General features: G+C 61.1%; 60 protein-coding genes (2 of these 60 cut by a window edge). 37 read left to right on the top strand and 23 right to left on the bottom strand.

Annotated features, from left to right (window positions below):
* Positions 1-1,068 carry the 5' portion of a tetratricopeptide repeat protein gene (locus AB1E33_RS02495; protein WP_372575669.1) on the bottom strand. Its footprint begins 213 nt before the window's first position, so 1,068 of the gene's 1,281 nt are visible here — the first part of the coding sequence; it begins with the start codon at positions 1,066-1,068; its stop codon lies beyond the left edge, outside the window.
* Between the two features lie 169 nt (positions 1,069-1,237).
* Here AB1E33_RS02495 and tpiA point away from each other — a divergent pair, with 169 nt between their 5' ends.
* Positions 1,238-1,987, top strand: coding sequence for a triose-phosphate isomerase (gene tpiA, locus AB1E33_RS02500; RefSeq protein WP_372575670.1), 750 nt, complete (start codon positions 1,238-1,240; stop codon positions 1,985-1,987).
* A 130-nt stretch (positions 1,988-2,117) separates the two neighbouring features.
* Positions 2,118-2,750, top strand: coding sequence for a class I SAM-dependent DNA methyltransferase (locus tag AB1E33_RS02505; protein WP_372575671.1), 633 nt, complete (start codon positions 2,118-2,120; stop codon positions 2,748-2,750).
* Positions 2,751-2,753: 3 nt separating this feature from the next.
* Here the strand turns inward: AB1E33_RS02505 and AB1E33_RS02510 are convergent, their stop codons facing one another.
* The 7 genes from AB1E33_RS02510 to AB1E33_RS02540 all read right to left on the bottom strand — a co-directional run bounded on the left by AB1E33_RS02510 (position 2,754) and on the right by AB1E33_RS02540 (position 10,674).
* Positions 2,754-3,629: a DMT family transporter gene (locus tag AB1E33_RS02510; RefSeq protein WP_372575672.1), complete on the bottom strand. Its 876-nt coding sequence runs from the start codon at positions 3,627-3,629 to the stop codon at positions 2,754-2,756.
* A 118-nt stretch (positions 3,630-3,747) separates the two neighbouring features.
* The gene (locus AB1E33_RS02515; RefSeq protein WP_372575673.1) at positions 3,748-5,124 is read right to left on the bottom strand and encodes a TRAP transporter large permease; all 1,377 of its coding nucleotides are present in this window, start codon (positions 5,122-5,124) and stop codon (positions 3,748-3,750) included.
* On the bottom strand, positions 5,124-5,801 hold the full coding sequence (locus tag AB1E33_RS02520) for a TRAP transporter small permease (RefSeq protein ID WP_372575674.1): 678 nt from the start codon (positions 5,799-5,801) through the stop codon (positions 5,124-5,126). The genes AB1E33_RS02515 and AB1E33_RS02520 overlap by 1 nt, the downstream gene beginning before the upstream one ends.
* Before the next feature lie 107 nt (positions 5,802-5,908).
* A complete protein-coding gene (locus AB1E33_RS02525; RefSeq protein ID WP_372575675.1) occupies positions 5,909-6,904 on the bottom strand; it encodes a DctP family TRAP transporter solute-binding subunit in 996 nt (331 codons plus the stop codon).
* Positions 6,905-7,257: 353 nt separating this feature from the next.
* Positions 7,258-7,473, bottom strand: a complete 216-nt coding sequence (locus tag AB1E33_RS02530) for a hypothetical protein (protein ID WP_372575676.1) — start codon at positions 7,471-7,473, stop codon at positions 7,258-7,260.
* A 241-nt stretch (positions 7,474-7,714) separates the two neighbouring features.
* On the bottom strand, positions 7,715-8,944 hold the full coding sequence (locus tag AB1E33_RS02535) for a sigma-54-dependent transcriptional regulator (protein ID WP_372575677.1): 1,230 nt from the start codon (positions 8,942-8,944) through the stop codon (positions 7,715-7,717).
* Positions 8,941-10,674 carry a sensor histidine kinase gene (locus AB1E33_RS02540; protein WP_372575954.1) on the bottom strand — a complete coding sequence of 578 codons (1,734 nt, stop codon included), beginning with the start codon at positions 10,672-10,674 and terminating at the stop codon, positions 8,941-8,943. The genes AB1E33_RS02535 and AB1E33_RS02540 overlap by 4 nt, the downstream gene beginning before the upstream one ends.
* A 49-nt stretch (positions 10,675-10,723) precedes the next feature.
* Between AB1E33_RS02540 and AB1E33_RS02545 the strand changes: the two genes are divergently transcribed.
* Positions 10,724-11,905, top strand: coding sequence for a cytochrome P450 (locus AB1E33_RS02545; RefSeq protein WP_372575678.1), 1,182 nt, complete (start codon positions 10,724-10,726; stop codon positions 11,903-11,905).
* 7 nt (positions 11,906-11,912) lie between these two features.
* Here the strand turns inward: AB1E33_RS02545 and AB1E33_RS02550 are convergent, their stop codons facing one another.
* Positions 11,913-12,374: an Lrp/AsnC family transcriptional regulator gene (locus AB1E33_RS02550; RefSeq protein WP_249712470.1), complete on the bottom strand. Its 462-nt coding sequence runs from the start codon at positions 12,372-12,374 to the stop codon at positions 11,913-11,915.
* 141 nt (positions 12,375-12,515) lie between these two features.
* On the opposite strand from AB1E33_RS02550, the gene cobA reads away from it, so the two are divergent.
* The 7 genes from cobA (at position 12,516) to AB1E33_RS02585 (ending at position 19,512) form a co-directional block, all read left to right on the top strand.
* Positions 12,516-13,292, top strand: coding sequence for a uroporphyrinogen-III C-methyltransferase (gene cobA, locus AB1E33_RS02555; RefSeq protein ID WP_372575679.1), 777 nt, complete (start codon positions 12,516-12,518; stop codon positions 13,290-13,292).
* Entirely contained in the window at positions 13,292-13,606 is a 315-nt protein-coding gene (locus tag AB1E33_RS02560) for a DUF2849 domain-containing protein (protein ID WP_372575680.1), read from the top strand. The genes cobA and AB1E33_RS02560 overlap by 1 nt, the downstream gene beginning before the upstream one ends.
* 83 nt (positions 13,607-13,689) lie before the next feature.
* Positions 13,690-15,354, top strand: coding sequence for a nitrite/sulfite reductase (locus tag AB1E33_RS02565; RefSeq protein WP_372575681.1), 1,665 nt, complete (start codon positions 13,690-13,692; stop codon positions 15,352-15,354).
* The gene (locus AB1E33_RS02570; RefSeq protein ID WP_372575682.1) at positions 15,344-16,105 is read left to right on the top strand and encodes a phosphoadenylyl-sulfate reductase; all 762 of its coding nucleotides are present in this window, start codon (positions 15,344-15,346) and stop codon (positions 16,103-16,105) included. Before AB1E33_RS02565 ends, AB1E33_RS02570 begins: the two co-directional genes overlap by 11 nt.
* Complete coding sequence (locus AB1E33_RS02575) at positions 16,102-16,509, top strand: DUF934 domain-containing protein (protein WP_372575683.1); 408 nt, start codon at positions 16,102-16,104, stop codon at positions 16,507-16,509. Before AB1E33_RS02570 ends, AB1E33_RS02575 begins: the two co-directional genes overlap by 4 nt.
* A 108-nt stretch (positions 16,510-16,617) precedes the next feature.
* Positions 16,618-17,448 carry a ferredoxin--NADP reductase gene (locus AB1E33_RS02580; protein ID WP_372575955.1) on the top strand — a complete coding sequence of 277 codons (831 nt, stop codon included), beginning with the start codon at positions 16,618-16,620 and terminating at the stop codon, positions 17,446-17,448.
* A gap of 138 nt (positions 17,449-17,586) precedes the next feature.
* Positions 17,587-19,512 (top strand): calcium-binding protein, encoded by a 1,926-nt coding sequence (locus AB1E33_RS02585; protein ID WP_372575684.1) that lies wholly within the window; start codon positions 17,587-17,589, stop codon positions 19,510-19,512.
* A 340-nt stretch (positions 19,513-19,852) separates the two neighbouring features.
* Here AB1E33_RS02585 and AB1E33_RS02590 read toward each other — a convergent pair whose 3' ends face one another.
* Complete coding sequence (locus tag AB1E33_RS02590) at positions 19,853-20,428, bottom strand: hypothetical protein (RefSeq protein ID WP_372575685.1); 576 nt, start codon at positions 20,426-20,428, stop codon at positions 19,853-19,855.
* A 198-nt stretch (positions 20,429-20,626) separates the two neighbouring features.
* Between AB1E33_RS02590 and infC the strand changes: the two genes are divergently transcribed.
* The 4 genes from infC (at position 20,627) to AB1E33_RS02610 (ending at position 23,796) form a co-directional block, all read left to right on the top strand.
* Positions 20,627-21,232 carry a translation initiation factor IF-3 gene (infC, locus tag AB1E33_RS02595; protein WP_445758216.1) on the top strand — a complete coding sequence of 202 codons (606 nt, stop codon included), beginning with the start codon at positions 20,627-20,629 and terminating at the stop codon, positions 21,230-21,232.
* Between the two features lie 223 nt (positions 21,233-21,455).
* Positions 21,456-22,856, top strand: coding sequence for a selenium-binding protein SBP56-related protein (locus AB1E33_RS02600; RefSeq protein ID WP_372575686.1), 1,401 nt, complete (start codon positions 21,456-21,458; stop codon positions 22,854-22,856).
* Positions 22,857-22,871: 15 nt separating this feature from the next.
* Positions 22,872-23,519 carry a hypothetical protein gene (locus AB1E33_RS02605; protein ID WP_372575687.1) on the top strand — a complete coding sequence of 216 codons (648 nt, stop codon included), beginning with the start codon at positions 22,872-22,874 and terminating at the stop codon, positions 23,517-23,519.
* A 76-nt stretch (positions 23,520-23,595) separates the two neighbouring features.
* Entirely contained in the window at positions 23,596-23,796 is a 201-nt protein-coding gene (locus AB1E33_RS02610) for a hypothetical protein (protein ID WP_372575688.1), read from the top strand.
* Positions 23,797-23,799: 3 nt separating this feature from the next.
* On the opposite strand, the gene AB1E33_RS02615 is transcribed toward AB1E33_RS02610, so the two are convergent.
* Positions 23,800-24,804: a molybdopterin-binding protein gene (locus tag AB1E33_RS02615; protein WP_372575689.1), complete on the bottom strand. Its 1,005-nt coding sequence runs from the start codon at positions 24,802-24,804 to the stop codon at positions 23,800-23,802.
* Positions 24,801-25,769: an XdhC family protein gene (locus AB1E33_RS02620; RefSeq protein ID WP_372575690.1), complete on the bottom strand. Its 969-nt coding sequence runs from the start codon at positions 25,767-25,769 to the stop codon at positions 24,801-24,803. Before AB1E33_RS02620 ends, AB1E33_RS02615 begins: the two co-directional genes overlap by 4 nt.
* A 233-nt stretch (positions 25,770-26,002) precedes the next feature.
* Between AB1E33_RS02620 and AB1E33_RS02625 the strand changes: the two genes are divergently transcribed.
* On the top strand, positions 26,003-26,503 hold the full coding sequence (locus AB1E33_RS02625; protein ID WP_372575691.1) for a hypothetical protein: 501 nt from the start codon (positions 26,003-26,005) through the stop codon (positions 26,501-26,503).
* Positions 26,504-26,536: 33 nt separating this feature from the next.
* Here AB1E33_RS02625 and AB1E33_RS02630 read toward each other — a convergent pair whose 3' ends face one another.
* Positions 26,537-27,793, bottom strand: a complete 1,257-nt coding sequence (locus tag AB1E33_RS02630; protein ID WP_372575692.1) for a vWA domain-containing protein — start codon at positions 27,791-27,793, stop codon at positions 26,537-26,539.
* A gap of 58 nt (positions 27,794-27,851) precedes the next feature.
* Entirely contained in the window at positions 27,852-28,760 is a 909-nt protein-coding gene (locus AB1E33_RS02635; protein ID WP_372575693.1) for an AAA family ATPase, read from the bottom strand.
* A 193-nt stretch (positions 28,761-28,953) separates the two neighbouring features.
* On the opposite strand from AB1E33_RS02635, the gene AB1E33_RS02640 reads away from it, so the two are divergent.
* The 17 genes from AB1E33_RS02640 to AB1E33_RS02720 all read left to right on the top strand — a co-directional run bounded on the left by AB1E33_RS02640 (position 28,954) and on the right by AB1E33_RS02720 (position 44,718).
* Positions 28,954-30,033, top strand: coding sequence for a glycosyltransferase family 2 protein (locus AB1E33_RS02640; protein WP_372575694.1), 1,080 nt, complete (start codon positions 28,954-28,956; stop codon positions 30,031-30,033).
* An 88-nt stretch (positions 30,034-30,121) separates the two neighbouring features.
* A complete protein-coding gene (locus tag AB1E33_RS02645; RefSeq protein ID WP_372575695.1) occupies positions 30,122-31,084 on the top strand; it encodes a phosphoadenosine phosphosulfate reductase in 963 nt (320 codons plus the stop codon).
* A gap of 51 nt (positions 31,085-31,135) precedes the next feature.
* Positions 31,136-32,176: a dihydroorotase gene (gene pyrC, locus AB1E33_RS02650; RefSeq protein ID WP_372575696.1), complete on the top strand. Its 1,041-nt coding sequence runs from the start codon at positions 31,136-31,138 to the stop codon at positions 32,174-32,176.
* Positions 32,177-32,246: 70 nt separating this feature from the next.
* Entirely contained in the window at positions 32,247-32,924 is a 678-nt protein-coding gene (locus AB1E33_RS02655; protein WP_372575957.1) for an orotate phosphoribosyltransferase, read from the top strand.
* A 198-nt stretch (positions 32,925-33,122) separates the two neighbouring features.
* Positions 33,123-34,613, top strand: coding sequence for a replicative DNA helicase (locus AB1E33_RS02660; protein ID WP_372575697.1), 1,491 nt, complete (start codon positions 33,123-33,125; stop codon positions 34,611-34,613).
* Positions 34,613-35,041, top strand: coding sequence for a VOC family protein (locus AB1E33_RS02665; RefSeq protein ID WP_372575698.1), 429 nt, complete (start codon positions 34,613-34,615; stop codon positions 35,039-35,041). The genes AB1E33_RS02660 and AB1E33_RS02665 overlap by 1 nt, the downstream gene beginning before the upstream one ends.
* An 85-nt stretch (positions 35,042-35,126) precedes the next feature.
* Complete coding sequence (gene alr, locus AB1E33_RS02670) at positions 35,127-36,161, top strand: alanine racemase (RefSeq protein ID WP_372575699.1); 1,035 nt, start codon at positions 35,127-35,129, stop codon at positions 36,159-36,161.
* Complete coding sequence (locus tag AB1E33_RS02675; protein ID WP_372575700.1) at positions 36,158-36,940, top strand: MlaE family ABC transporter permease; 783 nt, start codon at positions 36,158-36,160, stop codon at positions 36,938-36,940. The genes alr and AB1E33_RS02675 overlap by 4 nt, the downstream gene beginning before the upstream one ends.
* Positions 36,937-37,683, top strand: a complete 747-nt coding sequence (locus tag AB1E33_RS02680) for an ABC transporter ATP-binding protein (RefSeq protein WP_372575701.1) — start codon at positions 36,937-36,939, stop codon at positions 37,681-37,683. The genes AB1E33_RS02675 and AB1E33_RS02680 overlap by 4 nt, the downstream gene beginning before the upstream one ends.
* A 397-nt stretch (positions 37,684-38,080) precedes the next feature.
* Positions 38,081-38,533 carry a paraquat-inducible protein A gene (locus AB1E33_RS02685; protein WP_372575702.1) on the top strand — a complete coding sequence of 151 codons (453 nt, stop codon included), beginning with the start codon at positions 38,081-38,083 and terminating at the stop codon, positions 38,531-38,533.
* A gap of 148 nt (positions 38,534-38,681) precedes the next feature.
* Positions 38,682-39,452, top strand: a complete 771-nt coding sequence (locus AB1E33_RS02690) for a DNA repair protein (protein ID WP_372575703.1) — start codon at positions 38,682-38,684, stop codon at positions 39,450-39,452.
* A gap of 50 nt (positions 39,453-39,502) precedes the next feature.
* Positions 39,503-40,864, top strand: a complete 1,362-nt coding sequence (gene radA / locus AB1E33_RS02695) for a DNA repair protein RadA (RefSeq protein WP_372575704.1) — start codon at positions 39,503-39,505, stop codon at positions 40,862-40,864.
* 43 nt (positions 40,865-40,907) lie between these two features.
* Entirely contained in the window at positions 40,908-41,462 is a 555-nt protein-coding gene (locus tag AB1E33_RS02700; protein WP_372575705.1) for a CvpA family protein, read from the top strand.
* A 133-nt stretch (positions 41,463-41,595) separates the two neighbouring features.
* Positions 41,596-42,111: a hypothetical protein gene (locus AB1E33_RS02705; RefSeq protein ID WP_372575706.1), complete on the top strand. Its 516-nt coding sequence runs from the start codon at positions 41,596-41,598 to the stop codon at positions 42,109-42,111.
* Between the two features lie 228 nt (positions 42,112-42,339).
* Positions 42,340-43,866, top strand: a complete 1,527-nt coding sequence (gene purF, locus AB1E33_RS02710; protein ID WP_372575707.1) for an amidophosphoribosyltransferase — start codon at positions 42,340-42,342, stop codon at positions 43,864-43,866.
* 160 nt (positions 43,867-44,026) lie between these two features.
* Entirely contained in the window at positions 44,027-44,272 is a 246-nt protein-coding gene (locus AB1E33_RS02715; protein ID WP_372575708.1) for a hypothetical protein, read from the top strand.
* A 2-nt stretch (positions 44,273-44,274) separates the two neighbouring features.
* Positions 44,275-44,718 (top strand): DUF1284 domain-containing protein, encoded by a 444-nt coding sequence (locus tag AB1E33_RS02720; protein ID WP_372575709.1) that lies wholly within the window; start codon positions 44,275-44,277, stop codon positions 44,716-44,718.
* Here AB1E33_RS02720 and AB1E33_RS02725 read toward each other — a convergent pair.
* Together AB1E33_RS02725 and AB1E33_RS02730 are read right to left on the bottom strand one after the other, a co-directional pair.
* The gene (locus AB1E33_RS02725; RefSeq protein ID WP_372575958.1) at positions 44,710-45,690 is read right to left on the bottom strand and encodes a zinc-dependent alcohol dehydrogenase family protein; all 981 of its coding nucleotides are present in this window, start codon (positions 45,688-45,690) and stop codon (positions 44,710-44,712) included. The two genes, AB1E33_RS02720 and AB1E33_RS02725, sit on opposite strands and share 9 nt — an antisense overlap.
* A gap of 120 nt (positions 45,691-45,810) precedes the next feature.
* Positions 45,811-46,410 (bottom strand): biotin transporter BioY, encoded by a 600-nt coding sequence (locus AB1E33_RS02730; protein ID WP_372575710.1) that lies wholly within the window; start codon positions 46,408-46,410, stop codon positions 45,811-45,813.
* A 100-nt stretch (positions 46,411-46,510) separates the two neighbouring features.
* Here AB1E33_RS02730 and AB1E33_RS02735 point away from each other — a divergent pair, with 100 nt between their 5' ends.
* Complete coding sequence (locus AB1E33_RS02735; protein ID WP_372575711.1) at positions 46,511-47,155, top strand: SDR family NAD(P)-dependent oxidoreductase; 645 nt, start codon at positions 46,511-46,513, stop codon at positions 47,153-47,155.
* Here AB1E33_RS02735 and AB1E33_RS02740 read toward each other — a convergent pair.
* The 5 genes from AB1E33_RS02740 to AB1E33_RS02760 form a co-directional block, all read right to left on the bottom strand.
* Positions 47,152-47,985 (bottom strand): ATP-binding protein, encoded by an 834-nt coding sequence (locus tag AB1E33_RS02740; RefSeq protein WP_372575959.1) that lies wholly within the window; start codon positions 47,983-47,985, stop codon positions 47,152-47,154. The two genes, AB1E33_RS02735 and AB1E33_RS02740, sit on opposite strands and share 4 nt — an antisense overlap.
* A 167-nt stretch (positions 47,986-48,152) precedes the next feature.
* Positions 48,153-48,341 carry a hypothetical protein gene (locus tag AB1E33_RS02745; protein WP_372575712.1) on the bottom strand — a complete coding sequence of 63 codons (189 nt, stop codon included), beginning with the start codon at positions 48,339-48,341 and terminating at the stop codon, positions 48,153-48,155.
* 185 nt (positions 48,342-48,526) lie between these two features.
* The gene (gene tatC, locus AB1E33_RS02750; protein ID WP_372575713.1) at positions 48,527-49,426 is read right to left on the bottom strand and encodes a twin-arginine translocase subunit TatC; all 900 of its coding nucleotides are present in this window, start codon (positions 49,424-49,426) and stop codon (positions 48,527-48,529) included.
* Complete coding sequence (gene tatB, locus AB1E33_RS02755) at positions 49,423-49,881, bottom strand: Sec-independent protein translocase protein TatB (protein WP_372575714.1); 459 nt, start codon at positions 49,879-49,881, stop codon at positions 49,423-49,425. The genes tatC and tatB overlap by 4 nt, the downstream gene beginning before the upstream one ends.
* A 6-nt stretch (positions 49,882-49,887) precedes the next feature.
* Entirely contained in the window at positions 49,888-50,115 is a 228-nt protein-coding gene (locus AB1E33_RS02760; RefSeq protein ID WP_372575715.1) for a twin-arginine translocase TatA/TatE family subunit, read from the bottom strand.
* Between the two features lie 221 nt (positions 50,116-50,336).
* Here AB1E33_RS02760 and AB1E33_RS02765 point away from each other — a divergent pair, with 221 nt between their 5' ends.
* Both AB1E33_RS02765 and AB1E33_RS02770 read left to right on the top strand, forming a co-directional pair.
* Positions 50,337-50,642 carry a hypothetical protein gene (locus AB1E33_RS02765; RefSeq protein ID WP_372575716.1) on the top strand — a complete coding sequence of 102 codons (306 nt, stop codon included), beginning with the start codon at positions 50,337-50,339 and terminating at the stop codon, positions 50,640-50,642.
* Between the two features lie 27 nt (positions 50,643-50,669).
* On the top strand, positions 50,670-51,338 hold the full coding sequence (locus AB1E33_RS02770; RefSeq protein ID WP_372575717.1) for a helix-turn-helix transcriptional regulator: 669 nt from the start codon (positions 50,670-50,672) through the stop codon (positions 51,336-51,338).
* A 15-nt stretch (positions 51,339-51,353) separates the two neighbouring features.
* Here the strand turns inward: AB1E33_RS02770 and AB1E33_RS02775 are convergent, their stop codons facing one another.
* Positions 51,354-52,163: a M90 family metallopeptidase gene (locus tag AB1E33_RS02775; RefSeq protein WP_372575718.1), complete on the bottom strand. Its 810-nt coding sequence runs from the start codon at positions 52,161-52,163 to the stop codon at positions 51,354-51,356.
* 24 nt (positions 52,164-52,187) lie between these two features.
* Entirely contained in the window at positions 52,188-52,649 is a 462-nt protein-coding gene (locus AB1E33_RS02780) for an Lrp/AsnC family transcriptional regulator (protein ID WP_372575719.1), read from the bottom strand.
* A 101-nt stretch (positions 52,650-52,750) separates the two neighbouring features.
* Here AB1E33_RS02780 and AB1E33_RS02785 point away from each other — a divergent pair, with 101 nt between their 5' ends.
* Both AB1E33_RS02785 and AB1E33_RS02790 read left to right on the top strand, forming a co-directional pair.
* Positions 52,751-54,169 carry an aminotransferase class V-fold PLP-dependent enzyme gene (locus AB1E33_RS02785; protein WP_372575720.1) on the top strand — a complete coding sequence of 473 codons (1,419 nt, stop codon included), beginning with the start codon at positions 52,751-52,753 and terminating at the stop codon, positions 54,167-54,169.
* An 87-nt stretch (positions 54,170-54,256) separates the two neighbouring features.
* Positions 54,257-54,906 carry the beginning of a peptidoglycan-binding domain-containing protein gene (locus tag AB1E33_RS02790; RefSeq protein WP_372575721.1) on the top strand. The gene runs 994 nt beyond the window's last position, so the window shows 650 of its 1,644 coding nt (coding positions 1-650); the start codon lies at positions 54,257-54,259; its stop codon lies off the right edge, out of view.

Raw genomic sequence — 54,906 nt, forward strand, 5'->3', positions numbered from 1 at the left:
GATTCCGCCCCAGGCCCGGGCGACGGGTCGCACCAGATCACCCGCAAAGCCCTTGGCGGTTTCGGCGATCTTCGCCAGGCGCGCGCCTTCGCCCGCCATCGCATGCGCCAATGCCGCGTGCATATCGGCAAAGCTCTGACCGGTTTCCGGAAAGCACTGCGCGGCATAGTCGCTAAGCCGCGCCCAGCGGTCCGGATCAACGGCCAGACCCGCAATCTGCGCGCGGTAAAGGATCGCCGCCGTATCCGTCAGCACGTTGATGGGCAGCCCCTTGGCCGCTCCCGGCGCGACACCGGTATCGACGGCCTGCCACATGGCATCGGTATCGCCCGCATGCAGCGCCCAGAGCGCACAATGCCAACTGAGATGTCCATGCAGCACGGCGCGGTCGTCATAATTCTCAAGCCAGGTCCCCAGATAAGCGCGCCCCGCTTGCGTTTCGCCCGCCTCATACTGCGCATGGGCCTTGAAGTGCGACCCGTTCGCATTCCTCGGGTTCAGTGCCAGCGCCTTTTCCATCAACTGCATCGACGCCTCGATCTGCCCGGTCTCGCAGAGCGACACGGCATGGACCGACATCATCCACCAATCCTCGCCGTAATAGGGCAACAGGGCCGAAGTATAGGCCAGCAATTCAGCCTCGCGCCCGACCTCGCCGGAAAACCCGATCAGGCCGAAGACATTGGTACAAAGCTGTGCAACGAGCGCGTCGCGCGGATAGGTCTGCACATGGGCCAGCACCGCTGCGCGGGCCTCAGCCGGTTTGCCCGCGAGCAACAAGGCAAGCGCTGCGATATGCTGGCGTTCCCGGTCAGTGCTGCGACCGTCCAGCTCTGTCGCTTTTGCCAGCGCGGCCTTGGCGTCTCCCATCCGAGCTTCCATCATCAGCGCTCGCGCCAGCGCTGCATGACCCAGTGCAAAATCCGGATCAGCCACGACCGCCTCCCGGAACTCATCCGAAGCACCGAAATTCGCCCCCAGAAACAGCGCAGCACCCCTGTCATAGTGATCGCGCGCCGCCGCAGACCCGGTCGAAAGATCGTTTCCGTAGCTGTCCGTCATTCCCATCGATCGCACCCCCTCTTCAGTATTCCCCAATTTCCACCCTAGGCGCTGCAACGCTCTTTGCACACTCCCCCTTGCGCAGGCCCGGGCAATCGGGATCACTCAATTGTTTCGCCGTGCAGGGAGTGCTATCGGAGAGGTGACAAAGTTCAATAAGGCAACGGGGACAGGCATGCGGCGGAAACTGGCGGCGGGAAATTGGAAAATGAACGGCACAGGCGACAGCCTGAGCGAGCTTTCGGCACTTGCCGAAGGCCATCCCTCTGCGTCTGTGGACATCCTGATCTGCCCGCCCGCGCCCCTGCTGTCACGCGCGGCAGCGGTGGCCTCTGGCAGTGCCGTTACCGTTGGCGGACAGGATTGCCATGCCGCAGCGTCAGGGGCGCATACCGGAGATATCAGCGCGGCGATGCTGGTGGATGCGGGGGCGGGATCGGTGATCCTTGGCCATTCCGAGCGGCGCCAGGATCATGGTGAAAGCGATGGCGATGTGCGGACCAAGACCGAGGCGGCAACCGCTGCCGGTCTGATCGCAATCGTCTGCGTTGGAGAGAGTCTGGACCAACGCGAGGACGGGCAGACGCTGGATGTGATCGGCGCGCAGATGGAAGGCTCGGTGCCGGATGGGATGACGGCGGACAGGCTGGTGATCGCTTATGAACCGATCTGGGCCATCGGCACCGGCAAGGTGCCAACGCTGGAGCAGATCGGCGAAGTGCATGATTTCATGCGCGAACGGCTGACGGCGCGATTTGGCGAGGCGACGGCCTCCGGCGTCCGGCTGCTCTATGGCGGATCTGTCAAACCGAGCAACGCGACAGAGATTTTCGCCGTTAGCAATGTCGACGGTGCACTTGTTGGCGGGGCCAGCCTGAAAGCAGCCGATTTCTCACCTATCATCGCAGCACTCGAGTCCGCCTGACAGGCAGGCCTTGCCCGGCGGGTCCAAAGACATGTGCAGGCAACGACAGAAGGCTCTGCACTAAACTCGTCACTGGACGCGTGTCGGACCCGAGGCATATGTTTGGGTATCTCAGCGATGCGGAACAGCCGTGCCCCCTGCCCTTGCCCGCCCAACCCTATCCCAGCTCTATGCGCGCCACGCAGCGCGCTGGCATCATTCGATCACCCACCTCGGATATCCAGAAGCTTATGCTCTGCTTGCGGAAACCGACATGGCAGCGCGCCAAAGACCACCGCGATACGTGTTGGATGCAGGATGTGGCTCCGGGGCCTTTGCCGAGCAAGTCGTCGCGCGCGGCTCCACACCAACGCATCTTACGCTTCTGGATCCATCGCAGGAGATGTTGGAGCAGGCCCGTAAGCGCGAGTGGCGCGAAACACCTGATACCGTATCCGGAAGGTTGGAGGACATCAGCGCATTGCCGAGACTCTATGACACCGTCCTATGCGCCCATGTTCTCGAGCATACCGCCGATCTCGAGACCTCCATGAATCAACTAGCACAGGCGCTGACCCCCGGTGGCAGTCTGCTGCTAGCGGTCAGCAAACCGCATTGGTGCACGGCACTTTTGCGTTGGCGCTGGGGGCACAAGGCTTATCGACCCGAAGACATATGCGCGGCGTTGGCGCGGGCAGGACTGACCGGGATCAACGCGATCCGCTTCGTCAAAGGCCCGCCCTCACGCACGAGCTGTGGCTATCGGGCGGTCAAACCGGTCTGAAGGTCACTCTGCCTTGCTGACACTGGTCAGGATCACCGCCAGCACGATCATCGCTGCGCCGATCAAGCCAGCGCCTGTGATCTCGGCTCCCAGAAACAGCCCCGCGTTCACAAATGTGAAGACCACCGACAGCGCGAACATCAGGGTGGCCGACAGGGTCGAGACGCGCGCGGCAGCCTCATACCACAGGTAATAGGCCAGCGCCGTCGGCAACACGCCCAAAAGGATCAGGAACAGGCCGTCCCGGGCGCTTGGCATCACCGGGTCGATCAGGCCCAGCGGTACCATCAGGATGCCCGCGCAGAGGAAGATGCCGAAGAGGAAGTTCAGCCTCTCGGGCGTGGAACTCGTCTCCTGCATCGCCCGGCTGCTTGAGATCAGGAACACCGCCCAGCTGAGCCCTGCGGCAATCTCCAGAAGATCACCGGTAAAGCGTGTGCCGCCGGTCTGGAAATCCGGCAGAACGGTGAGCGCCACGCCTGTGACGGCAATGGCGGTGGCCAGCAGATCGCGCCACCCCACCGGGGCCTTGGCGAAGAAATAGAGAAAGATCAAAACGAAGATCGGCGCGGTGTTTTCCAGCACCATCGCATTGGCCGCGCCGGTGCGTTCCAGCCCGATATGGAAGAAGATGTAATTCACCACGGTGGACAGCACCGCCAGCCGGAAATTCCAGTCGCGCAGGTTGATCGACACGCCCGCACCCAGCACCCGCAGGATGACATAGATTGCCGCAGCGGCGATGAAGAGGCGCATCACGGCGATCTGCAGTCCGCCCATATCGCTGGTCAGATAGCGCACGATGACGCTGTGCATGCCCCAGAAAAACGCCGCGAGCAGACCAAAAAGCAAACCCCGATTTGTCGTTGCAGCTTGCATGGCAAGCCCCTTCTGTCACCGCCTGGCTGTGCGGCCATCACACCTCGGCGCGCGGTCATGCAGCAACAAAAAGGCCGGATGGGCGTACCATTCCGGCCTCTTTAGATGGCAAGCGATGCTATTGCGTCACGATCTCCGGTCCCATGAAAGTGTTGGGCAGGAAGGTGGAGATCCACGGAATATACGTGACCATGATCAGGAAGACGAAGAGGACCGCAAGGAACGGCAAGGCCGCCCGCACCACCGCCATCATCGGCATCCCCGCCACGCCGGAGGTCACGAACAGGTTCAAACCGACCGGCGGCGTGATCATCCCGATCTCCATGTTGACCACCATGATGATGCCTAGATGGATCGGATCGATGCCCAGCTCGATGGCAATGGGAAAAACCAGCGGGGCGACGATGACCAGAAGGCCCGAGGGCTCCATGAACTGACCGCCGATCAGCAGGATCACATTGACCACCACCAGGAACATGACCGGGCCGAAGCCTGCCGACAGCATGGCGCTGGCGATCTGTTGCGGCACCTGCTCGTCGGTCAGCACATGTTTCAGGATCAGCGCATTGGCGATCACGAAGAGCAGCGTCACCGTCAGCTTGCCCGCCTCGAACAGCGTGTGCTTGGTATCGGGATGGAACAAGGCCGTCACCAGCGCGATCGGTTTGCGCATCAGCGACAGGTTCTCTGTCTCTCCTTCTGTGCTGAGCGGGCCCATGTCCTTGTAGACAAAACTCGCGATGAAAAAGGCGTAAACGGCGGCCACGGCAGCAGCCTCGGTCGGGGTGAAGATCCCACCATAGATGCCGCCCAGAATAATCACGATCAGGAACAAGCCCCAACCTGCCTCGCGGGCAGAGGTAAAGACCTCGCCCCAGCCTTTCCAGTCGCCCTTGGGCAGGTTCTTGACCTTGGCCATCACATAGATCGTGACCATCAGCATCAGGCCCGCCGTCAGGCCGGGAATGACCCCGGCAAGGAACATCCGGCCCACTGACACCTCGACGGCTGCCGCATAGACCACCATAACGATGGAGGGCGGAATCAGGATGCCCAAGGTGCCCGCGTTACAGATGACACCGGCAGCAAAGTCTTTTGAATAGCCCACCTGCCGCATCCCCGCGATCACGATGGACCCGATGGCGACCACAGTGGCCGGGCTCGACCCGGAAAGCGCGGCAAACAGCATACAGGCAAAGACGCCCGCAATGGCCAGCCCCCCAGGCAGATGCCCGACACAGGCGATCGAGAAACGGATGATCCGCCGCGCCACGCCGCCGGTGGTCATGAAACTGGAGGCAAGGATGAAGAACGGAATCGCCAGCAGGGTGAAGTGGCCCTCAAATGCCTCGAACAGCGTGCCTGCGACCGAGGCCAGCGAGCTGTCGGAGTAGATCAGCAGAAAGATCGTGGAACTCAGGCCGAGCGAAATCGCGATAGGCACGCCGATCAGCAGCAGGCTGATGACCATGCCAAAAAGAATGACAACTTCCATCAGTCCTGCCCTCCCTGCTGCTGGCGCACTTCTTCCAGCTCGTCCTCGACCTCGTGGCTGGCGACGATCCGGTCGGTCTCACCGCGCCATATGGCGAAGGCGGCCTGAGCAAAGCGGATCACCAAGAGCAGCATGGAGATCGGCAGAACGATGTAGGGAACAACCTTGGGCAGCTTCTCATAGGCCTCGTCATAGTTGATCGCGCCTTCCAGCCAGCGCAGCCATTCGACCATGGGAACGTCCTGCACTTCGTAGAAACTTTGCGAGCGGGCCGTCAGGTCCAGCCCTGTGGGAAACCATCGGCCCGAGGTGGGCGGCAGGTCGGCAAAGACGGCCCAGTAGTCATAGGCCCCCTTGAGCATCAGCAGCGAGAACAGCAGACAGCAGCCGACCGAGATAAGCGCCAGGATACGGCGCGGTGCGGGGCTGAGCATGTTGAGGATGGCATCCACGCCCAGATGCGCGTGTTTCTTCACCGCGTATGACGCGCCCAGCAACACCAGCCAGGCGAACATGAACACTGTCAGTTCCAGCGCCCACAGGATGTTGGAATTGAAAACGAACCGCGCGATCACATTGGCGAATGTCACCGCTGTCATCAGACCCAGAAGCACCGCGATCACGGTCTCCTCGATCTGGTCGATGAAACCGGATGGGCCGGCAGTCGAACCAGACATTATGATGTCCCCGATTATTTATGTGTTATGTGGCAGGCCCGTTTGGGACCTTGCGGGGCGCAGCGCCGAACACTCCCCAGTATCGGCGCCGCGCTTGGTGCGCCGGATCAGAACCCGGCGTTGATCGCCTGTGCGGCGTCGATCTTGTCCTGACCGACGTCATCCGAGAACTTGTCCCAGACAGGCTTCATTGTATCGACCCAGGCCTGACGCTGCTCGGGGTTCAACTGGCGAATAATGCCACCCGCATCAGTGATCGAGGCCTTGGCTGCTTCGTTCACCGCAAAGGCTTCTTTGTTCCGCTGCTCGGACACTTCGGACAGGATGGTCAGGAACTGTTCACGCACTTCGGGGTCCAAGCTGTCGAGCCAGTCCACCGAGGTCACGACCAGATAGTCGATGATGCCGTGATTGGTCTCGGTGATGCCATCCTGCACCTCAAAGAACTTTTTGCCGTAGATGTTGGACCAGGTGTTTTCCTGCCCATCCACGACGCCCTGTTGCAGCGCGCCATAGACCTCGGAGAAGGCCATTTTCTGCGGGCTGCCACCGATGGCTTCCATCTGGGCAACCAGAACGTCGGAGCTTTGGACGCGGAACTTCAGGCCGTCGGCATCAGTGGGTTCCACCAGCGGCGTGTTGGCCGACATCTGCTTCATGCCATTGTGCCAGAAGGCCAGCCCTTGAAGGCCCCGCCGCTGCATGCTGTCCAGCATCGCCTGACCGTCATCAGAGGCCTGGAAGGCATCCACGGCATCGATATTGACGAACATGAAGGGCAGATCGAACAGGCGGAACTGTTTGGTGAATTTCTCGAACTTGGACAGCGACGGCGCGGCAAGCTGCACATCGCCCTGCAGCATCGCCTCCAGTACCTTGTTGTCGTTATAGAGTGTGGAGTTCGGATAGACCTCCATGCACATGGTGCCATTCATCTCGTCATTGACGCGTTGCTCAAGCAGCGAGGCGGCGATGCCCTTGGGGTGTTTGTCGGTATTGGTCACGTGGGCGAATTTCACCACGATCTCGCCATCGTCGCAGGCTGCAAACGCAGCGGTGGCGGTCAGTGCCAACGCGGTGGCGGCGGTTGCCAGAAATTTCATTTGGTCTCCTCCTGTTTCTTTGCTTGGGTCAGAGGCACAACTCTGATCGCGTTTGAGTGAAACCAATCCCCGACCCCCGCTCAACCCCGCGAAATTCCGAGAAGCAAAAATCAGTTTTTCCAGGCATATTCAGTATATTACACGACACGCTGAAGGTGTTTCAAAGATGGGCGTTTGCCGGTTGTGCGGATTTTCGCACAGACCAGACCCTGCTTGTGCGGATTTCCGCACATTCCCGACATCCACCTTGGCTCAGCGATTCGACCCCAGAGAGGAATACAAACCCTTCGGTCATCATCGGGGATCGGGGATCGGGCATGGACCATTTTCAAACGGGAACGCCCGTAGCGCGGTCAGTTAGTTCCGCCATCAGACAGCTCTTCACAGTCCCTCCGACCGATGCCGCCGCCGTTCAAGGTTTCAGCGAGGGCGGATTGGAATGCCGCGTGCGCATCCACATTTTGGAACGCTTCCAGAAATCCCTTCAGCTCCTCAACATAATTGGTCTGCGGGTTGAGACAGCCGCCGGCCATATCGCTCAGAACCTGCTGTGGGGTGCGGTCAGCCATGTCACGGGTCTTCATCAATTGGTTGCACGGCGGGTCTTTTCGGCAGGACCGGCTATGCGATCGGATTGGGGAATGCGTCACAAGACGCAAGGTGCCATCGTCAAGCAGATCATAAATGGATCTGCAATTGCTGTCGGCCCCCAGGTTGCGTCAACGCAGGCGTCTTTCTGGCCCTTCTTCTTTTTTGCGTTTCACGCCCTGCACCGAGGTCTGCCAATTCGGGCCCAGCACATCAGCGCCTTCAGCGCCGGAAGGTTTCAGGGCGGATCGCGTATTTGGCCAGCTTGTCATAGAAGGTCTTGCGCGGCAACTTCAGTGCCTGCGCCGCTTGCGCCGCCTTGCCATTGTGCCTCCCAAGGGCTGCAACCAGCAAAGACCGTTCCACCCGCGCCATCTGTTCGGCAAGTCCAAGTTCAGCGGCCTGCGCCACATCCTCGGGCATACCCAGCACAAAACGCATCGCAGCCGACATCAACGAGCGGGCGTTGCCCGGCCAGTCCTGCGCCATAAGTGCTGCCAGATGATCCGGCGTGATCTCGGGTGGCTCGATCCCTGCTTGCTCGGCGGCCTGCGCCACATAGTGCCGGAAGATCACCGGGATATCGTCGGGCCGCTCGGACAGTGCGGGAATGCGGACGCCCATCCCGTCGAGCCGGTAGAAAAGCTCGGGGTTGAAGCGACCTTCCTCGGCCAAAGCGGCCAGATCGGCGGTCGTGCCCGCGATCAACCGCGCGCCCATCCCCTGTTCGATCATCTCAAGGGCGGCATATTGCGTCGGTCCCGGCAAGGCCGAAACCTCATCCAGAAACAGAGAACCACCCGCTGCATCACTTACCGCGGCACCAAGATCGTCGGGCGTCAGATCCGCAGCAGAGCGTTTCATGAAGGGACCCTGCGCGGTGGCGGACATCAGATGTACCACCTCGGCCACCTTGGACACCCCGCTGCCCGGCGGGCCGGTCACCAACACCTCGGCCTCAGTTGTCGCCACACCGCGCACCCGGGCGCGCAGAGCTTCGGCCTGTTGCGAGGAACCAAAGAGCATCCGTGCCGCCGGGTCGCCGGTTTCCAACTGCCGTTTCAAGGCCCGGTTCTCTAAGACCAGCGCCCGGGTTTTCAGCGCGCGTTCCAACACCGCGACTAGATCTGCCGGCGCGCAGGGTTTTTCCAGAAAATCAAACGCCCCCTGCCCCATGGCGCTGACCGCAGTGGGAATATCGCCTTCGCCGGTAAGCAGGATCACCGGAAGTTCCGCGTCGATCTCGCGCGCATAGGTCAGCAGGTAGAACCCATCGCGACCCGGCATGCGGATATCAGAGACGATGACGCCCTGAAAACCGGGCGTAATATGATCCTTGGCCGCCACGAAAGACCCCGCCGTGATCGCCTGAAAATCGCTGAGCTCCAGCGTCTGGCCAAGCGCCTCGCGCACGGCGGCGTCGTCATCGACCAGCAGAACGGAGCGGATCATGCGGCTTTTTCCTCTGTGAACCGATCAAGCTCGACGGTGAACATCGCACCACTGTCGGTATTGGCACCCCGGATATTACCGCCGAAGCTTTGCACCAGACCATAAGAGATTGACAGGCCCAGCCCCATCCCCTCAGAGGACCCGACGGCCTTGGTCGAGTAGAACGGCTCGAATATCTTTTCGGGGTCTTCGATCCCCGGGCCGGTGTCGCGGATCGTGACGGTCAACTTATCACTCTCTTCGATCCGGATGCTGATCCGGCGCAGCTTCCGCCCGGCCATGGCGTCGACAGCGTTGTTGATGAGGTTCACAAAAACCTGCACCAGCCGCACTTCCCCCCCCCAGGCCGGGACCGGTGCAGATGGCGGCGCCCAATCAAGCGCAACACCGTCATGGGTCAGCCGAGCGGCACTCAGATCCACCGCCGTTTCGATGACCTGAACCAGATCGACCCGCCCCATCGGCTCGCTTTCATTGCGGGCAAAAGCGCGCAGGTTTTTGATGATCCGCGCCATGCGCTTGGCCATTTGCGCAATCCGGCCAAGGTTCTCGCCCGCCTTTTCCGATTTACCCCGATCCAGAAAGGCCGCGCCGTTGTCGGCGAATTGCTGAATCGCCATCAGCGGCTGGTTCAGCTCGTGACTGATCCCCGCCGACATCTGGCCTAGCGCACTGAGCTTGCCGGCCTGCACCAGTTCGGCCTGCGCCCGTTTCAGCGCGGCCTCGGCGTCTTGCCGCTCGACCACTTCGCGACGCAATTGGGTATTGGCCTCTGACAACGCCTGGGTGCGCTCGGCCACCCGGCTTTCTAGCACGGCGTTGGCCTCGGCCAAGGTGCGGCGACGCTCGGTGGCGAGAAACAGCAGCGCCCCGAAGGCTAGGCAGATCGCAGCAACGGCCGCTGCCTGAAGCCAGGCCAATCGCCGCGCCGGGGCCAGATCAACGACCACTTCGCCGCTCATGCCGATGACCGGCAGATCCTGCACCAGATGCAGCGCGTGGCGTGGCAGGTAAGGACCCCAGTCCAGTGTCCAGATCTCGAAACTGCCCAACAGATCAGTGTCGAAGGCGCGCGGCGGCCCCTTGGCGGGTTGCAAGCCAGCATCCCCCCCATCACGCCGCCAGAACAGCAATTCGGGCCGGTTGGACATGAAAACCTCGCCCGCCTCATCCACGAACAGGACAGCTGGAGAGCTGCCGCGCCAGTCGAACTCGGTATTATCGATATCGACCACAACCACCAGAACGCCCCGCACCTTGCCATCCGGTCCGAAATCAGGCGCGGCGTAGTAGAACGCCCGCTGATCAAAGGGCGCGATCACCCCGTGATCACTGCCCAGCGCGCCTTGCAGGGCCCGCTCGAAATAGGGCGCACCGCTGAGCGTTTGGAGGCTCGGGTCGCGCGCCGACACCAGCACGCGGCCCGTACGGTCCGCATACATTACATCCAGTGCCGAGGTCTTGTCGGCCACATCCAGCAACAGGTCGCGCGCGGCGTCGCGGCCTCCGGGCAGGTCGAGATATTCCAGCGCCGGATGTTCGGCCATCAGCACAGCAGTTTCCTGATAGCGCTGCAATTGCGCGCTGAGCCGGTCGCTGGCCAGCTTCAGATCGGCCTCGGCGCGCTCGGCCAATTGCCCGACAGCCTGCCGGTAACCATAGGTCCAGACCCCGGTGGCCAGCAGACTCACCAGAAACCCGAAACCGACGATGATCCAAAGCCTTCGCATCGTCCATAGGGTCTTGCATTGCGCGCAGCGCAAGGCAAGGGTGCGCGCGATGAAGATATGCCACCAAAGCCCCACCGACCCCGCCTTCGTGCAGGACCCCTACCCATTCTACGCCCGGATGCGCGCCGCAGGTCCGCTGGTATACTGGGAGGAGTATGGCAAGGTCGCCGCCTTCAGTCACGATGCCGTGCAGACCTTGCTGAAGGATCGCCGCTTCGGGCGGGAAATGCCACCGGAGCTGGCGACCGAAGGCCCCGACCATCTGGCCCCCTGGCTGGCGGTTGAGGCGCATTCGCTGCTCGATGCCGAACCCCCGCGCCATACAAGGCTGCGCGCTCTAGTGATGCGCGCCTTCACATCACGCGCGATCAGCGACCTTGCACCGGGGATCGAGGCGCTGTGCAATGACCTGATCGATGCATGTCCAGAGGACGATTTCGATCTGCTCGAGGCTTATTGCACCCAGGTGCCTGTGATCACCATCTGCCGGTTGCTGGGCGTGCCCGAGGCGATGGCGCCTGACCTGCTGCGCTGGTCGCATGCAATGGTGGCAATGTATCAGGCGGGCCGCACCCGCACGACCGAGGATGCGGCGGCGCAGGCCGCGACCGAGTTCACCGGTTTTCTGCGCGGTTATGTGAGCGAACGCCGCAACGACCCGCGCGACGATCTGATCACCCGCCTGATCGCCGCCGAAGAAGAAGGCACCAAACTGTCAACCGACGAGTTGATCGGCACCTGTATCCTGCTGTTGAATGCCGGGCACGAAGCGACCGTGCATGCCATCGCCAACGGGGTGAAGACCCTGCTTGAAACCGGAACCGACCCGGCGGTGCTTGCACCCGATGCCATCGACCGCACCGTCGAAGAGATCATGCGTTATGACCCGCCGCTGCATATGTTCTCTCGTTACGCCTATGAAGAGGTGACGGTCTTTGGCAATAGGTTCCAACGCGGCGACGAGGTTGCGCTGCTACTGGGCGCGGCCAATCGCGATCCGGCGAATTGGGAGCGCGCAGAGAGTTTCGACCCGACGCGCGCTATCCGCACCAATACGGGTTTTGGCGGCGGGCTGCATTTCTGCGTCGGCGCGCCACTGGCCCGGCTTGAGATGCGCATCGCCCTGCCGATCCTATTTGCACGTTGCCCCAACCTACGTTTGACTGAACCACCGACCTATTCCGACAGCTACCATTTCCACGGTCTCACCAGGCTGATGGTTCAGCGCTGAAGCGCGGTCAAAGCGGTAGCATGGTGGTGGATTTGATCTCTTCCATCGACAGAAGCGCTGTGACGTTATGCACCCGCACCTCCGAGATCAGCGCCTGATAGAACGCGTCATAGGCGCGGGCGTTCCTTACGCGCACTTTCAGTATGTAGTCGATATCGCCCGCCAGCCGGTGCGCCTCCTGCACTTCGGGGCGGTCTTGCAGCGCTTTCAGGAAGGCGTTCTGCCATTCAGCCTCATGCTCCGAGGTGCGGATCAGCACGAAGAAACAAGCCTCGTAACCCAGCGCCTCGGCGTCAAGCAGAACCGTCTGCTGGCCTATCACGCCGGCCCCGCGCAGCTTGCGGATGCGATTCCAGACTGGCGTCTTGGAACTGCCCACCTGACTGGCAATCTCGTCCAGCGATTGACTGGCATCGCGTTGCAGTTCAGCCAGAATTTTCCGATCCGTGTCGTCTATGCGCACTGACATTCCTGTTTTTTCCTTCAATCGAAACCGGCATCCCGATTCCAGAGGCAGATGGGACGCTTGTTCTTATTTGCCGCACCATATGGCGGTCAGGTGGGAATATTTCCTATATTGAGGGTCACGTCAAATAGAACAGATCGACCCATGACCACGCAACTCGCAAACAGGACGGCAGGACAGATCGACTTTGTCGGTGCAGGCCCCGGTGATCCGGACCTTCTGACCGTCGCAGCTCTGCGCGCCTTCGAGGCGGCGGATGTGGTTTTGCATGACCGGCTGATCTCGGACGCGGTGCTGGCATTGGCAGGGCGAACAGCCCGGCTGGTCGATGTGGGCAAGGCCGGGTTCGGCCCGTCCTGGGATCAGGGCGACATCAACGACCTGCTGGTCGCCCACGGGCAGAACGGTGCCTATGTCGTACGGTTGAAATCCGGCGACCCGACAGTGTTCGGGCGTCTGGACGAGGAAATCGAGGCCGCCGAAGCCGCCGGGCTGAGCTGGCGCATCGTGCCGGGGATCACCGCCGCCTCTGCTGCCGTGGCCGGCATCGGCCAGAGCCTGACCCGGCGCGGACGCAATTCGTCGATCCGTTTCCTGACTGGCCACGACATGAAGGGCTTTGCCGATCACGACTGGGCCGCGCTGGCACGCGCGGGCGAAGTCGCCGCGATCTATATGGGCAAGAAAACCGCCCGCTTCATTCAGGGCCGCCTGATCATGCACGGCGCGGCGCGCAACACGCCGGTCACACTGGTCGAAAACGCCTCGCGCCCCGATCAGCGCGTGCTGAGCACCACGCTGGACCGTCTGCCCACCGATCTGGCGCAGGCCGGGATGAACGGCCCCGCCCTGACACTTTATGGCCTTGCCCCGCGACAGGCGGCGCAGGCCCTGACAGAATTCAACAAGGAGCATGCCTGATGGCCCGCGCTTTTACCCCAAAAGTCATCACCGCCAATGACCTGCTGGAAGGCGATGTAATCTATCTGACCGCCGACGATCGCTGGTCGCGCGACCTGGCCGAGGCCGAGCTGATCACCGATGAGGCGCATGCGCAACTGCGACTGCTGGATGCCGAAGCACAGGCAAGCAAGATCGTCGGCGCCTATCTGGCCGATGCCATCGCCGGAAGTGATGGCCCCGAACCCACGCACTTTAGGGAAGATTTCCGCCGTACCGGACCCTCCAACTACCGGCATGGCAAACAGGAAACTTCCCCGCAGCCCCAGGCCTGACAACAGGCCCCTTCTCTCCCCTTAAAAGGCCCCGGACCTGGGGCTGCACCAGGTAACCCAAGAATTCGCAAGGACAGCAAACGATGTATCGCTACTCCGAGTTTGACACCGCCTTCCTTACCGAACGCAACGCGCAGTTCCGCGCCCAGGTCGAGCGCCGCATTGACGGCTCGCTGACCGAGGATGAATTCAAGCCCCTGCGCCTGATGAACGGGCTCTACCTGCAACTGCACGCCTATATGCTGCGAGTGGCGATCCCCTATGGCACGCTAAATCCCGACCAGATGCGGCAACTGGCGCTGCTGGCGCAGAAGTGGGACAAGGGCTATGGCCATTTCACTACCCGTCAGAACATCCAGTACAACTGGCCCAAGCTGAACGATGTGCCTGACATGTTGGACGCGCTGGCCGAGGTTGGCCTGCATGCGATCCAGACCAGCGGCAACACCATCCGCAACGTGACCGCCGACCATTTTGCCGGTGCCGCCGCCGATGAGGTCGCCGATCCGCGCCCCTATGCAGAACTGCTGCGCCAATGGTCGACCGATCACCCGGAATTCCAGTTCATGCCGCGCAAGTTCAAGATCGCGATCACCGGCTCGGAAAACGACCGCGCCGTGATCAAGGCGCATGATATCGGTCTGCAACTGGTCGAGCGCGACGGCGTTCTGGGTGCCCGCGTGCTGGTGGGTGGCGGTCTGGGCCGCACCCCGATGATCGGCAAGGAGCTGAGCCCGTTTGTGGCCTTTGACGATCTGCTGGCCTATCTTGAGGCATCTGTCAGCGTCTGGAACCAGATCGGTCGCCGTGACAACAAGTACAAGGCCCGCATCAAGATCACCGTGCATGAGCACGGCATCGACGCCATCCGCGCCAAGGTGAACGAGCGCTTCCTGCAAGTGCGCCCGCAGTTCAAGGGCGCCGACATGGCGCTGCTGGAGGAGATCAAGACCCATTTCGCACCGCCCGCCTTCCGGGACGGCTCGGTCGCGGTGTTCAAGGACGCCTATCACCATGATCCGGTCTTCCGGTCCTGGGTGGACACCAACATCGCCGCCCACAAGCAGGACGACCATGCGATCGTGACGATCTCGCTCAAGAAACAGGGCGACACGCCGGGCGACGCCACTGCCGAGCAGATGCGTGTGATGGCCGATCTGGCCGAAGAGTTCGCTTATGGCGAGCTTCGCATCAGCCACGAGCAGAACGTAATCCTTCCGCATGTCCACAAATCCGACCTGCCCGCGATCCATGCGCGACTGAAGGAACATGCGCTGGCCACCGCCAATATCGGCCTGATCAGCGATATCATCGCCTGCCCCGGCATGGATTACTGCGCACTGGCGACGGCCCGCTCGATCCCGGTGGCGCAGCAGATCGCCAGCCGCTTCGAAGAATTGAAGCTGGAAAACGACATTGGCGAGCTGAAGATCAAGATCTCGGGCTGCATCAATGCCTGCGGGCATCACCATGTGGGCCATATCGGCATCCTCGGCCTTGACCGCGCAGGCGTGGAAAACTACCAGATCACCCTAGGCGGTGACGGTACCGAGACGGCTGCCATCGGCGATCGTACCGGGCCGGGCTTTGCCTATGACGAGATCGTGCCCGCGGTCGAACGTCTGGTGCATGCCTATCTCGACCTGCGCGTCCACGCGGACGAGACTTTCCTGCAAACCTATCGCCGACTGGGCATGGCGCCGTTCAAGGCGGCCCTCTACCCCGAGGCACAGGCCAATGCCGCTTGACGAGATCCAGACCGAACTGGGTCGTGATCGCAGCGCGCTGACCGAACGGGTTGGCGCGCTCAACGCCCGGTTCCGCCACCACAGCGCCCATGACGTGATGCATGGCGCGCTGCAGGAGGCCGAACACCTGGCGCTGGTCTCCAGCTTCGGGGCCGAGTCGGTGGTGCTGCTGCATATGGCAGCGGTGGTCGACAAGGACATACCGGTGCTGTTCGTGGACACGCAGTTGCTGTTCACCGAAACGCTGGTCTACCAGCAGGAGGTCAGCGAGCGGCTCGGTCTGCGCAATGTGCAGATCATCCGTGCGACGGATGAGGACGTGGCCCGCCAAGACCCCTATGGCGCGCTGCGGCTGCGGGACACTGATGCCTGCTGCACCCTGCGAAAGACGATCCCGCTGCAACGCGCGCTGTCGGGCTATGATGGCTGGATCACCGGGCGCAAACGGTTTCAGGCCGGCACCCGCGCCGCGCTCGACTTCTTCGAGGTCGAGGACGGCACCGGCCGGATCAAGGTCAACCCGCTGGCCCATTGGGCGCCCGAAGACGTGCGCGCCTATATGGACGAGAACCGCCTGCCCCGGCACCCGCTGGTGGCCAAAGGATACCCTTCGATCGGCTGTGCGCCCTGCACCTCGCCGGTAAAAGAGGGCGAAGACCCCCGCGCCGGACGCTGGCGCGATCAGAACAAGGAAGAATGCGGCATCCATTTTGTCGATGGCAAGATGGTGCGCGTCGGAGAGAAAACATGAATGTAATCGTTACTGACGAGGGGTTCGCCCCCGATGACTGGACCGACGGTTTTGTCACTCTGGAAGATGCCGCCAACGACGTCGTCGCGCTCGACGTCAGTTCGGATACCGACCCGGACGAGTTGTTCGACCGCTTGGGAGCCGCCAAGATGGTGCGGGTAGACTTCCCGTCTTTTGCCGACGGGCGCGGGTTTACCATCGCGCGCACCTTGCGGCTTAAAGGCTATGCCGGGCGTCTGCGCGCCAAGGGGCACGTGCTGGCCGACCAATACGCCATGGCGCGCCGCAGCGGGTTCGACGAGATCGAGATTGACCATACCCTTGCCAACCGCCAGCCCGAGGACCAATGGCTGGCCCGTGCCGACTGGCAAGACAACAATTATCAATCCCGCCTGCGCGGCTGAGCCCGCCAATCGCCAGCTTGTGACCGAAACGGGGCAAGAAGCCCCTTTTCCTGACGTGGATCAAAGATTAAACGGAGATGCCGGTCTAGCTGACTGGATAGTGAAATGATGACAGAGATGAAATCCGTGAGTGAAGCAACCGCCGTGAAGGCCCCTGTCCTGCCCGATGCACAGACCGTTCTGGATGTGAAGCACTGGACCGACAGCCTGTTCTCGTTCAAGGTGTCGCGCCCCGCCTCGCTGCGCTTCCGCTCGGGCGAGTTCGTGATGATCGGCCTGCTCGGCGACAACGGCAAACCGCTGCTGCGCGCCTATTCCATCGCCTCGCCAAGCTGGGACGAAGAGCTGGAGTTCTATTCGATCAAGGTGCAGGACGGTCCGCTGACCTCGAAGCTGCAGCACATAAAGCCCGGCGACCAGATCATCCTGCGGCCCAAGCCCGTGGGCACGCTGGTGCATGACGCGCTGCTGCCCGGCAAGCGGCTGTGGTTCTTTGCCACCGGCACCGGCTTTGCCCCCTTCGCCTCGCTGCTGCGCGAGCCGCAGACCTATGAGGATTACGACGAGGTCATCATCACCCATACCTGCCGCGAAGTGGCGGAACTGGAATATGGCCGCCGCCTGATCGAAGACATCAAGCAGGACGAGATGCTGGCCGAACTGATGGGTGCGGATTTCCACAAGAAGATCCGCTATTACCCCACCACCACCCGAGAAGAGAGCCCCCGGATGGGCCGTATCACCACGCTGCTCAAGGATGGCACCGTGTTTGCCGATCTGGGCATCGAGGGCATCGCGCCGGAAAGTGATCGCGCCATGGTCTGCGGCAGCCTCGCCTTCAACCATGACATCAAGGCGATCCTCGAAGAGTTCGGCCTGCGCGAAGGCGCCAATTCCGAGCCCAAGGAATTTGTGGTCGAGAAAGCCTTTGTCGGCTGACCGACACCAAAGCCGAATTTGCAGGAAGCCACGCCAATGCGCGTGGCTTTTTCATTGCAACCATAAGGCGCCATAAAATCGCCCAGATTCAATCGTTCCTGCAGAGATAGACGCGCATTGGCATCAGGGGGTTATCAGGTGGCTTTGGTTCTTGGCACAAAATTGGACGATACGCTTTCAGGCACGGATGGGATCGACACGATCCGCGGTTTTCGGGGCAACGACATTCTCAGCGGATTGGCGGGTAACGATCTGATCGCAGGCGGACACGGAAACGACACGCTTCAGTCGGGTGGCAATGGCGACACGCTGGAAGGTGGTCCGGGAAATGACCACATAGAGGTAACGTACATCGGGCCAACCCGGGTTTCCGGCGGCGCGGGAAAAGATGTCGTCGTCGTGGATGCTTCGGGTTTCGGATCAGCCTCAGTCAAACTCGTCGACTGGAAATACGATGAAGCCGAAGGAGTGACGGCGTCCGCGCATACCCAGGATGGCGGCCTTGCGCCTGCGGGCGGCGGAACCGGAACGTCACAGGGCTCCGCAAGTGAACCAGAAACCATTTTTGTCAAACTTGAACTGGTAGTGGCAACGGTGGGAGCAACTAACTTCAAGATGCTGGACATCGAGACCTTGCATGCCATCGGCGGCGGCGGTGACGATACGATCGAAGGTCTATGGGGCAACGACCTGCTCGTCGGCAATGATGGCAACGATGTCCTGCATGGAAACTTCGGTAGTGACACGCTGATCGGCGGTGAAGGAAACGATACTCTCTGGAGCGCCTCGGGTGACATGAGATTTCTGGGGGGCGCGGGTGATGACATTGTTGCTCTGTATCATGAGAGCCGTTTCGAACCGGGCCGCCAGTTTCTCGATGGCGGCACAGGTGCAGATCACCTCCTACTCGAAATCGACGATGACCAAGATCTCAACATGGCATTTATCCCGGGCAGGCGGTCAGAGATGTCCAACGGGATGGTCGTGAAGAACTTCGAGTATCTTGATCTTACCACCGGCGACGGGAACGACACGCTCAAGCTCGAGTTACACAACGCCAACGGCTACTATAATTGGAATGCTGGAGGCGGCGACAACTTTGCGATTGTCGATATTTCAGCCTTCTCGGGTGCAGTAGCGTTCTATGCCGACCTGGGCACCCGTGAGTTGCCGGAAGAGATTTTTGGTCCGGTCTGGTCCGGACCCAATATCGACTTCCACGGTGTGAGTCGGCTCAGACTCTACGGCAACGACGATGTGAACCATTTATACGGCAACTTGTCCCATGACTATCTGTTCGGAGCGGGTGGTGACGATCGTCTCGTTGGCGAAATCGGGGCCGACAGCCTGGATGGGGGCAACGGCAATGACGAACTGGATGGCGGAGCGGGCAATGATCTCCTGTCCGGTGGCAACCAAAATGACAGCCTGTTCGGCGGGCAAGGCAACGATGTGTTGCTGGGTGGAAATGGCGCTGACTGGCAAAGTGGCGGTGACGGAACGGACAGGCTTCAGGGAAATCAGGGAAATGACAGGCTCGCAGGCGGTGACGGGGCTGATACCGCCTATGGGGGAGACGGGACCGACGCTTTGGGCGGCGGTAGCGGGGACGATCATCTGGGCGGCGGCACCGGCGACGACAGGGTGTTCGGAGGGCTCGGTAACGATGTGATCTACGGCGGGTCGGGCGCAGATGTGCTGTTTGGCGGCAAGGACAATGACTCGATACAAGGCGGTCTTGGCAACGACACTCTGATCGGCGGGACTGGTAGCGACAGGCTGGCAGGTGGATCAGACAAAAATGTGCTGACCGGAGGAGCGGGTGTCGACTTTTTTGTCTACGCTGGGCGCAGTGGGCAGAATCGCATCACCGATTTCGAGATTGGCGTGGACAAGATTGACTTTTCCGAGATGTCGATCGGGTTTGACGATCTGGTCTTCTCGCAGCAGGACGGCTATGTGAGTATCCTATTGGACGATCCCGAGGCTCCTTCCAGAGCAATCTTCGAGGTGGCCGACCTGAACCTCGCGGATATCATGCAAGAGTCGCACTTCCTCTTCTAGAAGACACTTGCAATGTCTCAGAAAGGTGCTCGCAAGCCCCCTCGCCAGAGCCGTGTTGCACCTCCCCGCTACGCCAGATCAAAGGTGAAGCCCATTGATTGACGTGACGACGGCGTGTTGCGACGGCATCCCAATGGACAACGCAGAGGATCGGCTGAACACAATCCTCTAAACCACGACATCAAGACGATCCGCGAGAAGCCTAGCCTGCGCCAGAATGCCAATTCCGAACAAAAGGAGTTTGGGGTCAAGATGGATTCTGTAGGCTAACCGCCTACGACAGCGCAAAAAAAGGGCCGCGTTCCGGACGAACGCGGCCCCCTTTTCGATTTGCCGGGTATCAGTTCCCTGAGGTCGTGGCGTCGTCGGCAGCATCGGTGGCAGCATCGGTGGCCGCGTCGCTCGCGGTGCCAAGCGCATCCGATGCCGAGTCGTTGACCGCATCCGTCGCATCCGAGGCAGCGTCGCTTACGGCATCCGCCGCGTCGCTTGCCGCGTCCGTAGCAGCCTCGGTTGCATCCGTCGCTGCGTCCGATGCGGCTTCGGTTCCGGTTGTGACGGCATCCGATGCCGCGTCAGTGACCGCGTCTGCTGCATCGCTGGCAGCGTCGGTGGTTGCGTCCACGGCGTCGCTTGCCGCATCACTTACCGCGTCCGCAGCATCGCTTGCGGCGTCCGTGGTGCTGTCAACGGCCTCGTCAACGGTATCTTTGACCGTTTCTGCCGCCTCTTCCGCGGCATCGCCCACGCTTTCGACAGCTTGCTCGACCGATTCTTCAGCGCTTTCAGTGGCGGTTTCAGTGGCAGCCTCCGGAGCAGCGGCCTCTTCGCCCACACCCTCGGATTGTGCGTTGAAATAGAAATAGCCACCCGCTGCGAGCCCTGCGAGAATTATCAAGACAACAATTGGTTTCATTACTGTTTTTTCCTGTTTTCAGCACAACGCCCTTTGCATTGGCGCCTGGCAACCAAGTGGTTGGATTCCCAAGCGGACACAAGGGGGAAAACCTCATGATAGCACACCATCGCGCCAGACCGGGCGGCGTCGGCAGGTAATCGCCTCTTGAAAACCACGCGACACCCCGGCATATGGCGCTAATTGCTTGAATCGCTGATGACAGAGCGTTATTTTTCAGGCACTTTCTGCTGCAACCATCAAAGGATTGAACCCATAGCTCGCAGACCTCACAACGCGCCGCCGCAACGAGACACCGGCCCGCGCGTCAACGACAAGATCCGTGCCAACGAAATTCGCCTGATCGGCGCTGATGGTGAGAATGTCGGTGTCGTCACACCCGCGCGCGCCATCGACATGGCCGTTGATGCCGGCCTGGACCTGGTTGAGATCTCTCCCAATGCGACCCCGCCGGTCTGCAAGATCATGGATTTCGGCAAGTTCAAGTATGAACAGCAGAAGCGCGAAAGCGAAGCGCGCAAGAAGCAGAAGATCATCGAGATCAAAGAGGTCAAGTTCCGCCCGAACACCGATACGCATGACTATGAGGTCAAGATGCGCAACGTGTTCAAGTTTCTCGAAAACGGCGACAAGGTGAAGGTCACCCTGCGGTTCCGTGGCCGTGAGATGGCGCACCAGAACCTGGGCCGCGAGCTGCTGGAACGGGTGGCCGAGGACACCAAGGAAATCGGCAAGGTCGAGAACTTTCCCAAGATGGAAGGCCGCCAGATGATCATGCTGATTGGGCCGCTGCCGCAGAAGTAACCCATCCGTAATACGGTTTTATTTGAAACGCCCCGCCGATCGCGCGGGGCGTTTTTCTTTGTGAGGACGCGCGCTCAGACCACAGACCAAAGTCGAACCCCACAATATTCTTCTTGACCTGAGGGAAGCCCGGCACCGACCATATCCAGGTTGGAGGACGGGTAAGCAGCACCTGGGCCAGTTTGGCGCAAAGCATGCGAATTAGAACTTAGGGAGAGAATTCATGAACTTACGACCGGATCCTACCTTTCATCCATCACCCCGGCTTGCGATGGAAGCCCCGGCAGAAACACTGGCCTTTACCCTGATGCTCAGTCCGGACGGGTCGCAACCAGACGGTCTGGCGGTGGTCGATGTAGACCCCACCTCGTCAACATATGGCAAGATCGTGCATTCGGTCATCATGCCCAATACCGGCGATGAATTTCATCATTTCGGCTGGAACGCCTGTTCCTCGGCGCTGTCTCCGCTATCGGGTCACGCCTTTCTGGAACGGCGCTATCTGATCATTCCGGGCATCCGCTCGTCGCGGATCTATGTGATCGACGTGAAGGAACCGCTCAAGGCCAAGATCCACAAGATCATCGAACCCGAAGAGGTGTTCGCCAAGACTGGCTATTCCCGCCCGCACACGATCCATTGCGGGCCCGAGGGCATCTATGTCTCGACGCTGGGTGGCGGTGGCGAAGATGGCACTGACGGACCACCGGGCATCTTCATCATGGATTGCGAGAGCTTCGAGATTCTGGGCCGTTATGAAATGGATCGCGGCGTGCAGGACAAGCATTACGATTTCTGGTGGAACCTGCCGCGCGACTATATGGTCAGTTCCGAATGGGGCCTGCCGCCGCAGTTCGAAAACGGCATCGTGGCCGAGGATCTGCTGTCGAACAAATACGGTCATTCGATCCATTTCTGGGATCTGCGTGCCCGCAAGAACATTCAGACCATCGATCTGGGCGCGAACCACCAGATGGCGCTGGAGATCCGCCCGGCGCATGATCCGTCCAAAGAATATGGGTTCTGTGGTGTGGTGGTCGATACCACCAATCTGCAAGGTTCGATCTTTACCTGGTGGCGCAACGAGGACGGCACGTTCGAGGCCAAGAAGACCATCACCATTGACCCGGTTCCGGCAGATCCCGATGACCTGCCCGAACTGCTCAAGGGCTTCTCGGCCGTGCCGCCGCTGGTTACCGATATCGACCTCAGCCTCGATGACAAATACCTCTACGTCGCCTGTTGGGGGTTGGGCGAGATGCATCAATACGATGTCTCGGACCCGATGAACCCGGTTCTTGCCGGCAAGGTCGAGATTGGCGGTATCGTCAAAAAGACCAAACATCCCAATGGCAAAGACTTTGGCTATGGTCCGCAAATGGTCGAGATCAGCCGCGATGGCAAACGCGTCTACTGGACCAATTCGCTCTACTCCACCTGGGATGATCAGTTCTATCCCGATGACGAGGGCGCGGCGATGGTGATGGCCAATGTGGGCGAGAATGGCGGCCTGACGCTGGAGGAAAGATTCTGGGTTGATTTCCCCGATGGCTACCGCTCGCATCAGATCCGGCTGGAGGGCGGCGACTGTTCGACAGATAGTTTCTGCTACCCCTCGGCCTGATCGTTGAGCCCTGACATGACCACCGCCACGCTCTGGCTGGCGGTGGTTCTGAGTGGTCTGTATCACGGTGCCAATCCAGGTATGGGATGGCCGCTGGCGGTGTCTTCATCCCTGATGGAACGTCGCCAGGGGGCGCTGTTCAGCGCGCTGGGGGCGTTGGCGCTGGGGCATTTCCTGGCGATGCTGGCGATCCTGCTGCCGCTCTCGGCGATGACGGCGCTGGTTTCTTATGAACGCGAGTTGCGGTTGGCGACCGGTGGCATTGTCGTGCTGTGGGGCGGCTGGATTTTGATCACCCGCAAACATCCGCGCTTTCTGGCGCGAGTGCCACCCTCGCGCTTGGCGCTGTGGTCGTTTCTGGTGGCGCTGGCCCATGGTGCCGCGCTGATGTTGGTGCCGATCTATCTGGGACTGTGCAAAATCGACGAGCTTGACACCGGGCATCTGGCCGCCTCGGAACTGATGGCGCGCAATGCCGGGTTGACACTTGGCGTGGCGCTGCTGCACACGGGCGCTATGTTGCTGGCCGGTGGGACGATCGCTTTTGCGGTTTATCGCTGGCTAGGATTGCGGTTCCTGTCGAAAGGCTGGTTCGATCTGGAAATCCTCTGGGCGCTGAGCCTGATCCTTGTCGGTGGGCTTGGGCTGTATACGGCGATCTGAAAAAGCGACATTTGCCGCGACGGAAAGCGCGTGCTGACGCGTTCCATCCCCGAAGTGATTGAAACCCGGGACAGACATGCGCGCTATACTCCTCACCATTCTTATTCTTGTGGCCTATCCGTTCGTGAAATCCGACAGGACTGAACCCCAACGCTATGTGGTCGATCCGCCTGAGCGGATCGAGGTAAATGATTTGGACCCGGCCCTGGCGCCGGTGCGTTTCGGCCTGCACGGGGCGGGATGCGCCGGGCTGCGCCGGGATTGCGCGCCAGCCTGAACCTCAGCTACGTTTCTTCCCCAAACGAGGCTGCGGGCGGGTGGGAATTTCCTTGAGCAGCCCGCCGACCCCCATTGCGGCGATATCCGCACCGGTGGTGGTGATCCCGCAGGCCACCCGCGACAATACCCAATCCGCCCCGTTGAGCGCGGGTGCGCGGGCGCAGCCCGGAAGACCGATCACCGGGCGCGGGCCAAGCTGCCCCAGGAACAGCAGGTTGCCGGGATCAACCGGCATCCCGAACCGGTCCACCCTGCCGCCCGCATTCCGCAGCGCGGCCGGCGCCACATCCTGCGGATCCGAGGTGGCCGAGCCGGTCAGGATCAGCACCATGTCCCCCGTAATCTCATGCAAGGCCGCGCTCAACGCCTCTTCGCGATGAGGCACCGTGCGGATGTCGCTCAGATCCATCCCCAGCGCCTCGACCCGGCCCCGTATGGCCGCGATGCCCTTGTCGTTAGAGGGCCCACCGGGAATATCGCTCACGATCAGCCCTGCCTTGCCATACACCGGCGCAATCAGCCGGATCGCAGAGCGGGCGGCATCCGCAGCGCGGGTCACATCGATCTCAGGCACGGCATAAGAGATCACCTTGATCGTCGCCACCATGCCGCGCGGTGTCATCTGCTGATAGGGCGGCACGGTGGCCACGGTAATCATCGGATGCACCTGATTGAAGCGCTCGACTGCCGCCACGTCCAGATCGACGATGCCGGGAGATGCCGCCAGAATATTCACCCGACCGGTAAAGGGTTTGCTCAGCGTGACATTGGCAGCGGCGGGGTCCGGAACCAGCGCATCAGCCAACACCTGAGCTGCGGCGTCCTCGTGGACATCCCCCGGCTCCAACCGGGCGACGGTGACCTCTTGCACGCCGCCCTCGGTCAGCAGGGACAGTTCATCTTCGCCCAGCACCAGCCCCTTGCGCAGCTTGCGCGTGTTGGCGCTGACCGAATGCGCCAGAATCGCGCCCGCAGCTTCGGCAACGGGAACCGGACCGAACTTCATGCCTTGCCCCGCAGCACTGCTGTCATCTGCGCCAGAATTGCTACCGCAATCTCGGAGGGACCAGCGGCCCCGATATCGAGGCCAACAGGGCCATGAATGCGCGCGATCTGCTCTTCGGTGAAGCCGGCCTCCTGCATCCGCGCAACGCGTTTGGCATGGGTGCGGGTCGATCCCAAGGCGCCGATATAAAATACATCGGCGCGCAGGGCGGCCTCAAGCGCCGGATCGTCGAGCTTTGGATCATGGGTCAGCAGCACCAGTGCCGTGCGCGTATCGAGACCGATCTCGGCCACTGCCTGATCCGGCCACTCGGTCAGGATCGTCTCGCCCGGGAACCGCTCGGAGGCGGCAAACGCCTCGCGCGGGTCGATGATCACCGGGTCATATCCCGCGATCCGCGCCATCGGCACCAGCGCTTGGGCGATATGCACCGCGCCCACAACCACCAACCGCAGCGGCGGGTTGTGCACCGCGACAAAGGTTTTGCCGTCCTCTTCGAACCCGGACCGGTCCAAGCGCATACGCGCGCCATGCCGGTTTCGGCGCAGGGCGCGGCGGCCGGTGGCCAGATTGACTTCATAGGCGACCGGAATGCGAGCGGCCCGCATCGCCACCAGTTCCGCAAGCATTACCTCGGACAAGACAGGCCCGACCGGTTCCACCAGAATGCGGATCGTACCGCCGCAGGCGAGGCCCACGGCAAAGGCATCCTCGTCGCTGACACCATATTCCAGCACCCGCGACGCGCCCTCTTCGATGGCCTCCAGCGCCTCGACGATCACTGCGCCTTCGACGCAACCGCCCGAGACCGACCCCTCGATCCGGCCATCATCACCGATCACCAGTTGCGCGCCCACCCGGCGCGGCGCGCTGCCCCAGGTTTCTACCACCGTCGCCAGCGCAGCGCCGCCGCTGTCGCGATACCAGTCAAGTGCGGTTTCCGGCCCGTTATCAAAGCGTTGCATGCGCTACCTCCCAGCGGCGATTATGGACCAGACCCGGCGCAGTGTCTTCCGTGTTTCGCTGCAATCTCATAGGCTTTTTGCAGGTGCGTGAAAACCGCACACAAAACACTCGGGCTTTGCTTGCAGACCCGGCCAACCCGATCTAATCTGACGCTGACGCGCGACAGGTCGGCGGGAAGTCACCCGGCGGCCTGAAGAATTTCCCCCTATTCCTCAGATACAAAGGATAGATCATGACATATGTAAAGCTGGGTTTCGCCGGGGTGCTGGCTCTTATGGCAGGCGTTGCGCAGGCGGATGAGTTCGAGGCCTATGGCACGACCGAAGGCTGGAACGTCTATGTGGACACCAGCAAGAATTCCTGTTTCGTCGAAGCTGTGGACGAGTCTGAAAACGTCGTGCAAATGGGTCTGACAACCGATCGTGGTGTCGGCTATGTCGGCGCCTTCACCAAGGCCGAAACAGACATCAAGAAAGATGAAACCAAGGCCGTGGCGATCCTGATCGGAGATGACATCTATACCGGTGACGCAACCGGCATGCGTGGCAACATCACCAAGGGCTATTCGGGGGGCTATGTGCTGTCAGACGACCCGAAATTCTTCGAAGACATTGCAAAACAATACACGATGACCGTGTTCCCCGAAAAGAAATACGCGTTTGTCGTCAATCTGAAAGGCACCTACAAGGCGCTGGAGATGGCAAAGGAATGCAACCAGAAGCTGGTTCAGTGATTTATTGACCAGGGCGGCCCCGATCAGGCCGCCCTACCCCCGCGCGGCGGCCAGCAGCCGCGCTTTTTCACCCACATCATCGGGACGCGAGATCACCTCGGCCAGATCCTCGAGCGAGGCGATGGAATGACCGGCGCGAAAGCTGTCCACATGGGGCAACATCGCCGCGATGCCGCGCGCCTTGGGTGCGAAACCCTGCCAGCGCAACAGCGGATTCAGCCAGATCAGGCGGCGGGCGGACAGGTGTAGACGCTCCATCTCTTTGGCCAGTTGGTCGGGGTCGTCGCGGTCCAGCCCGTCGGTAATCAGAAGCACCACCGCACCCTGCCCCATCACTCGCCGCGACCAGTCGCGATTGAACTGATGCAGGCAGTGACCGATCCGGGTGCCGCCCTCCCAATCCTGTGCTTCCCCCCCTGCAGCCGCAAGCGCGGCATCCACGTCGCGCTGGTGCAAGTGCCGGGTGATGTTGGTGAGTCTTGTGCCAAAGGTGAAGGCATGCACCTTGGCCCAGCCCGCGCCTTTGGCATTCGCGACCGCATGCAGGAAATGCAGGATGATGCGGCTGTACTGGCTCATTGAGCCTGAGATATCGCACAGCACGACCAGATTGGGCCAGCGCGGACGCGGCTGCAGTTTCGCGATATCGCGCAGCTCTCCCCCCTGCCGCATCGCCTGCCGCAAGGTGCGGGCCCGGTCGAGGCGATGACCCAGATGGCTGGCCTGCCCGCGCCGCGACGGGATCGGTTTCACCGGCAGTTCCAGCCGCGCCAGCATCCGCTTGGCGCGCGCCACTTCCTCGGTGCTCATCTGCTCGAAATCCAGGCTCCGCAGGCGTTCCTCGGAGGACATGGTCATCGAGGCATCGACCTCGATCTCGGTCCCCTCTTCCTGATCCTCAAACTCGGGCAGATCACGCTCTGCACCGTCCAGCAACGCTTCGGCGGCGCGTTTTTCGGCGGCCTGCGCGGTGCGATCCTCCTGCACACCGCGGATTGCGGGCAGCATCATCGCCATCATGTGTTCCAGATAGCGCGGGTCGCGCCAGTAAAGGCGAAAAACCTGCGCAAAGACAGCGCGGTGTTCAGGCCGGCTCACGAAACAGGCATGCAGCGTCCAGTAGAAATCGCGCCGCGCAGTGAAGCCCGCCGCCTCGACCGCATGGATCGCGTCCACCACTCGGCCCGTTCCGATGGGCAGCCCCGCCTTGCGCAGGGCGCGGGCGAAATGGATGATATTCTGCGCCAGTTTCGGGTCATCCGGCGTCTCAAGCGGAAGATGTTCGGCCACTATCTATCATGGGGGCGTTGCCCCCATACCCTCGAAGTATGTTTGAACAGAAGATGCATCAGGCCGGTTCGAGGCTGGCTTTGGCCTGATCCAGCAGGCGCTTGGCCTCGGAGCCTTCGAGCCGCTGGATGTCGTCCTGGTATTTCAGCACCGCGCCCAGCGTGTCGGCGATCACCTCGGGGCTGAGGTCGATCACGTCCAGCGCCAGTAGGCATTTGGCCCAGTCGATGGTTTCGGCCACGCCGGGCTTCTTGAACAGATCCTCAGTACGCAATTGCTGAACAAAAGCCACGACCTCGCGGCTGAGCGCCGCGGCAACCTCAGGGGCGCGGGCATGCAGGATCTCGACCTCGCGAGAGAAATCCGGGTAGTCGACCCAGTGATAGAGGCAGCGGCGTTTCAGGGCGTCATGCACCTCGCGCGTGCGGTTTGAGGTCAGGATGACGATAGGTGGCTCGGCGGCCTTGATGGTGCCCAGTTCCGGGATCGTGACCTGAAAATCGCTTAGCGCTTCCAGCAGGAAGGCCTCGAACGGCTCATCGGTACGGTCCAACTCGTCGATCAGCAGCACCGGAGCACCGTTCTCATCCGGGCGCATCGCCTGCAGCAGCGGGCGTTCGATCAGGTAATCGTCACTGAACAGCTCGGATTGCAAATCGCTCCGGTCTGCACCGCCTGCGGCCTCGGCAGTGCGGATGGCAACCATCTGGGCGGGAAAGTTCCACTCATAAACCGCGCTTGAAGCATCGAGCCCCTCGTAACATTGCAGCCGGATCAGGCGGCGGCCCAGCGCGGCGGACAGCGCCTTGGCGATCTCAGTCTTGCCAACGCCCGCCTCGCCCTCAAGGAACAACGGGCGACCCAGTTTAAGCGCGAGGAACACAACCGTGGCCAGCGCGCGGCCGCAGACATAGCCTTGCCCGGTCAGCGCGGTCTGAACCGCGTCGATGCTGTCTGGTCGCTGCATGTCATCTCCCTTTTTGCCGGTGCAGCAGGTCATGGCACAACGCTGGCGTCAAGCAAAGAGCGCTGCGACCTTAGTCGCATCGCGCCTGCACCGGCATACGGTCCGGACCGGCGATTGACGGGTTGGGGGCAAGATGCCATGAATTGCGCGGGCAAGATGCAAAGCATCCCGGTCACGGGATCGGGGAGATTGCATGCGATATCTGGCCGTACTGACGGTTCGCAACGAAGGGGCCTTTCTGCTGGACTGGTTGGCGCACCACCAGGCGGCGGGTTTCACCGATTTCCTCGTGTTTTCCAACGATTGCCAGGACGGCACCGATGCTATCCTGGACCGGCTGGAGGATATTGGCCACCTGACCCATCTGCGCAATGACGGCCCCTATGACAAAGGCGGCATCCAATTCACCGCGCTCAAGGCGGCATCAAAACACCGCCTGGTTAAACGGGCCGACTGGATTCTGGCACTGGATGTGGATGAGTTCGTCAACATCCATGCTGGCGACGGTACGGTGCAGGATCTGACCGCCGCCCTGCCCGAGGCCACGGCCATCACGCTTACCTGGCGCCTGTTCGGAAATGGCGAGGTCACCCGTTATGCCGACACTTCGGTGCCCCGGACGTTCACCCGCTGCGCTCCGGTCGTCCTGCACTGGCCCTGGCGCGCGGCGATGTTCAAGACGCTCTACCGCAACGACGGAAGTTACCGAAAACTGGGTGTACACCGGCCCCGCTCGCCACATCCTCAGAATGAGGCCAGCGCCCGCTGGTTCGACGGGTCCGGGCGCGAGATCGACCTGAAGCAGCAGAAAAAACGGGTCTTTTCCGATTATGGGCGCGACAATTATGGACTTGCGCAGCTGAATCATTATCCGCTGGGCGCGATGGAAAGCTATGTGCTCAAGGCTGATCGGGGTCGCGCGGTGCACTCAGACGACCTACTGGGCATGGATTATTGGGTCGAGCGGAACCTCAACACTGATATCGACGACAGCATCCTGCGCATCAGCGACCGCGCGGTTCCGCTGCGCGAAGAGATGATGAAGGATCCCGACCTCGCCCATTTGCATGAAAGCGCGGTAACATGGCGCCATGACCGGTTCCGCGAATTGATGGAACAGGACGCCTATCGCGCTCTGTTCACGCGCCTGCTGATGACGCCGCCGTCGCGCCCGGTCTCACCAAGCGCGGCCGAAACGCTGGCCAGTTTCGCCAGTCTTGGCATCATGAAAGCCAGGCGTGCGGGGTCGGACAACAGCCAGAAAGAGACCTGAGTTCAACCCCTATTTGGCCGCATTCACCTTTCATATATGATGGTATCCAACCGGTCCGCGAAGCGACCGGATCTCTGAGGGTCGGCAAATGAAGGACATCGAACGCGCCCTTGACCAGCCATTGGTCAACCTGCGCCCCCGCGTGTGGAAGGCACGATTGCTGGCCCAGGCCCGGACCGAAGGTGAGGCGCATGAGTTGGGCGACCGACATTTTGCAACCTTTATAGACCGTGGCCCGACCCTGTTGGTGAGTTTTGAGACAATGCAGGGCATTCGCGCCATCTCGGACAGCCATCAGCCGTTCGGCTTCGAGATGGTCCGCAAGAAGTCCTGGTCGCATCTGTGCATTATCTCCAACGGCGATACCTGGTTTCGTGATGAGAATGTTTATGGCTTTTTTGACCGGTTGATCGATGACGGTTTCTTTGAAGGGTTTGACAAGGTGGTGTTTTACGGCGCGGGGCCGTGCGGCTATGCGGCGGCGGCGTTTTCTGTCGCCGCACCCGGCGCTTCGGTGGTCGCGGTTCAACCGCAGGCCACGCTGGACCCAAGAATGACCGAATGGGATGGTCGCTTTCCCGGCATGCGCCGTACGGACTTTAACGACCGGTTCGGATATGCACCCGACATGCTGGATGCCGCCGACCATGCCTTTGTTCTTTATGATCCGGGCCAGCAGCTCGATGCGATGCACGCAGCGCTATTTGCCCGGCCAAATGTGACCCGGCTACGGATGCGGCATATGGGCGACGCGCTGCAGACGCGGTTATTCGAGATGAACCTGCTGCACCGCCTGCTCATGCTGGCCGCAGATGACAAGCTGACCGAGAAAGAATTCTATCGGATGTTCCGTGCCCGCCGTGCCTCTGCGCATTATCTTCGGTCGCTGAGCGCCAGGCTGGAACAGCAGGGGCGGCCCTATCTTGAACTGATGCTCTGCCGCAATGCGGTCGCGCGCATCCCCAATCGCCGACTGCGGCGGCGGCTGTCACAGTTGGAGCAACAGGCAGATGAAGGCGCATTCAAAGCTCCGCCCGCCGCCCTCTCCTGATCCGGGCCGCAGGGGCTTTCCCGTCACCGGCACCTGTGCTAGCCGAGGCGCATGAGCCAAAGCCTTACGATCCGCCGCCCCGACGACTGGCATCTGCACCTGCGCGACGGCGCAATGTTGCAGGCCGTCCTGCCTGAAACCGCCCGCCATTTCGCCCGCGCCATCATAATGCCGAATCTGGTGCCGCCGGTGGTGACCGGGACCCAGGCCGCCGCCTATCACGACCGCATTCTTGATGCTCTGCCCGAGGGCATGGCGTTCGAGCCGCTGATGACGCTCTACCTGACCGAGGACACCGACCCCGAGGATGTGGCCGCCGCCCATGCCAGCGGGTTGATCAAGGCGGTCAAGCTTTATCCTGCGGGGGCCACCACCAATTCGGCCAGCGGGGTGCGCGATTTCGACAAGGTCCGTCCGGCGCTGGAGCGAATGGCCGAGATCGGTCTGCCGCTCTGCGTGCATGGCGAGGTCACCGACGCCGAGGTCGACATTTTCGACCGCGAGGCGCAGTTCATCGACCGGGTGCTCGACCCGATCCGCCGCGCAACGCCCGGCCTGCGGGTGGTGATGGAACATATCACTACCGCGAACGGCGTCGATTATGTCAAGGACAACGCACGCGATCTGGGCGCGACGATCACCACTCATCACCTGATCATCAACCGCAACCATATCCTGGTGGGCGGCATCAAGCCGCACTACTACTGCCTGCCCGTCGCCAAGCGCGAAGAGCACCGCCTGGCTTTGCGCGCCGCCGCAACCAGCGGCGATGCAAGGTTCTTTCTGGGCACCGACAGCGCCCCCCATACCGACCCGCTCAAGGAGAGCGCCTGCGGCTGTGCGGGCTGCTTTACCGCGACCAACACCATGTCGCTGTTGGCCCATGTCTTCGAGGAGATGGGCGCGCTGGACGAGCTGGAAGGCTTTGTCTCGCTGAATGGCCCGGCATTCTACGGGCTGCCAGTCAACGAAGGTAGCTTGACCCTGACCAAAGGGGACCCTGTGACCTATCCCGACAAGATCGACACCGGCGACGGCCCGGTAACCGTGTTCGACCCCGGCTTTGAGATACACTGGCACGTCAGCAGCTGAGCGACGAATTTCTTGCAAGAAATCTGGTCAAGAAAAATACAAGTTTCTTGCACCCCGAAAGGACCCGATGATGATCCCCACTACCTACCCGCCCGCGGAAGAGATCGCCCGCCTCACCGCGCGCATGTTGCTGGAAATCAAGGCAGTGCATTTCAACGCCCGCGAGCCCTTCACGCTGGCCAGTGGATTACCAAGCCCGACCTATATCGACTGCCGCAAGCTGATCTCGTACCCGCGCATTCGGTCGACGTTGATGGATTTCCTGACCGTCACCGTGATGCGCAATGCGGGCCTTGAGGCGTTCGACAATATCGCGGGCGGCGAAACCGCTGGCATCCCCTTTGCCGCGCTGGTGGCTGAGCGAATGGCGCTGCCGATGACCTATGTGCGCAAGAAACCCAAAGGCTACGGTCGCAACGCCCGAATCGAAGGCGCGATGGGCGAAGGCGAGCGCGTGCTGCTGGTCGAGGACCTGACCACCGATGGCGGATCGAAGCTGAGCTTTGTTGACGCGATCCGCGAGACCGGCGCCAGTTGCGGGCACACGGCGGTGATCTTCTATTATGGCATTTTCCCGGAAACCGAAAAGACGCTGGGCGATCACGGGGTTGCACTGCATCACTTGTGTACCTGGTGGGACGTGCTGGCCGAAGCACGCGCGCAAAACGCGTTTGACGCCGAGACGCTGGAAGGGGTCGAGGCGTTCCTGAACGACCCGCGCGGCTGGCAGGACGCCCACAAAACCTGACCCTACGTCAACCAACGGCAGACACCTCGCCTGATCGGCTGATCCGTGCCACTTATACCAGATGTTGACGAATTGCCCCTTCCCCCTTCATGATATAGGGGGAGGGAGAGTACTCACAATCTATCCCCAGAAACATACAATTTGCCCCCGCCGCGGCGCGTCCGCTATGACATCACACCCAAGGGCGGTGAGAACAAAATGAACGAGATCAGCAGTATCGATCAGGCGCAGATCCAGATCCAGAATGCGGAAACCATGCCGCATTCGGTCGAGGCCGAGCAGCAGCTTCTGGGCGCGATCCTGACCAATAACGACCTTTACGACCGGGTGGCGGCCACAATCGGCCCCGAGCATTTCTATGACCCGGTCCATGCCCGCATATTCGAGGTTGCCTCGGCCCGCATCGCCAAGAACGCGCTGGCCTCGCCGGTCACGCTGAAATCCTTCATGGCCGATGACGAGGGCCTCAAAGAGCTGGGTGGTGCCACCTATCTGATCAACCTCGCCGGGGCCTCGATCAGCGCCTTTGCCGTGCATGATTATGCGCAGATGATCTATGATCTGGCGATCCGGCGTGAATTGATCGGGCTTGGGCGCGAGATCTCGGACAAGGCGGCGCGGGTCGATGTGGCCAGCGAACCCAAGGAACAGATCGTCGAAGCCGAGCAGAAACTTTACCAGCTATCCGAGCAGGGCCAGACCGAACAGGGGTTCAAATCCTTCCTGAAGGCCGTTACCGAAGCCGTGAACGTCACCAATGAAGCCTATCAGCGTGGCGGCGGCATGGCGGGACTCTCGACCGGTCTGGCCGACCTGGACAAGCAATTGGGCGGGTTGCACCCCTCGGACCTGATCATTCTGGCGGGACGCCCCTCGATGGGGAAAACCTCGCTGGCGACCAATGTGGCCTTCAACGTGGCCAAGGCATACAAGCGCGGGCAGAAGCCCGACGGCACCGAAGGCGCGATTGATGGCGGCGTTGTTGGTTTCTTTTCGCTGGAGATGAGCGCCGAGCAGCTCGCAGGCCGGATTCTGGCCGAGGCGTCGGAAATCTCGTCGCACAAGATCCGGCAGGGCGACATGACGGAATCCGAATTCCGCCGCTTCGTGAACGCGGCGAAGGACCTCGAGGCCTGCCCGCTTTTCATCGACGACACTCCCGCCCTGCCCATCGCGCAGCTTGCGGCGCGCGCCCGGCGGTTAAAGCGGACCCATGGTCTGGACCTGTTGGTGATCGATTATCTGCAGCTCTGCCGGGGCATGGCCGACAATCGCGTCAACGAGATCGCCGAGATTTCGATGGGGATGAAGGCCATCGCCAAGGAATTGCAGATTCCGGTGGTCGCGCTGTCCCAGCTTTCGCGACAGGTCGAAAATCGCGACGACAAGCGCCCGCAACTCAGCGATCTGCGCGAATCCGGCTCGATCGAGCAGGATGCCGATGTGGTGATGTTCGTGTTCCGCGAGGAATATTACAAGGAACGCGAAAAGCCCGGTGATCACGAGCTGGACAAGATGGAAGAGTGGAAGACCGCGATGGAACACCTGCACGGCAAGGCCGAGGTGATCGTGGGCAAGCAGCGTCACGGCCCCATCGGCACGGTTGAACTCAGCTTTGAGGCGCAATTCACCCGGTTCGGCAATCTGGTCAAGCCCTGGCAGCAGGGGATCGAAGACATGGGCCAGTGATGCCCGGCATCCGGGGGGTCAACCACGTCACGCTGGTCTGTTCCGATCTGGATCGCTCATTCGCCTGGTACCGCGACATTCTTGGGGCGCAGCCCCAGGCCCGCTGGGCGGCGGGTGCATACCTGGAACTTGGCGCATTGTGGCTCTGCCTTGAGGCAGGCCTGCCTGACGCGCGCGCGGATGACACGCATCTGGCGCTGGACTGTGACGCATCGTGCTTTGCAGATCTGGCCGCCCGCATCAAAGCGGCCAGCGTGCTGTGGAAAGAAAACCGCTCCGAGGGTGCCTCGCTTTATTTTCTCGATCCCGATGGTCACAAGCTGGAGCTGCATGTGGGCGATCTGCGCACACGGCTTGCGGCTTATGAATCCAGAGACGATGTCGAGTTTTTCCCGCCCCCTGTTTCCGGTCGGGAAACGGCAAGCTAGACTTTGCCGTGATCTCTGCGTAAACCCGCCCGACTGCGGGGATTTCTGACTTGACCTGCCCTGCCTCCATGTCAAGAACAGGGCCATGAGCACATCACATCTGACAATCGACCTGACCGCGCTGGCCGATAACTGGAAAGCGCTGGACGCCAGAAACACCAGTGAAACAGGTGCCGTGGTCAAGGCTGACGGCTATGGGCTGGGCGCGGGCCGGGCCGCCAGCGCGCTGGCCGAGGCGGGAGCGCGCCAATTCTTCGTGGCAGTGGCCGAGGAAGGCGCCGCCGTGCGCAAGGCCGTGGGTGACGGACCGGTCATTTCGGTCTTCTCCGGCCATATGTCGGGCGACGCCCCGCTGTTGCGCGACCACAAGCTGGTGCCGATGATCAATTCGGTCGAACAGATGCTGCGCCATGCGCGCGAGTTGGGTGGCCATCCTTTCGGCATCCAGCTTGACACCGGCATGAACCGGCTGGGGCTGGAACCGCATGAATGGGCCGCTCTCAGGGATGTCGCGCTGCGACAGGGCCCGACGCTGATCATGTCGCATCTAGCCTGCGCGGATGAACCGCACCACGAGATGAACGCACAACAATTGCGTGTTTTCAGAGAGATGACAGATGGTCTTCAGGTTCCCAGATCGCTGGCCGCCACCGGTGGTCTGCTGCTTGGGCCGGATTATCACTTCGACCTCTGCCGCCCCGGTGTCGGGCTTTATGGTGGTGAGCCGTTTGACGAGGCCAAGGCGGTTGTCACGCTTGATCTGCCGGTAATCCAGGTGCGCAGTGTCGAGCAGGGCGAAACCGTGGGCTATGGAAATACCTGGGTGGCGCCACGCAAATCCCGCATCGCCACCGTCGCAGCCGGTTATGCGGACGGGCTGCACCGCGCGCTTGGCGCAGGCATCGACCTGTTCCACGGCACCCAGACCTGCCCCGTCATCGGTCGTGTGTCGATGGACCTGATCACCGTCGACATCACGGATCTGGAAAAAGCACCCGAAAGCCTGCAAATCCTGAACCGGATGCAGACGGTCGACGACCTTGCCGAAGCGGCGGGCACCATCGGGTATGAGATCCTGACATCGCTGGGCAACAGATACCGCCGGAGCTACGTCGCATGAACCTTCTGGCGCCTTTGGGCTGGCTGGGACGTCTCACGCTCGAGTTACTGAGCATGTTCGGAGCCGTTTCGCTTTTTGCTGCGCGTGCGATCAGCCATATCTTCCGTCCGCCCTATTATCCGCGCGAATTGATGATCTCGCTGCTCAATATCGGCTGGCTGTCGCTGCCGGTTGTCGGCCTGACCGCGATCTTTACCGGCGGCGCGCTGGCGCTGCAGATCTATGCCGGTGGCGCGCGTTTCAATGCCGAAGCCGTGGTGCCGCAGATCGTGGCCATCGGCATGGTGCGCGAACTTGGCCCGGTTCTGGTCGGTCTGATGATCGCCGCGCGCGTCACTTCTTCGATCGCGGCCGAGATTGCGACGATGAAGGTGACCGAGCAGATCGACGCGCTGGTGACGCTTTCGACCAATCCGATGAAGTATCTCGTCGCGCCCCGCGTGCTGGCAGCGCTGATCACCGTGCCAGTTCTGGTGGGGATCGGCGACATCATCGGGATCGCGGGCGGCTATACCGTGGCGGTGCAGAATCTGGGCTTTAACCCTGCCGCTTATCTGCGGAATACCGTTGACTTTTTAGAGATGCGCGACATCGTTTCCTCCCTCGTCAAAGGCGCGGCTTTTGGGGGCATCGCGGCGGTGATGGGCTGCTATTACGGCATGAATTCGGGCCGCGGCGCGCAAGGCGTGGGACGGGCCACCAAAAGCTCGGTCGAGTCAGCGGCGATCCTGATCCTGGCGGCCAACTTTGTTCTCACGGGGGTGTTCTTCTCGCTATGATCCTGATGGAGAATGTCCAGAAATCCTTTGGCGACAATCACGTGCTGCTCGGCATGAATCTTGAGATCCCCAAGGGAACCTCGATGGTGATCATCGGCGGGTCTGGCACCGGCAAGTCGGTGGGGCTGAAATGTATCCTTGGGCTGATCAAGCCCGATGCAGGCCGCATCATGGTCGATGGCAAGGATGCCGCGACCGGCGACCGCGATGCGTTTCTGGCCCGCTTCGGGATGCTGTTTCAGGGTGGCGCGCTGTTTGACTCCCTGCCCGTCTGGCAGAACGTGGCTTTCCGCCTGCTGCGCGGCTCTCTGAAACGGCCCGTCGAGGAAGCCCGCGAGATCGCCATTGAGAAACTGCGCCGCGTGGGTCTGAAACCCAACGTGGCCGACCGCTTCCCGGCGGAACTTTCGGGCGGCATGCAAAAACGCGTGGGCCTCGCCCGCGCTATTGCTGCCGAACCCGAGATCATCTTTTTCGACGAGCCCACCACCGGCCTCGACCCGATCATGTCCGGCGTCATCAACGACCTGATCCGCGAAATTGTGGTCGAGATGGGCGCGACGGCGATGACCATCACCCACGACATGTCATCCGTGCGTGCCATCGCCGATAACGTGGCGATGCTGCATGACGGGGTGATCCAATGGACCGGGCCTGTGTCTCAGATGGATGCCTCGGGTGATCCCTATCTGGAACAGTTCATCACCGGCTGCGCTGAGGGGCCGATTGAGGCGGTGCGGTAGTGAACCCGCTATACTTCTTTCTCTTGTCGTTAGCCGGCTTGTACTTCAATTCGGTGTTGTTTGTTTGGTTTGCCACGATGTTTTCCAAGCATGGTCTGATCTTTTCACCCTCGCGCGGTTTCACAGTAGCGAAACCGCTTTTGAAGTGTCTCCTATCTGGCGCCGTTCCAGGCATTTTCCTGACCTACATCCTCGCCAAATTTGTAGAAACAGCGACTATTCTTTTGAGCGTGCCACTCCTAATCGGGGTAACGATTTCGGCGTGGCTACTGCACAAAGAAATACTCATCCACTCTCAAAACAGACGCCGCAGCAATACTGCGGTACTAACTCTTGGTCTAGCAATGGCAGCGATTGTGGGCATGACGAGTCTCCAAATGGGATAGACTTAACTCGCATGACCCTCCGCCTCCTCACCCTCTCCCTCCTGATCCTCTACCCCATCGCGTGGTTCGCCCCTCTGATGCGGGCGGGGCTGTTGCCGATCTTCGGTCTCAGCGAGATCAGCGTAATCACCGGGTTGCAGGCGCTTTGGGGGACGGATGTGTTCCTCGCCCTGCTTGTCACCTTCCTTGCGATCTTTGCGCCTTACCTCAAGACGCTCGGCCTCGTTCTGGTGCAATGGGGTCTGCTGGACACCCGCCTTTTGCCCACGCTGCAAGTGCTGGGAAAGCTGGCGATGGGCGATATTTTCCTGGTCGCGGTCTACATAAGTGTTGTCAAGTCCATCGGGGTCGGAACCATCGAAACGGCCTGGGGTCTCTACCTGTTCACCGGCTGTATCCTGGCCTCGCTGTTGCTGGGGTATCTCACCAAAGCCACACCCAAAATTGGTCAACACAACGCGTAATTGCTTGAAAACCCGTATCTGTGTATCATCTGCCTATTGAGGCCAGAGCTTTTGTTTCGTGTGGATGAACCATGCGTTGAGTGCTGGAATGATATTAAGCGCTTTTCCGCCGGTTCATCAGAGATTGATGAGGGTGGAGAGTTTTGCCATGTTGGCGTTGCGTACATTGCTATTTCAGAGTCAGGAGCTGCTGACGCGCCTGACGATTTTTCTTATCTGTGCCGGCGCGGTTTTAAGCGTCGGATTGACCCTTCTGGCCGCAATGGGCGTTCTGCCATGGTTGTCGCTTGCGGCTGGTGTCGGGGGCACGGTATCGCCCTTGGCCGGTCCGATAGCCCAGATTGCCCTGACCTGTCTGATCCTGATGCTGGCCTTCTACCTGCCCGCCAATGCGCGGATGATGGCGCTGGAACGCTCGCATCGCGACTTTGCCATCAACATGCACGACGTGGCAAACGCCTATCACGCCGCCCATTCGGCGGATCGCGAGGGGTATTTCAACCTGTCATCCGAGTTTGACGCGGTGAAGGAACGGCTGGCTTTCATGCGCGAGCATCCCGATCTGGAGGATCTGGAGCCGGATGTTCTGGAATTGGCCGCGCAAATGAGCCAGATCAGCCGCGAATTGGCCCGCGTCTATTCGGACGACAACGTCACCCGCGCCAAGGGTTTCCTGCAACAGCGCCAGGAAGAATTGGAGCGGTTCAACAAGCGCGTGGGCGATGCCAAGATTGCCCTGGAAGAGATGCGGCAGTGGCACCACGAGATCGAGATCGAGGAGTCCGTGGCGCGATCTCAGCTCGACCGTATCCGCGATGAGATGTTCGAGTTGCTGCCAGAACTTGCACTGCGGCACGGAGCCGATGAGGGTGAAGGCACCAATATCCTGCCCTTGCAGCCGGGGCGCGCCGCGGAATAGGCGCGGATTGGCGGTTGTGACCGGGCGGTGGCTCGGGCAGAAACGCCCCTATGGCAAAGAAGATATTCTCCTGCTCGGCCTGCGGCGCGAGTTTTTCCAAATGGTCGGGCCGCTGCGAAGGCTGCGGTGAGTGGAACTCGATCTCGCAGGATGCGGGGCTGTCCTCTGGCCCCCCCTCAAAATCACTGGGCAACCGGCGCGGCTCGCCCGTGCAATTGAGTGATCTGAGCACCGAAGAAGCGCCACCGCCCCGCACGCTTTGCGGGTTGGGAGAGCTGGACCGGGTTCTTGGCGGCGGGCTGGTACCAGCCTCGGCCATTCTAGTTGGCGGCGATCCCGGCATCGGGAAATCCACACTCTTGTTGCAGGCCGCCGCGCAGTTTGCACGCTCGGGGCTGAAGACGATCTATGTCTCGGGCGAGGAGGCCTCGGCACAGGTACGGATGCGGGCGCAGCGGCTGGGCCTGACCGAGGCGCCGGTGAAACTGGCCGCCGAGACCAACCTGCGCGATATCCTGACCACGCTGGAGGCGGAAAAGCCGCAACTTGCAGTGATCGATTCGATCCAGACCATGTGGGCCGACAATGTGGACAGCGCACCGGGTTCGGTCAGCCAAGTGCGCGCGGCAGCCCACGAGTTGACCACATTCGCCAAACGCCATGGCGTGTCGATCGTGATGGTCGGCCATGTCACCAAGGAGGGCCAGATCGCCGGCCCCCGCGTGGTCGAGCATATGGTCGACACGGTGCTCTATTTCGAAGGCGAGCGCGGCCATCAGTTCCGCATCTTGCGCGCGGTCAAGAACCGCTTTGGTGCCGCCGACGAGATCGGTGTGTTCGAAATGACCGGCGCGGGCCTGAGCGAGGTGACAAATCCTTCGGCTTTGTTCCTGAGCGAACGGGGCGAGACCAGCCCCGGATCGGTGGTCTTTGCCGGAATCGAGGGCACGCGCCCTGTGCTGGTCGAGTTGCAGGCGCTGGTCGCCCCCTCGCCCCATTCGCAACCGCGCCGTACGGTGGTGGGTTGGGATGGCGGACGACTGGCGATGATTCTCGCCGTGCTTGAGGCGCGGTGTGGCATCCCCTTTGCCGGTCTCGACGTCTATTTGAATGTCGCGGGCGGCATGAAGATCAGCGAACCCGCCGCCGATCTGGCGGTTGCCGCAGCGTTGCTGAGCGCGCGCGAAGACGCCGCCCTGCCCGCCGATACGGTGGTTTTTGGCGAGATTTCCCTTTCCGGCGCGCTCAGACCCGCCTCACAGACAGAAAACAGGTTGAAAGAAGCGCAAAAACTTGGTTTCACCGCCGCGATTGCTCCGGCTGGTGGCAAGACGGGCACCGTTGCCGGTCTGCAACTCACCCGCCCCTCTGATCTGGCGGGGTTTGTTGGCGAAACCTTCGGAGCAGGTTAAGGTCGCCCGCAAACGGGCAAAAACGAAAGAGCAGGCGCGCGCCATGGAAGGTTTCACCATCATCGACGGGGTCGTGGCCCTTGTCATCGTCTTGTCGGCGCTCTTGGCCTATGCGCGCGGTTTCGTGCGCGAGGTGATGGCCATCGCGGGCTGGGTTGCAGCCGCTGTGTTGGCCTTTATCTTTGCGCCCACCACAACGCCGCTGGTGCGCGAGATACCGGTGCTGCGCGACATTCTGGGCGACAATTGCGAGCTGTCGATCATCACCGGTTTTGCAGCCGTCTTTGCGCTGGCACTGATCGTGGTCAGCTTCATCACACCGCTCTTTTCCTCGCTGGTCCAGCGCTCGGCGATTGGAGGCTTGGATCAGGGGGTTGGCTTTCTCTTTGGTGTGCTGCGCGGCATCCTTCTGGTCGCCATCGCCTTCTTTGTCTACGACACCGTAATGACGGGCGAGAACTTCACCGTGGTCGACGAGAGCCGCTCGGCGCTGGTTTTCGAGCGCCTGACCCAACAGATCGAGGCGCAGGACCCCGAAGCCGCTCTTGGCTGGATCACCAAGCAATACGAGGACCTGGTCGGCACCTGCGCCCAGTAGAATCGACACCATAGATCACGCAAAACCCGGCCCGCCCCCCGCGCGCCGGGTTTTCTATTTTGCGGCTCTGTGGACGGCGTTCTGCCGCGGAACTAGGGTTGTTCCACGAACCGCGATATCGGAAGGACGAGTCATGACGCGCAGGATGAACGCCGCAGCGGCGGCGCTGTTTGCACTCACAGCCATGATCGGCACGGCCCGTGCCGAGGATTTTTCGCTCACCGGGACCTACAAGGGGCTCTATGCCTGTGACAGCACAACCGGTGGCGTCCCCTCAAGCTGGGCCCGCCCCATGACGGCCGGGATCGTGCAGAAGGGCGACGGGTTCACGATGCAGGTAACCTATTCCGATAAGCTTGAAAGCCCGGATGCGGAATTCTCGCTTTATGCTGGCATGGTGGCCGCATCACTGGATCACAAGCTCCTCAGCGGCTACTTCGAAGCCTGCGGTGGCAGTTTCCCGTCCAAAGAGCTTGGTCGCTTTTTTCCCGCCGCCACGGATGCATCAGCATTCAGTGTGACGATAGACAGCGTCTGGGCCTCCAATCAGGTTCCCAACATGCCCGGCCTGACAGTCCAGACCTGCCGCTGGAGCCTGACCCGCCTGTCAACGCAAATACCGAAGCTCCGGCAGTGCCCTGAGAACTGAGGCAACCGTTCCGCAGCGGCAAATAGCTGATTTCATGAAAACCAGAGTGATCCTTTCGTGACAGTGGGGACAATAGGCTTTAAGTGAAAGGCGAAATGATCGTCGGATTCGGAGCCGTTCACCGTGCCTAGCCTGCAAGCGCCAATGATTGACCTTGCCATCCGACCGCCGACACGCAGCAGCACCTTAGTCAGATAGCTACGCCTCAACGAAAGTGGAGCCCATTACATGTGCGGGATTTTGGGGATCGCAAACCGGAATAACGACGTCTTTGCCGAGATTTACGATGGTTTGCTGATGCTCCAGCATCGCGGTCAGGACGCCTCGGGCATCGTGACCTTCAATGGCGAGTTCTTTCGCGAGCGTAAGGCCAACGGTCTGGTCAAGGACGTGTTTCACTCCGACGACATGCATGTGCTGACCGGCAAGGTCGGTATGGGCCACGTTCGTTACCCGACTGCGGGATCGCTGAGCGCAGCAGAGGCGCAGCCGTTTTTCGTCAACGCGCCCTATGGCATCTATCTTGTCCATAACGGCAACATCACCAACACCGCCGAACAGCGCGAGAAAGTCACCGGCAAATACAGCCGCCATCTGCGCACCACATCGGATTCGGAAATCCTGCTGAACGTGCTGGCGGACAAGGTGTCGGACAGCATCAAGGTCAACGGCACGATGGACCCGATCCGGAACCTGTTTGCCGGCGTCAAGATGACGATGGAACGGGTTCAAGGCGCCTATTCGGTGATCTGCCTGGTGGCTGGTGTCGGCATGCTGGCCTTCCGCGATCCGCACGGCATCCGCCCGCTCTCGGTAGCGAAACGGTCTGCCGAGGGGGATGGTGACGATTATGCCTTCGCCTCCGAAGATGTCGCCTTTGGCATCAACGGGTTCGAAAAGTTGCGCGATGTAAAACCGGGCGAGGCGATCCTGATTGACCTAGACGGCAACATGCATTGCTTTCAGGCGATCGAGGGCAAGCTGACGCCCTGTATCTTTGAATATGTCTATCTGGCGCGTCCCGATTCGATGCTGGACGGCGTGTCAGTCTACAAGACCCAGATGCGCATGGGCCAGACCCTGGCCCGTCAGATCGAGGCCTCGGGCCTTGAGATCGACCGTATCATCCCGGTCCCCGACAGTGCCCGCCCCGTCGCGCTTGAGGTGGCGAAGGCCACCGGTATCTCGTATCGCGAAGGGCTGGTGAAGAACCGTTATGTGGGGCGCACCTTCATCATGCCCGGCCAGCAGGAGCGACAGAAATCCGTGCGCCGCAAACTGAATGCGGTGCCGCTGGAGTTCAAGGACCACAACGTGCTGCTGATTGACGATTCCATCGTGCGCGGCAACACGATCAAGAAGATCGTTCAGATGTGCCGCGAAGCGGGCGCCAAGAAGGTCTATGTGGCCAGCGCCTCGCCGCCGGTGAAGTTTCCCAATGTCTACGGCATCGACATGCCCACGCGGCATGAGTTGATCGCCGACGGCAAGAGCATCGAAGAGATTCGGCAGGAACTGGGGGCGGACGCCCTGTTCTATCAGGATCTCGACGATCTGATCTGGTCCGCGCGTGAAGGCAACCCCGAGATCGAGCAGTTCGACTGCTCTTGCTTTGACGGCAATTACATTACCGGCAGCGTCAATGACGACTATTTACAGCGGTTGGAAAACACCAGCCGGGTCAGCGCCAAGATAAAAGAGATGCCGCTGTCCGGCGCCTCGTGGAACCACAGCGGCGTAGCCTCGTCCGGCTAGACCGGGCAGCCGGTCGGGTCGCGACCGATCCGGCGGCTGGTAACGGCGGGACTCCGCCGCAGACGCAAATGACGCCTGGTCCTACTTTCCAATCCGCTGGTCGCTTGTTATCGCGGCGCGTCTGAGAAAGCTGGGGCCGGCCCGCGCCGGGAAGTCCAAAATGTCGAGCAAAGATGTAAACAAGGCCGCCACCCAGCGTGGCGCGCTGAAGAAAAGTGCCCTGTCGCTGTTGGGGGTCTTTGGCCCCAAGGATGCCATGCAGGCGCTGGTGCGCATGCCCAGCGGGCGGGTCAAAACGGTCAAGCCCGGTACCCGTCTGAGCGGCGGCCGGGTTGCAGCCATTGACGCCGACGGGCTGATTGTTCAGAAGAACGGCCAGGCTCAACGAATGATCCTGCAGCAGTGACCATGTCCGATCCCGATACAGCCCAACTCCGGTTCCGGCCGCATCACTTTCTCTGCGCTCTGGGCTATCAAGGTAAAGGCTATAGCGCCGCGTTCACCCGCAACATGGATCGTATCGTACAGGACGGGCTGCGCGGCGAGGATGGCGACGGGGTCGAGATCGCGGTCGTCGCCAGGACCGACTCGGTTTGCGGCCCCTGCCCGCATCGGCGCGGTGAACTATGCGAGAGCCAGGAGAAGATTGAAGGTTTGGACACACGCCACGCCGCCGCCCTGAACCTGAGCGCCGGTGACCGGCTGAGTTGGGGCGAAGCCAAGGCGCGTATCCGCGCGCGCGTGAAGCCGGGCGATCTGGGCGTGATCTGCCAGAGCTGCCAATGGCTGGAATACGGCATGTGCGAGACCGCGCTGCGCCGCCTGCACGAGGCCACCGGGCCGTCAGACTGAAACGGTCAGCACCGCCGCGCCCTGCAAACGCCCTGCCCTGAGATCGTTCAGAGCGGTGTTGGCCTGCTCCAGCGGATAATGGACGGTTTCGGTCCTGACCTGCGCCGCCTCAGCCAGCGGAAAGAACGCTTCTCCATCCGCGCGGGTCAGGTTGGCGACCGAGAGGATGCTACGCTCCTGCCACAGATCGGCGTAGGGGAACGTGGGGATATCGCTCATGTGGATGCCGCCGCAGACAACGCGGCCCCCCTTGCGCACGGATTTCAGCGCCAGCGGCACCAGCGCACCGACGGGCGCAAAGATGATCGCGGCATCCAACGCCTCGGGTGGCGGCTGCGACGACGGCCCCGCCCAGACAGCCCCCATCGCGCGGGCGAACTCCTGTGCCGCATCATCGCCGTCCCGGGTGAAGGCGTAGACCGTAATCCCCTGATGGCGGGCGATCTGGCAAAGTATATGGGCCGCCGCCCCAAACCCGTAGAGTCCCAGCCGCGAGACCTCGCCCGCTAGTCTGAGACTGCGATACCCGATCAGCCCGGCGCAAAGCAGCGGTGCCAGATCAACTGCATCCGGGCCCTCAGGCAAGGCAAAGACGAAATGGGCATCCGCCACGCAATATTCGGCATAGCCGCCATTGATCGTGTACCCGGTGAAGCCAGGCGTATCGCACAGATTTTCGCGACCCGACTCGCAATAGGCGCAACTCCCGCAGGTATGGCCCAGCCACGGCACGCCGACTCGCTGGCCGGGACGGAAGGCCTCCACGCCCTGCCCCAATGTCTCGACCCGCCCGACGATCTCATGGCCGGGCACCAATGGCAACTCAGGAGAGGTCAGATCGCCATCGACCACATGCAGATCGGTACGGCAGACGCCGCAGGCCTCAATCCGGATCAGGACCTGCCCCGCGCCCGGATCGGGAACCGGAATATCCGACAAGGTCAGTTGCGGGCTGCGACCATCGAACACCATTGCTTTCAAAGCGCTATCCTCGCGGTTCAGCCTTTGGCCCTCACCCTAGCCGAAATGCGCGCAGGCCACAAAAAAAGGGCGCCCCGAAGGCGCCCTTTTCGATTTGGTTGTTTCTGGCGATCAGTCTTTGCGCACCTTCAGCAGCGTCCAGCCGCCGGTCACCACCAGCGCTGCGATCACGGCCTTGGTGGCATCACCCAGCAGGAACGGGCTGACCCAGTAGGTCCAGATCGAATCTGCGGTCGAACCAACCCAGCTGCCTTCGAACCCAGCCATACCCGCGATGGCCATCGGCCAGGCAACGCCGGGAATATAGAGCAGCGCGGAAATCGCGATACAAACGATCGAGGTGCTGACAACACCTTTGGCCAGGCCGCGTTCAGCCGCCAGACCGGCCAGCCAGGCCATTGCGACAAAGCCCACAAGGAAGCCGATCGTGGTGCTGGCCATGGCCAGGTTCTTGCCACCGGCAAAGACCGGCAGGCCCAGGGCACCCTCTGCCAGATAGGCCAGCAGCGTTACGGCTGCCAGTCGCGAGCCGAAACTCAGGCCGACGATCAGGATCGCAAGTGTCTGCAGCGTGATCGGAACGGGCCACATCGGCACGCTGATCTGTGCGGCCACCGCAATGAACAGCGAACCGCCCAGAACCATCGCCGCCTTCCAACCCAGAGCTTCGGAGCCGATGATGGCCTTGCCCAGAACAGTTTCGCGAGTCATTTTCTTTCTCCTTAGAATTTGGCCGCATAATTTTGCTGCGGCTGCAAAATGTCAAGCAACGCGGCTTGAAACGCGGACAAAAGGATGAAATCAGCGGCCCATGAGTGAAATCAGGAAAACCGCCCTCGTCACCGGTGCGTCCCGCGGTCTTGGCTTTGCGATGGCCGAGGCACTTGCACCCGAGTATCACATAATTGCCGTGGGTCGCACAACCGGCGCGCTGGAAGAACTGGATGACCGCATTCAGGCCAAAAGCGGCGCGGCAACGCTGGCGCCAATGGACATCACCAACAAGGAGGCGATGGCGACGCTGTGCCGGGGCATCCATGACCGCTGGGGTCAGCTGGACCTATGGCTGCACTGTGCGATCCATGCCGCTCCACTGACACCGGCGATCTTTGTCGAAGGCAAGGATTGGGACAAGTCGCTGGCAGTGAACGCAAATGCGACAGCGCTGCTGATCTCTTATGTCGCGCCCCTGCTGGGCGAGGCCGGTCGGGCGGTGTTCTTTGACGATCCCCGTGCGGGAGAAAAGTTCTTTGGCAGCTATGGAGCGACCAAGGCCACGCAGATGGCTCTGGCCCGCAGCTGGGCCGTCGAGAGCGAGCGGACCGGGCCCAAGGTCCAGATCCTGACCCCGAACCCGATGAGCACGGCGCTGCGCGCGCGGTTCTTCCCGGGTGAAGACCGGTCGGTGCTGGCCAGCCCCGCTGACGAGGCTGCACGGTTGCTGGCCGCGCTTTAACCGCCGGTCAGCCGCACGCCCTGACGGCCTGCCAGATCGACAAAGAACTGCCAGGCGACCCGACCAGATCGGGCGCCGCGCGTGGCTTGCCATTCGATCGCCTCGGCGCGCAGTGTTTCTGGCTCGGTTGTGACGCCATAAGCCGCGCAATAGCTGTCGATCATCGCCAGATACTCGTCCTGCGTACAGGGGTGGAAGCCCAGCCAAAGCCCGAACCGATCGCTGAGCGAGACCTTCTCCTCGACCGCCTCGGAGGGGTTGATGGCGCTGGAGCGTTCGTTCTCGATCATGTCGCGCGGCATCAGGTGGCGGCGATTGGAGGTGGCGTAAAAGACCACGTTTTCTGGCCGCCCCTCGATCCCGCCATCCAGCACCGCCTTTAGGCTTTTGTAATGCTGGTCGTCATGGCTGAAGGACAGGTCATCGCAGAACAGGATGAATCGGTAGGGCGTGCTGCGCAGATGGTTCAGCAAACGCCCGACCGAGGGCAGGTCTTCGCGTTGCAGCTCGATCAGTTTCAGGTCCGGGAATTCCGATTGAAGATCGCCATGTATAGCTTTCACAAGGCTTGATTTTCCCATCCCTCTCGCACCCCAGAGAAGGGCGTTATTAGCTTTGAACCCGTGGGCAAAACGGCGGGTATTGTCAGCCAGCGTGTCACGCGACCGGTTGATGCCCAGAAGCAGCTCCAGTTCGACCCGGTTGACCTCTGCCACCGGCTCCAGCCGTTCCGGGGCCACATGCCAGACAAAGGCAGTGGCGCTGGCGAAATCGGGCGCGGCGAGCGGCGCGGGCGACATGCGCTCCAGCGCGTCGGCGATGCGGGTCATTGCGTCCTGGGTCAAGTGCGGTCCTCCCGATCTGTACATCCGGTGTCAAAGCATGTTCCGCAAAGCGCAGCAAGAGGAAGGCACGCGCCTTCGATTTGTTCTGGGTGGGTATCCCCATGCCCATGATATGAGAATACCTCTGCGTATCAGCAAGGCCACCCAATGCCCTACTTGTTCGCCTTCAACAGACGCGCAATTACGATGTCGGGCTTGCCGTATGGAAACTGCTTGTCGTCGAAATCTATCAGGTGCTCGTGATCATAGCTGTCGCCCATCGCCTTCATATCGCTTGCGCATTGAATGGCGAAATCGGCGAATCGCTCCGCTTCTTCTGGGTTATCGAAGCAAACACTCACTAGGTCCAGTTCTAAGATTTCGCCGGACCCATCGCCTTTTTCGTAGCCGTAGATTTTCGCCCCATAACTCCAAAGTTCAGTTTTGAGCCGCCTTCTGGCGAGAGGTCACTAGAGGCCCACAGTAATCAATAGAAACAAGGCGCGCCTTCCCCTGGCGCGCCTGTATGTTTCAATTCGTCTCCGGCTCACTTGTCCTTGCCGCCCTCAGCCTCGAACTCGGCCTGCATCGGATCGTCAGGATGGGCGTCGATCTCGTCTTCATCGTCGTAATAACCTTCTGCCCGCAGTTGCTCTTCGCGCTTTTTCTCGACGCGGGCGACGAGGAAGATCGAAATCTCATAGAGGCCATAGACCACCACAAACAGGATCACCTGGGTGATCACATCTGGCGGCGTGACCAGCGCGGCCAGAACCAGAATACCCACCACCGCGTATTTGCGGACCGCGCCCAGCCCTTCGGCGCTGACCAGTCCGGCCTTGCCCATCAACGTCAGCAGCACCGGCAGTTGGAAGCACAGGCCAAAGGCCACGATGAATTTGATGGTCAGGTTCAGATATTCCTGAGCCGAGCCCTGAAAGACCACGCTAAGCGGAGCTGCGGCGTCGGCCGGCAGCGCCTCACCCTCGGCCCCGAATTGCTGGAACCCGAGGAAGAAGTCGTAAGCCAAAGGTGTCACGACATAAAAGGCAAAGGATGCCCCCAGCAGGAACATGAAGGGCGAGGCCAGCATGAACGGCAGGAACGCGCCTTTTTCGGACTTGTAGAGCCCTGGTGCCACGAACCGCCACATCTGCATCCCGATATAGGGAAAGGCCAGCATGAACCCGCCCAGCAGCGAGACCTTGATGGCGACAAAGAAGCCTTCCTGCGGCGAGATGAAGATCAGCCCGCAATCCTGCCCGCGCTCGTTCAGCACCTGACAAAGCGGCGCGGTGAGGAAGTTGAAGATCGGCGTCGCAACGGTGAAGCAGATGATCATGCCTATGAGAAACGCCACCACGCAGTGAATGAGCCGCGTGCGCAGCTCGGTCAGATGTTCGATCAGCGGCGCGGAGGAATCATCGATCTCGTCGGTATTGCTCATGATTTGGTCTCGGGATTGAGCGCGGCTTCGGCCTCGTCGGCCTTGGCCAGTGCCTCTTCGGCCTCACGCGCCTTGCGTTCGGCGGCCTTGCGTGCGGCAGAGGCCTGGATTTTCTTGGCCTGTTCGGCACGCTCGGCAGCCAGTTTGCCGGTCTCGCTGTCGGGGTCGAACTTGCTCGGGTCCATACTGTCGGTGAGGTCTTTCGAGGCCTTTTTGACGCTGTCCATCGCGGTGTTCACCGGATTGGTCGCAGCCTTGAGCCCCTTCGAGATGTCTTTGACCCCGGCCTCATCCGCAGCCTCGTGCATCGCGGTGCTGAACTCGCGCGCCATCCCGCGCGCCTTGCCGACCCATTGGCCCACATTGCGGAACAGCACCGGCAGGTCCTTTGGCCCCACAACGATCAGAGCCACGATGCCGATGACCAGCAGCTCGGTCCAGCCCAGGTCGAACATGCGCGATTACGCCTTGTCTTTGTCGGACACGGTTTCCGCCTCGGGCGTGACGTCCTTGGCGACCTCTGCCGCATCCTCTTCCAATTCCTTGGCGCCTTCGTTGATGCCCTTCTTGAACGAGGTGATGCCCTTGCCCACTTCGCCCATCAGCGAGCTGATCTTGCCGCGCCCAAACAGGACCAGCACCACAACGGCGATAAGCAGGATGCCCGGAAGGCCGATATTGTTCAGCATGAATATTCTCCTAGTCTGAGGCGCAGACGCGCCACTCCCCTTGATCTGCGCCCGGTCTAGCGCAGCGGACATGTCGGGTGAAAGCGTGCAGGTCCGCATATCCCACCGAATTGATCCGCCACAGGGCTTTTTTTGCAGAGGACTTGATACAACTGACAGGTTTATGTCAGTTGTGAGTTGCTAGCACCGGCGCAGTGTCAACACTTACAGGAGAACTGAACATGACCCATGTCGCCGAAATCGTCACCTTTCATCTGGCCGACGGCGTTTCCCCCGATGCGTTCGTGGAACTCAGCCAGGCCACCGAGACCTTCGTGCGCTCCAACCCCGGCTTTCTGCATCGACAGTTGAGCCAGGGCGAGGATGGCAGTTGGACCGATTACGTGGTCTGGCGTGATATGGACACGGCACAGCGTGTGGCCCAGAGTTTTGCCGATCAGGAGTTTGCTCCAAAGCTGATGGCGGCGATCGACCCTGAAACCGTGAAGATGCGGCACGAACATATTCATTGGGACATGGCCGCATGACGCTCTGCCCGCGAACAGGTGCGGGTCATGCGCCGCACTGACCGCCTGTTCGACATCATCCAGATCCTGCGTGACGGCAAACTGCACCGCGCGCAGGACATTGCAGACCGGCTTGAAGTGTCGGTCCGCACCATCTATCGCGACATGGACACGCTGGCCGCCTCGGGCATCCCGGTCGAGGGCGAGCGCGGCGTGGGCTACATGGTGCGCGAGGCGATCACCCTACCGCCGCTGACCCTGACCGCCGAAGAGCTTGAAGCGCTGAATCTTGGCATGGCCATCGTGGCCGAGGCGGCCGATCCCGACCTGCGGGCAGCGGCGGAGTCACTGGCTGACAAGATCGACGCGGTGCTGCCGATCGAGGTGATATCCGAGGCGGATGCGTGGAAATTCGCGGTCTACCCCTTTGCCGACGCTGCGCGCGGATTTACCCATATGGCCCCGCTCAGGGCCGCAATCAAATCCCGCCAGAAGCTTGACCTGCGCTATCGCCGCATCGACGGCACACTGACACACCGCAAGATCCGCCCGCTGCATATGGAATATTGGGGCCGGGTCTGGACGTTGACCGCCTGGTGTGAGGCACGCGATGATTTCCGGGTGTTCCGCGTCGATCTGATCGAAGACCTCACTCCCTTGCCCGAATTGTTCGTGGACGAGCCCGGAAAGCGTCTGTCGGATTATGTGCCAGACTGAGCGGGTTTGCTCCGGTCAGGGCCACGCAATCGGGTCGAGCCGGAACAGTTTCGACAGTTGCTCATACACTTCCGGAACGTCGCTCTTTAGCGCTTGTGGCCTCTCAAAAAATACCTCCACCGAGACCGCAAAGAACTCTTCATGCCCTTCGGCGCCATAGGGGTCGATCACCGTTCTGTGCCCGGATTCAACGGCACGGACATGGGTATCATAAGCGGTCAGAAACACGTGCTCCCATTCGGCAAAACTCTGCCCTTCGCTGAGGATGGGAACCCCGTTGGTGCGCCCGGACAGATCATCGATCTGATGCGCGAATTCGTGAAAGACAACGTTCTGCCCGTCCCGGTCGTTCATTGCGCCCTGTCGGCTATGCGCCCAGGACAGGATCACCGGACCACGATCCCAGCTTTCACCGGTGCGCACGACTTCCTTTTCGGTCACAACATAACCGGACTGCCTGCGCTGCCTTGATTTGAAGGCGTTCGGGTAGATAAGGATCGTTGTCAGGTTGTCGTACCAAAGATCGCTGTTGACCACGAGCAGGCAGGCCTGCGCCGAGATTGACAGCTCCATCTCTTCGGTGATCTCCAGCCCGTCGCAGCCGACAAAATCCACCTGATCCAGAAACAAGTTCACTTTGCCATCAAGCGCAGCGCGCAGGTCTGGTGGAAGTCTGCGCACAATCGGAACCAAGTTTGCGATGGTCGTGCGCTGATGATCGGAAAGCGGCGTTTGAAGAAGCACGGCGCGCTGCTGCTTTCTGGACCAATAGCGATAGCCCAGAGCGGCCAGAACCAGCATCACAAGTGCAAGGAATATCCACATGGAATGACCCAATCCCCAATTGACTCAAAGCGGCAGCGGCCGCCCTTCGGCAATCGCCTCCATCGCGAAATAAGAGGTGACGCTGTCCAGTTCCACCTTTTCGATCAGCCGCTGATAGACCTTGTCAAAACTGGTCATGTCCTGCGTCACCACCTTGAGCTGGTAGTCATAATCGCCGCCGATACGGTGGAAATCGACCACTTCGGGGATGGTCAGGACATGGCGGCGAAAGGCCTGCAACCACTCTGCTGAATGGTGCCGGGTGCGCAGCATTACAAAAACGACCAGCTTCAGCCCCAGCTTTTCCCGCGCGACACGGGCGCGCGAACCTTGCAGGACCCCTGCCTCGGTCAAAGCCTTCAACCGCCGCCAGCAGGCATTCTGCGACAGCCCCACCCGTTCTGCCAGGTCGCGCTGCGACAGGCTGGCATCCAGTTGCATCTCGCGGAGTAACTTAAGGTCAATATGATCTATTTTCTCGGACATTTTCGATTGAATGACACAATTCTATCTCAGATTCCAGTTATAATAGTGAAGCTTATTGCCCCGGCAAGGGTCATATTGAATGCACAGAAGGAGTTTGACCCATGCCGCTCGATCAGTTTCGCAAAACCATACAGGACGCCATTCAAGCCGGAACCCTGCAGGACGGGCTGATCGGCGAAGGCATTATGATCCCCGGGTTTTCGGGCGATGTGCCGCTGGTCTACGCCGATTACGTGGCCTCGGGGCGCGCCATGCAGCAGGTCGAGGATTTCGTCACCGCGCAGGTGCTGCCCTATTACGCCAACAGCCATACCGAGGCGTCCTATTGCGGCGCCTACATGACCCGCCTGCGCAGCGCGGCGCGGGCCGAGATCGCCCGGGCGGTGAAGGCCGGGGACGCCGATGCGGTGATCTTCACCGGTTCGGGTGCGACGGCCGGTTTGAACCGGTTGGTCAGCCTGATGGGCGTGAACGAGGCGGACCGCCCGGTCGTGTTCATCGGCCCTTATGAGCATCATTCCAACATCCTCCCCTGGCGCGAAAGCAAAGCCGAGGTGGTGGAGATCCCCGAAGCGCCCGGCGGCGGCGTCGATCTGGATGCGCTGGAGGCCGCGCTTGTGGCCCATGGTGATGCTGATCTGCTGATCGGCAGTTTCTCGGCGGCCTCGAACGTGACCGGCATCCTCACCGATCCCGACCCGGTGACGCGCCTGTTGCGCCGCCACGGCGCGCGGGCGGTCTGGGACTATGCTGGTGGCGGCCCCTATCTGCCCATCGACATGAGATCGGGCTGCGATGCGCAGAAGGATGCGGTGGTGATCTCGCCGCACAAATTTCCCGGCGGCCCCGGCGCTTCGGGCGTACTGGTCGTCAACAAGGTCACCGTGCAACGGACCTGCCCCAGCTGGCCGGGCGGCGGCACCGTGTCGTTCGTATCGCCCTGGCGGCATGATTACAGCAACGATCTGGCCACGCGCGAAGAGGCTGGAACACCCAATGTGATCGGCGATATCCGCGCCGCGCTGGCCTTCATCATCAAGGACGCGGTGGGCAGCGATACCATCGCCGAGCGCGAGGCGACCTATAACCGCATGGCGCTGGACGGCTGGCGCGACAACCCGCATCTGACTTTGCTGGGAGTCGAAGCGGATCATCGGCTGCCGATCTTTTCCTTCCTGGTGCAGGACGCTGCGGGTCGCCCTGTGCACCAACAGCTCTTCACCCGGATGCTGAGCGATATCTACGGTATCCAGGCGCGCGGCGGTTGTGCCTGCGCCGGACCTTATGCGCATCAGCTGCTGGGGATTAACCATGAGACGTCCGACGCTTTGCATGAGGAGTTGCTAGCAGGTGACGAGCTTAGCAAGCCCGGCTGGGTGCGACTGAACTTCTCGTACCTGATGCGCGAAGACACGGTGCGGTTCATCATTGATGCCGTCAACGACCTGTCGCGCCGCGTCGAGGAATTTGCGCCGCATTACCGGGTTGACGCCACGACAGCCCGTTTCAAGGCCGCCTGATCATGACGGTGTGAACAATTTTACAGTCAAAGCCTCAACCCTTCGGCAGATTATGCGCATATTTAATTCTGCTATTGGAGTTGAGGCATGGCCTTGAAAATTACTGCGCCCGTTGGTGAAAAAAAGCGAATAACCCAACCCGACCCGAAGAAAAAGAACGCCAAATTCAAGCCGGTACAGAACAAACCGGCGGATGTGGAAATGGTACGGCTGATGCTGAAGGCGAACGGCTATGCGGTCGCCATCCACGGCAAATGCGACGCCGGGCTGATCAAAACGATTCGCGATTTCCAGAAAAAAAAGCTGGGCTTCAAGAAACCCGACGGCATTGTCGACCCCGGCATGCGCACCTGGAATGCGGGCCTGCCGAAACTGGCCGCACAGGTCGCCGCCGATTCCAAGGTCGAAGTCTATGAGGTCTATGAGGGCGGCAAGAAAAAGATTGTCACAAAGAAGGAATACGAAGCCGGGGTCAAAGCGCTGCAGAAAGAGATCCTGTCCAAGGCCAACAAGATGCATTCCGAGGCCGAATCCTGGGTCAGCATCTGCAACGACATCGAAAAAACCCGGCAGGCGCAGGACGGGCTGCTGGATGCGCTGGTCGAATTCGCAGTCAGTTCGGTCAACGACAAGACCGACCCGCCCTGGACAGACATTCTGAACGCACGCTCCGAAGCGTCTTTGCTGAAAGCCTTTGCTGGCAAGTCCTCGCCGGACTGGAACAAGGTTCACAAACA

Source organism: Ruegeria hyattellae, from assembly GCF_041537925.1.
Lineage (GTDB): Bacteria > Pseudomonadota > Alphaproteobacteria > Rhodobacterales > Rhodobacteraceae > Ruegeria_C.

Excerpts from the sequence above, each read along its gene's own strand:
- tpiA (WP_372575670.1), top strand. The coding sequence starts at position 1,238 with ATGCGGCGGAAACTGGCGGCGGGAAATTGGAAAATGAACGGCACAGGC.
- AB1E33_RS02735 (WP_372575711.1), top strand. The coding sequence starts at position 46,511 with ATGAGTGAAATCAGGAAAACCGCCCTCGTCACCGGTGCGTCCCGCGGT.
- infC (WP_445758216.1), top strand. The coding sequence starts at position 20,627 with ATGACAGAGCGTTATTTTTCAGGCACTTTCTGCTGCAACCATCAAAGG.
- AB1E33_RS02785 (WP_372575720.1), top strand. The coding sequence starts at position 52,751 with ATGCCGCTCGATCAGTTTCGCAAAACCATACAGGACGCCATTCAAGCC.
- AB1E33_RS02520 (WP_372575674.1), bottom strand. The coding sequence starts at position 5,801 with ATGTCTGGTTCGACTGCCGGCCCATCCGGTTTCATCGACCAGATCGAG.
- AB1E33_RS02550 (WP_249712470.1), bottom strand. The coding sequence starts at position 12,374 with ATGTCAGTGCGCATAGACGACACGGATCGGAAAATTCTGGCTGAACTG.
- AB1E33_RS02580 (WP_372575955.1), top strand. The coding sequence starts at position 16,618 with ATGACAGAGATGAAATCCGTGAGTGAAGCAACCGCCGTGAAGGCCCCT.
- AB1E33_RS02760 (WP_372575715.1), bottom strand. The coding sequence starts at position 50,115 with ATGCTGAACAATATCGGCCTTCCGGGCATCCTGCTTATCGCCGTTGTG.
- AB1E33_RS02705 (WP_372575706.1), top strand. The coding sequence starts at position 41,596 with ATGACGCGCAGGATGAACGCCGCAGCGGCGGCGCTGTTTGCACTCACA.
- AB1E33_RS02570 (WP_372575682.1), top strand. The coding sequence starts at position 15,344 with ATGCCGCTTGACGAGATCCAGACCGAACTGGGTCGTGATCGCAGCGCG.
- AB1E33_RS02510 (WP_372575672.1), bottom strand. The coding sequence starts at position 3,629 with ATGCAAGCTGCAACGACAAATCGGGGTTTGCTTTTTGGTCTGCTCGCG.
- AB1E33_RS02780 (WP_372575719.1), bottom strand. The coding sequence starts at position 52,649 with ATGTCCGAGAAAATAGATCATATTGACCTTAAGTTACTCCGCGAGATG.
- AB1E33_RS02635 (WP_372575693.1), bottom strand. The coding sequence starts at position 28,760 with ATGCAGCGACCAGACAGCATCGACGCGGTTCAGACCGCGCTGACCGGG.
- AB1E33_RS02625 (WP_372575691.1), top strand. The coding sequence starts at position 26,003 with ATGACATATGTAAAGCTGGGTTTCGCCGGGGTGCTGGCTCTTATGGCA.
- AB1E33_RS02685 (WP_372575702.1), top strand. The coding sequence starts at position 38,081 with ATGACCCTCCGCCTCCTCACCCTCTCCCTCCTGATCCTCTACCCCATC.
- AB1E33_RS02720 (WP_372575709.1), top strand. The coding sequence starts at position 44,275 with ATGTCCGATCCCGATACAGCCCAACTCCGGTTCCGGCCGCATCACTTT.
- AB1E33_RS02700 (WP_372575705.1), top strand. The coding sequence starts at position 40,908 with ATGGAAGGTTTCACCATCATCGACGGGGTCGTGGCCCTTGTCATCGTC.
- AB1E33_RS02725 (WP_372575958.1), bottom strand. The coding sequence starts at position 45,690 with ATGGTGTTCGATGGTCGCAGCCCGCAACTGACCTTGTCGGATATTCCG.
- AB1E33_RS02770 (WP_372575717.1), top strand. The coding sequence starts at position 50,670 with ATGCGCCGCACTGACCGCCTGTTCGACATCATCCAGATCCTGCGTGAC.
- AB1E33_RS02690 (WP_372575703.1), top strand. The coding sequence starts at position 38,682 with ATGTTGGCGTTGCGTACATTGCTATTTCAGAGTCAGGAGCTGCTGACG.
- AB1E33_RS02525 (WP_372575675.1), bottom strand. The coding sequence starts at position 6,904 with ATGAAATTTCTGGCAACCGCCGCCACCGCGTTGGCACTGACCGCCACC.
- AB1E33_RS02565 (WP_372575681.1), top strand. The coding sequence starts at position 13,690 with ATGTATCGCTACTCCGAGTTTGACACCGCCTTCCTTACCGAACGCAAC.
- cobA (WP_372575679.1), top strand. The coding sequence starts at position 12,516 with ATGACCACGCAACTCGCAAACAGGACGGCAGGACAGATCGACTTTGTC.
- AB1E33_RS02515 (WP_372575673.1), bottom strand. The coding sequence starts at position 5,124 with ATGGAAGTTGTCATTCTTTTTGGCATGGTCATCAGCCTGCTGCTGATC.
- AB1E33_RS02545 (WP_372575678.1), top strand. The coding sequence starts at position 10,724 with ATGAAGATATGCCACCAAAGCCCCACCGACCCCGCCTTCGTGCAGGAC.
- AB1E33_RS02680 (WP_372575701.1), top strand. The coding sequence starts at position 36,937 with ATGATCCTGATGGAGAATGTCCAGAAATCCTTTGGCGACAATCACGTG.
- AB1E33_RS02610 (WP_372575688.1), top strand. The coding sequence starts at position 23,596 with ATGCGCGCTATACTCCTCACCATTCTTATTCTTGTGGCCTATCCGTTC.
- AB1E33_RS02765 (WP_372575716.1), top strand. The coding sequence starts at position 50,337 with ATGACCCATGTCGCCGAAATCGTCACCTTTCATCTGGCCGACGGCGTT.
- AB1E33_RS02775 (WP_372575718.1), bottom strand. The coding sequence starts at position 52,163 with ATGTGGATATTCCTTGCACTTGTGATGCTGGTTCTGGCCGCTCTGGGC.
- AB1E33_RS02660 (WP_372575697.1), top strand. The coding sequence starts at position 33,123 with ATGAACGAGATCAGCAGTATCGATCAGGCGCAGATCCAGATCCAGAAT.
- radA (WP_372575704.1), top strand. The coding sequence starts at position 39,503 with ATGGCAAAGAAGATATTCTCCTGCTCGGCCTGCGGCGCGAGTTTTTCC.
- AB1E33_RS02540 (WP_372575954.1), bottom strand. The coding sequence starts at position 10,674 with ATGCGAAGGCTTTGGATCATCGTCGGTTTCGGGTTTCTGGTGAGTCTG.
- AB1E33_RS02605 (WP_372575687.1), top strand. The coding sequence starts at position 22,872 with ATGACCACCGCCACGCTCTGGCTGGCGGTGGTTCTGAGTGGTCTGTAT.
- pyrC (WP_372575696.1), top strand. The coding sequence starts at position 31,136 with ATGAGCCAAAGCCTTACGATCCGCCGCCCCGACGACTGGCATCTGCAC.
- AB1E33_RS02740 (WP_372575959.1), bottom strand. The coding sequence starts at position 47,985 with ATGACCCGCATCGCCGACGCGCTGGAGCGCATGTCGCCCGCGCCGCTC.
- AB1E33_RS02675 (WP_372575700.1), top strand. The coding sequence starts at position 36,158 with ATGAACCTTCTGGCGCCTTTGGGCTGGCTGGGACGTCTCACGCTCGAG.
- AB1E33_RS02615 (WP_372575689.1), bottom strand. The coding sequence starts at position 24,804 with ATGAAGTTCGGTCCGGTTCCCGTTGCCGAAGCTGCGGGCGCGATTCTG.
- AB1E33_RS02665 (WP_372575698.1), top strand. The coding sequence starts at position 34,613 with ATGCCCGGCATCCGGGGGGTCAACCACGTCACGCTGGTCTGTTCCGAT.
- AB1E33_RS02600 (WP_372575686.1), top strand. The coding sequence starts at position 21,456 with ATGAACTTACGACCGGATCCTACCTTTCATCCATCACCCCGGCTTGCG.
- AB1E33_RS02535 (WP_372575677.1), bottom strand. The coding sequence starts at position 8,944 with ATGATCCGCTCCGTTCTGCTGGTCGATGACGACGCCGCCGTGCGCGAG.
- AB1E33_RS02560 (WP_372575680.1), top strand. The coding sequence starts at position 13,292 with ATGGCCCGCGCTTTTACCCCAAAAGTCATCACCGCCAATGACCTGCTG.
- purF (WP_372575707.1), top strand. The coding sequence starts at position 42,340 with ATGTGCGGGATTTTGGGGATCGCAAACCGGAATAACGACGTCTTTGCC.
- tatB (WP_372575714.1), bottom strand. The coding sequence starts at position 49,881 with ATGTTCGACCTGGGCTGGACCGAGCTGCTGGTCATCGGCATCGTGGCT.
- AB1E33_RS02620 (WP_372575690.1), bottom strand. The coding sequence starts at position 25,769 with ATGCAACGCTTTGATAACGGGCCGGAAACCGCACTTGACTGGTATCGC.
- alr (WP_372575699.1), top strand. The coding sequence starts at position 35,127 with ATGAGCACATCACATCTGACAATCGACCTGACCGCGCTGGCCGATAAC.
- tatC (WP_372575713.1), bottom strand. The coding sequence starts at position 49,426 with ATGAGCAATACCGACGAGATCGATGATTCCTCCGCGCCGCTGATCGAA.
- AB1E33_RS02645 (WP_372575695.1), top strand. The coding sequence starts at position 30,122 with ATGAAGGACATCGAACGCGCCCTTGACCAGCCATTGGTCAACCTGCGC.
- AB1E33_RS02655 (WP_372575957.1), top strand. The coding sequence starts at position 32,247 with ATGATCCCCACTACCTACCCGCCCGCGGAAGAGATCGCCCGCCTCACC.
- AB1E33_RS02530 (WP_372575676.1), bottom strand. The coding sequence starts at position 7,473 with ATGGCTGACCGCACCCCACAGCAGGTTCTGAGCGATATGGCCGGCGGC.
- AB1E33_RS02640 (WP_372575694.1), top strand. The coding sequence starts at position 28,954 with ATGCGATATCTGGCCGTACTGACGGTTCGCAACGAAGGGGCCTTTCTG.
- AB1E33_RS02575 (WP_372575683.1), top strand. The coding sequence starts at position 16,102 with ATGAATGTAATCGTTACTGACGAGGGGTTCGCCCCCGATGACTGGACC.
- AB1E33_RS02730 (WP_372575710.1), bottom strand. The coding sequence starts at position 46,410 with ATGACTCGCGAAACTGTTCTGGGCAAGGCCATCATCGGCTCCGAAGCT.
- AB1E33_RS02590 (WP_372575685.1), bottom strand. The coding sequence starts at position 20,428 with ATGAAACCAATTGTTGTCTTGATAATTCTCGCAGGGCTCGCAGCGGGT.
- AB1E33_RS02715 (WP_372575708.1), top strand. The coding sequence starts at position 44,027 with ATGTCGAGCAAAGATGTAAACAAGGCCGCCACCCAGCGTGGCGCGCTG.